The organism is Pseudomonas sp. GW823-FHT02C05, from assembly GCF_058797595.1.
Map to the genome: position 1 here is coordinate 1 of NZ_JBXAJU010000003.1, position 56,016 is coordinate 56,016.

At 65.0% G+C, this 56,016-nt stretch carries 47 protein-coding genes and 4 pseudogenes (1 of these 51 only partly in view); 25 read left to right on the top strand and 26 right to left on the bottom strand.

From position 1 onward, the window contains the following. The first annotated feature begins 202 nt into the window (after positions 1–202). The 3 genes from AC1RGE_RS16225 to AC1RGE_RS16235 are packed head-to-tail and all read left to right on the top strand — an operon-like array spanning position 203 to position 3,768. Entirely contained in the window at positions 203–862 is a 660-nt protein-coding gene (locus tag AC1RGE_RS16225; RefSeq protein WP_492584626.1) for a paraquat-inducible protein A, read from the top strand. Further along, on the top strand, positions 849–1,472 hold the full coding sequence (locus AC1RGE_RS16230) for a paraquat-inducible protein A (protein WP_015637044.1): 624 nt from the start codon (positions 849–851) through the stop codon (positions 1,470–1,472). The genes AC1RGE_RS16225 and AC1RGE_RS16230 overlap by 14 nt, the downstream gene beginning before the upstream one ends. Beyond that, entirely contained in the window at positions 1,465–3,768 is a 2,304-nt protein-coding gene (locus AC1RGE_RS16235; RefSeq protein WP_053153853.1) for a PqiB family protein, read from the top strand. Before AC1RGE_RS16230 ends, AC1RGE_RS16235 begins: the two co-directional genes overlap by 8 nt. Positions 3,769–3,923: 155 nt before the next feature. Here the strand turns inward: AC1RGE_RS16235 and mksF are convergent, their stop codons facing one another. From mksF to mksB, 3 genes are read right to left on the bottom strand one after another with little or no spacing between them, the layout of a single operon-like run. Next, complete coding sequence (mksF, locus tag AC1RGE_RS16240) at positions 3,924–6,767, bottom strand: Mks condensin complex protein MksF (protein ID WP_015637042.1); 2,844 nt, start codon at positions 6,765–6,767, stop codon at positions 3,924–3,926. After that, entirely contained in the window at positions 6,764–7,471 is a 708-nt protein-coding gene (mksE, locus tag AC1RGE_RS16245) for an Mks condensin complex protein MksE (protein ID WP_015637041.1), read from the bottom strand. The genes mksF and mksE overlap by 4 nt, the downstream gene beginning before the upstream one ends. Further along, positions 7,461–8,738: an Mks condensin complex protein MksB gene (gene mksB, locus AC1RGE_RS16250; RefSeq protein ID WP_041120711.1), complete on the bottom strand. Its 1,278-nt coding sequence runs from the start codon at positions 8,736–8,738 to the stop codon at positions 7,461–7,463. Before mksB ends, mksE begins: the two co-directional genes overlap by 11 nt. Positions 8,739–8,917: 179 nt before the next feature. Between mksB and AC1RGE_RS16255 the strand changes: the two genes are divergently transcribed. Together AC1RGE_RS16255 and rimI are read left to right on the top strand one after the other, a co-directional pair. Further along, positions 8,918–9,718, top strand: a complete 801-nt coding sequence (locus AC1RGE_RS16255; RefSeq protein WP_346624795.1) for an energy transducer TonB — start codon at positions 8,918–8,920, stop codon at positions 9,716–9,718. Next, the gene (gene rimI / locus AC1RGE_RS16260) at positions 9,715–10,167 is read left to right on the top strand and encodes a ribosomal protein S18-alanine N-acetyltransferase (protein ID WP_011063479.1); all 453 of its coding nucleotides are present in this window, start codon (positions 9,715–9,717) and stop codon (positions 10,165–10,167) included. Before AC1RGE_RS16255 ends, rimI begins: the two co-directional genes overlap by 4 nt. A gap of 138 nt (positions 10,168–10,305) precedes the next feature. Here the strand turns inward: rimI and AC1RGE_RS16265 are convergent, their stop codons facing one another. Next, the gene (locus AC1RGE_RS16265; protein ID WP_011063478.1) at positions 10,306–10,638 is read right to left on the bottom strand and encodes a hypothetical protein; all 333 of its coding nucleotides are present in this window, start codon (positions 10,636–10,638) and stop codon (positions 10,306–10,308) included. Between the two features lie 155 nt (positions 10,639–10,793). On the opposite strand from AC1RGE_RS16265, the gene can reads away from it, so the two are divergent. Next, positions 10,794–11,438, top strand: coding sequence for a carbonate dehydratase (gene can / locus AC1RGE_RS16270; protein WP_011063477.1), 645 nt, complete (start codon positions 10,794–10,796; stop codon positions 11,436–11,438). Between the two features lie 113 nt (positions 11,439–11,551). Here can and AC1RGE_RS16275 read toward each other — a convergent pair whose 3' ends face one another. The 5 genes from AC1RGE_RS16275 to AC1RGE_RS16295 all read right to left on the bottom strand — a co-directional run bounded on the left by AC1RGE_RS16275 (position 11,552) and on the right by AC1RGE_RS16295 (position 19,772). Then, positions 11,552–12,724 carry a hypothetical protein gene (locus AC1RGE_RS16275; RefSeq protein ID WP_019093569.1) on the bottom strand — a complete coding sequence of 391 codons (1,173 nt, stop codon included), beginning with the start codon at positions 12,722–12,724 and terminating at the stop codon, positions 11,552–11,554. A 116-nt stretch (positions 12,725–12,840) separates the two neighbouring features. After that, positions 12,841–14,562 carry a J domain-containing protein gene (locus AC1RGE_RS16280; protein ID WP_492584628.1) on the bottom strand — a complete coding sequence of 574 codons (1,722 nt, stop codon included), beginning with the start codon at positions 14,560–14,562 and terminating at the stop codon, positions 12,841–12,843. An 11-nt stretch (positions 14,563–14,573) separates the two neighbouring features. Continuing rightward, positions 14,574–16,271 (bottom strand): molecular chaperone HscC, encoded by a 1,698-nt coding sequence (locus tag AC1RGE_RS16285; protein WP_011063474.1) that lies wholly within the window; start codon positions 16,269–16,271, stop codon positions 14,574–14,576. A 192-nt stretch (positions 16,272–16,463) separates the two neighbouring features. Then, complete coding sequence (locus tag AC1RGE_RS16290; RefSeq protein WP_015637036.1) at positions 16,464–18,167, bottom strand: acid phosphatase; 1,704 nt, start codon at positions 18,165–18,167, stop codon at positions 16,464–16,466. A 186-nt stretch (positions 18,168–18,353) separates the two neighbouring features. Beyond that, a complete protein-coding gene (locus AC1RGE_RS16295) occupies positions 18,354–19,772 on the bottom strand; it encodes a short-chain fatty acid transporter (protein WP_011063472.1) in 1,419 nt (472 codons plus the stop codon). Between the two features lie 115 nt (positions 19,773–19,887). Between AC1RGE_RS16295 and AC1RGE_RS16300 the strand changes: the two genes are divergently transcribed. Both AC1RGE_RS16300 and AC1RGE_RS16305 read left to right on the top strand, forming a co-directional pair. Beyond that, entirely contained in the window at positions 19,888–20,121 is a 234-nt protein-coding gene (locus tag AC1RGE_RS16300) for a hypothetical protein (RefSeq protein ID WP_041774476.1), read from the top strand. Positions 20,122–20,125: 4 nt separating this feature from the next. Continuing rightward, positions 20,126–21,514 (top strand): aminotransferase-like domain-containing protein, encoded by a 1,389-nt coding sequence (locus AC1RGE_RS16305; RefSeq protein ID WP_072442468.1) that lies wholly within the window; start codon positions 20,126–20,128, stop codon positions 21,512–21,514. On the opposite strand, the gene panB is transcribed toward AC1RGE_RS16305, so the two are convergent. Further along, the gene (panB, locus tag AC1RGE_RS16310) at positions 21,502–22,329 is read right to left on the bottom strand and encodes a 3-methyl-2-oxobutanoate hydroxymethyltransferase (protein ID WP_011063469.1); all 828 of its coding nucleotides are present in this window, start codon (positions 22,327–22,329) and stop codon (positions 21,502–21,504) included. The genes AC1RGE_RS16305 and panB overlap by 13 nt on opposite strands. 175 nt (positions 22,330–22,504) lie before the next feature. Between panB and AC1RGE_RS16315 the strand changes: the two genes are divergently transcribed. Both AC1RGE_RS16315 and AC1RGE_RS16320 read left to right on the top strand, forming a co-directional pair. Further along, positions 22,505–23,833, top strand: coding sequence for an MFS transporter (locus tag AC1RGE_RS16315; protein ID WP_011063468.1), 1,329 nt, complete (start codon positions 22,505–22,507; stop codon positions 23,831–23,833). A 168-nt stretch (positions 23,834–24,001) separates the two neighbouring features. Beyond that, a complete protein-coding gene (locus AC1RGE_RS16320) occupies positions 24,002–24,520 on the top strand; it encodes a hypothetical protein (protein WP_011063467.1) in 519 nt (172 codons plus the stop codon). A gap of 72 nt (positions 24,521–24,592) precedes the next feature. Here AC1RGE_RS16320 and AC1RGE_RS16325 read toward each other — a convergent pair whose 3' ends face one another. After that, positions 24,593–25,009, bottom strand: a complete 417-nt coding sequence (locus AC1RGE_RS16325; protein ID WP_015637031.1) for a lysozyme inhibitor LprI family protein — start codon at positions 25,007–25,009, stop codon at positions 24,593–24,595. A gap of 87 nt (positions 25,010–25,096) precedes the next feature. After that, positions 25,097–26,467 (bottom strand): GntT/GntP/DsdX family permease, encoded by a 1,371-nt coding sequence (locus AC1RGE_RS16330; protein WP_492584629.1) that lies wholly within the window; start codon positions 26,465–26,467, stop codon positions 25,097–25,099. Positions 26,468–26,715: 248 nt separating this feature from the next. On the opposite strand from AC1RGE_RS16330, the gene AC1RGE_RS16335 reads away from it, so the two are divergent. After that, positions 26,716–27,612, top strand: coding sequence for a cation diffusion facilitator family transporter (locus AC1RGE_RS16335; protein ID WP_401156672.1), 897 nt, complete (start codon positions 26,716–26,718; stop codon positions 27,610–27,612). Positions 27,613–27,669: 57 nt separating this feature from the next. Here the strand turns inward: AC1RGE_RS16335 and AC1RGE_RS16340 are convergent, their stop codons facing one another. Next, positions 27,670–28,344, bottom strand: coding sequence for a heavy metal response regulator transcription factor (locus AC1RGE_RS16340; protein WP_011063463.1), 675 nt, complete (start codon positions 28,342–28,344; stop codon positions 27,670–27,672). 386 nt (positions 28,345–28,730) lie between these two features. On the opposite strand from AC1RGE_RS16340, the gene AC1RGE_RS16345 reads away from it, so the two are divergent. The 3 genes from AC1RGE_RS16345 (at position 28,731) to AC1RGE_RS16355 (ending at position 34,515) form a co-directional block, all read left to right on the top strand. Further along, complete coding sequence (locus AC1RGE_RS16345) at positions 28,731–29,981, top strand: TolC family protein (RefSeq protein ID WP_492584631.1); 1,251 nt, start codon at positions 28,731–28,733, stop codon at positions 29,979–29,981. 200 nt (positions 29,982–30,181) lie between these two features. Next, the gene (locus AC1RGE_RS16350) at positions 30,182–31,351 is read left to right on the top strand and encodes an efflux RND transporter periplasmic adaptor subunit (protein ID WP_015637025.1); all 1,170 of its coding nucleotides are present in this window, start codon (positions 30,182–30,184) and stop codon (positions 31,349–31,351) included. A 26-nt stretch (positions 31,352–31,377) separates the two neighbouring features. After that, entirely contained in the window at positions 31,378–34,515 is a 3,138-nt protein-coding gene (locus tag AC1RGE_RS16355) for a CusA/CzcA family heavy metal efflux RND transporter (RefSeq protein ID WP_053153833.1), read from the top strand. A gap of 305 nt (positions 34,516–34,820) precedes the next feature. Here the strand turns inward: AC1RGE_RS16355 and AC1RGE_RS16360 are convergent, their stop codons facing one another. Next, the gene (locus tag AC1RGE_RS16360; RefSeq protein ID WP_492584633.1) at positions 34,821–35,042 is read right to left on the bottom strand and encodes a hypothetical protein; all 222 of its coding nucleotides are present in this window, start codon (positions 35,040–35,042) and stop codon (positions 34,821–34,823) included. Positions 35,043–35,218: 176 nt separating this feature from the next. After that, a complete protein-coding gene (locus AC1RGE_RS16365; RefSeq protein WP_011063458.1) occupies positions 35,219–36,547 on the bottom strand; it encodes an OprD family porin in 1,329 nt (442 codons plus the stop codon). A gap of 321 nt (positions 36,548–36,868) precedes the next feature. Between AC1RGE_RS16365 and AC1RGE_RS16370 the strand changes: the two genes are divergently transcribed. Then, on the top strand, positions 36,869–37,201 hold the full coding sequence (locus tag AC1RGE_RS16370; protein ID WP_015637022.1) for a DUF2790 domain-containing protein: 333 nt from the start codon (positions 36,869–36,871) through the stop codon (positions 37,199–37,201). A 60-nt stretch (positions 37,202–37,261) separates the two neighbouring features. On the opposite strand, the gene AC1RGE_RS16375 is transcribed toward AC1RGE_RS16370, so the two are convergent. Beyond that, the gene (locus AC1RGE_RS16375) at positions 37,262–37,756 is read right to left on the bottom strand and encodes a RidA family protein (protein ID WP_011063456.1); all 495 of its coding nucleotides are present in this window, start codon (positions 37,754–37,756) and stop codon (positions 37,262–37,264) included. Between the two features lie 216 nt (positions 37,757–37,972). On the opposite strand from AC1RGE_RS16375, the pseudogene AC1RGE_RS16380 reads away from it, so the two are divergent. The 4 pseudogenes from AC1RGE_RS16380 to AC1RGE_RS16395 form a co-directional block, all read left to right on the top strand. After that, positions 37,973–38,743: pseudogene (locus AC1RGE_RS16380) on the top strand (PAS domain-containing protein); the annotation flags it as partial. 111 nt (positions 38,744–38,854) lie between these two features. After that, a pseudogene (locus tag AC1RGE_RS16385) lies at positions 38,855–39,289 on the top strand (methyl-accepting chemotaxis protein); the annotation flags it as partial. A 273-nt stretch (positions 39,290–39,562) separates the two neighbouring features. Further along, positions 39,563–40,339, top strand: a pseudogene (locus AC1RGE_RS16390) (PAS domain-containing protein); the annotation flags it as partial. A 105-nt stretch (positions 40,340–40,444) separates the two neighbouring features. After that, positions 40,445–40,879, top strand: a pseudogene (locus AC1RGE_RS16395) (methyl-accepting chemotaxis protein); the annotation flags it as partial. 39 nt (positions 40,880–40,918) lie between these two features. Here AC1RGE_RS16395 and AC1RGE_RS16400 read toward each other — a convergent pair. The 3 genes from AC1RGE_RS16400 to AC1RGE_RS16410 form a co-directional block, all read right to left on the bottom strand. Beyond that, on the bottom strand, positions 40,919–41,446 hold the full coding sequence (locus tag AC1RGE_RS16400; RefSeq protein ID WP_015637021.1) for a GNAT family N-acetyltransferase: 528 nt from the start codon (positions 41,444–41,446) through the stop codon (positions 40,919–40,921). A 53-nt stretch (positions 41,447–41,499) separates the two neighbouring features. Beyond that, positions 41,500–42,408 (bottom strand): LysR family transcriptional regulator, encoded by a 909-nt coding sequence (locus tag AC1RGE_RS16405; protein ID WP_019093558.1) that lies wholly within the window; start codon positions 42,406–42,408, stop codon positions 41,500–41,502. Positions 42,409–42,517: 109 nt separating this feature from the next. Beyond that, a complete protein-coding gene (locus AC1RGE_RS16410; protein WP_011063451.1) occupies positions 42,518–43,291 on the bottom strand; it encodes an SDR family oxidoreductase in 774 nt (257 codons plus the stop codon). A gap of 164 nt (positions 43,292–43,455) precedes the next feature. Between AC1RGE_RS16410 and AC1RGE_RS16415 the strand changes: the two genes are divergently transcribed. Then, positions 43,456–44,061: a flavin reductase family protein gene (locus AC1RGE_RS16415; RefSeq protein ID WP_011063450.1), complete on the top strand. Its 606-nt coding sequence runs from the start codon at positions 43,456–43,458 to the stop codon at positions 44,059–44,061. Between the two features lies 1 nt (position 44,062). On the opposite strand, the gene AC1RGE_RS16420 is transcribed toward AC1RGE_RS16415, so the two are convergent. Then, the gene (locus AC1RGE_RS16420; RefSeq protein WP_036996150.1) at positions 44,063–45,145 is read right to left on the bottom strand and encodes an SDR family oxidoreductase; all 1,083 of its coding nucleotides are present in this window, start codon (positions 45,143–45,145) and stop codon (positions 44,063–44,065) included. Between the two features lie 95 nt (positions 45,146–45,240). On the opposite strand from AC1RGE_RS16420, the gene AC1RGE_RS16425 reads away from it, so the two are divergent. Continuing rightward, positions 45,241–46,143, top strand: coding sequence for a LysR family transcriptional regulator (locus tag AC1RGE_RS16425; protein WP_011063448.1), 903 nt, complete (start codon positions 45,241–45,243; stop codon positions 46,141–46,143). Positions 46,144–46,211: 68 nt separating this feature from the next. Further along, on the top strand, positions 46,212–46,718 hold the full coding sequence (locus AC1RGE_RS16430; protein WP_492584635.1) for a YbaK/prolyl-tRNA synthetase associated domain-containing protein: 507 nt from the start codon (positions 46,212–46,214) through the stop codon (positions 46,716–46,718). Between the two features lie 6 nt (positions 46,719–46,724). On the opposite strand, the gene AC1RGE_RS16435 is transcribed toward AC1RGE_RS16430, so the two are convergent. Continuing rightward, complete coding sequence (locus AC1RGE_RS16435; RefSeq protein WP_492584637.1) at positions 46,725–47,609, bottom strand: LysR family transcriptional regulator; 885 nt, start codon at positions 47,607–47,609, stop codon at positions 46,725–46,727. A 97-nt stretch (positions 47,610–47,706) separates the two neighbouring features. On the opposite strand from AC1RGE_RS16435, the gene AC1RGE_RS16440 reads away from it, so the two are divergent. Then, positions 47,707–49,113 carry an MFS transporter gene (locus tag AC1RGE_RS16440; protein ID WP_015637015.1) on the top strand — a complete coding sequence of 469 codons (1,407 nt, stop codon included), beginning with the start codon at positions 47,707–47,709 and terminating at the stop codon, positions 49,111–49,113. A gap of 5 nt (positions 49,114–49,118) precedes the next feature. Here the strand turns inward: AC1RGE_RS16440 and AC1RGE_RS16445 are convergent, their stop codons facing one another. Next, a complete protein-coding gene (locus AC1RGE_RS16445) occupies positions 49,119–50,051 on the bottom strand; it encodes a DMT family transporter (protein WP_011063444.1) in 933 nt (310 codons plus the stop codon). A gap of 102 nt (positions 50,052–50,153) precedes the next feature. Between AC1RGE_RS16445 and AC1RGE_RS16450 the strand changes: the two genes are divergently transcribed. Further along, positions 50,154–51,053, top strand: a complete 900-nt coding sequence (locus tag AC1RGE_RS16450; RefSeq protein WP_011063443.1) for a LysR substrate-binding domain-containing protein — start codon at positions 50,154–50,156, stop codon at positions 51,051–51,053. A gap of 36 nt (positions 51,054–51,089) precedes the next feature. Here AC1RGE_RS16450 and AC1RGE_RS16455 read toward each other — a convergent pair whose 3' ends face one another. From AC1RGE_RS16455 to AC1RGE_RS16470, 4 genes are all read right to left on the bottom strand, one after another. After that, positions 51,090–53,330 carry an ATP-binding protein gene (locus AC1RGE_RS16455; RefSeq protein WP_492584639.1) on the bottom strand — a complete coding sequence of 747 codons (2,241 nt, stop codon included), beginning with the start codon at positions 53,328–53,330 and terminating at the stop codon, positions 51,090–51,092. Then, a complete protein-coding gene (locus AC1RGE_RS16460) occupies positions 53,327–53,941 on the bottom strand; it encodes a biliverdin-producing heme oxygenase (RefSeq protein WP_041119872.1) in 615 nt (204 codons plus the stop codon). The genes AC1RGE_RS16455 and AC1RGE_RS16460 overlap by 4 nt, the downstream gene beginning before the upstream one ends. A gap of 258 nt (positions 53,942–54,199) precedes the next feature. Next, complete coding sequence (locus tag AC1RGE_RS16465; protein WP_011063440.1) at positions 54,200–54,586, bottom strand: cupin domain-containing protein; 387 nt, start codon at positions 54,584–54,586, stop codon at positions 54,200–54,202. A gap of 81 nt (positions 54,587–54,667) precedes the next feature. Further along, positions 54,668–55,477, bottom strand: coding sequence for an AraC family transcriptional regulator (locus AC1RGE_RS16470; protein ID WP_011063439.1), 810 nt, complete (start codon positions 55,475–55,477; stop codon positions 54,668–54,670). 242 nt (positions 55,478–55,719) lie between these two features. On the opposite strand from AC1RGE_RS16470, the gene AC1RGE_RS16475 reads away from it, so the two are divergent. Next, positions 55,720–56,016: the start of a LysE family translocator gene (locus AC1RGE_RS16475; protein WP_011063438.1), read on the top strand. Its footprint extends 345 nt past the window's final position; the window shows 297 of its 642 coding nt (coding positions 1–297); it begins with the start codon at positions 55,720–55,722; the stop codon falls past the right edge of the window.

Here is a 56,016-nt window from a genome sequence, read left to right on the forward strand (position 1 = left end):
ATCGCCGATGGTAGTGTGGGGTTTCCCCATGTGAGAGTAGGTCATCGTCAAGATTAAATTCCGAAACCCCAACTGCGTATGCAGTTGGGGTTTTGTTTTTGCGCGTGGAAAAACTTGCTCTTATTCGCAAACAAATTTGCACAGTTATTTTCGGATTGGAACACTAGAATAACCGTTACTTTCTCCACTCCCAGAGCCTTCTATGCCAGAACCGGTTGACGCCCCCGGGTTGTCAGAATTACCACTGGACGACCTGGTTGCCTGCCATGAATGCGACTTGCTGATGCGCAAGCCCAAGCTCGCCCTCGGTGAGAAAGCCCAGTGCCCGCGTTGTGGCTATGAGCTCTACGCGCACCGGCACAATGTGGTCGAACGCAGCCTGGCCCTGGTGATCGCGGCCTTGTTGCTCTATGTGCCGGCGAACTTTCTACCCATCATGCAGCTCAATCTACTGGGACAGTCTTCCGAGGACACGGTCTGGAGCGGTGTGCAGGGGCTGTTCGACACCGGGATGGAAGGCGTGGCGGTGGTGGTGTTCCTGTGCAGCATGGGCATTCCCCTGCTCAAGTTGATTTGCCAGCTTTTAGTCCTGCTGAGTATTCGTTTGGACATCGGCCGCAGTTACGGCCTGCTGCTCTATCGCATTTATCACCATCTGCGCGACTGGGGCATGCTCGAGGTCTACCTGATGGGGGTGCTGGTGGCCATCGTCAAGTTGGCCGACATGGCATCCATTACCGTGGGCCTGGGCCTGGTGTGTTTTATCAGTCTGTTGTTGGTGCAGGTCTGGCTGGAGGTGGTGATGTCGCCTCACCAGATCTGGCAAGCGTTATCGGGAGAGGATATACATGCGGGCGATTGAGGCAGGCATTCTGATCTGTACTGAATGCCACGAGTTGAATCGGCAGGAGGCTGACAGCGAAGAGCAGACCTGCACTCGCTGCGGGGCCATGGTTCATCCTCGCCGCCCCAATAGCATACTGCGCACCTGGGCGTTGCTGCTCACCGCCGCGATCCTCTACATCCCGGCCAACGTGCTGCCGATCATGACCGTCAGTTCCCTGGGCCAGGGTGACCCCAGCACCATCATGTCCGGGGTCATCCAGCTGGTGCAGCACGGCATGTTTCCCATCGCTGCGGTGGTGTTCGTCGCCAGTATCCTGGTGCCCACCTTCAAGCTGGTGGGCATTGCCCTGTTGTTGTTTTCGGTGCAGCGTCACCAGCCGCTCTCGGCCCGACAGCGGATCATCATGTACCGCTTTATCGAGTTCATCGGCCGCTGGTCGATGCTGGATATCTTTGTCATCGCCATCCTGGTGGCGGTGGTCAACTTTGGCCGGCTGGCCAGCATCGAGGCCAATCTCGGTGCGGTCGCCTTTGCCAGCGTGGTGATTCTGACCATGCTGGCTGCAGTAACTTTCGATCCCCGACTGATCTGGGATAACACGGAGTCGGACGACGACCATGAGTGATTTGCCTACCGCCAAAACCCGCCCGGCCTCCAACTGGTCGGCTATCTGGGTATTGCCCCTGATTGCCCTGATCATCGGCGGCTGGCTGGGCTGGCGTGCCTACAGCCAGACCGGTATCGAGATCCAGTTGCGCTTTGAAAGCGGCGAGGGGATCCAGGCCAACAAGACTGAAGTGGTCTACAAGGGCATGCCCGTAGGTAAGGTCAAGACCCTGGCTCTGGACGATGAGGGCAACTCCAAGGGAGTGATTGCCACGGTCGAGATGAACAAGGACGTCGAACAGTACCTGAAGACCAACACCCGCTTCTGGCTGGTCAAACCCAGTGTCAGCCTGGCCGGGATCACTGGCCTGGAAACCCTGGTCTCGGGCAACTACATCGCCGTCAGCCCCGGGGATGGCGAGCCGAGTCGCAAGTTCAAGGCCCTGGCCGAAGAGCCTCCTTTATCTGATGCCAAACCGGGCCTGCACCTGACCATCAAGGCCGAGCGCCTGGGGTCGCTGAACCGTGGCAGCCCGGTGTTCTACAAGCAGATCCAGGTTGGCCAGATCAAGAGCTTCCTGCTCTCCGAAGACCAGAACACGGTAGAGCTCAAGGTCTATATCGAGCCCACCTATGCCAATCTGGTGCGCAAACACACACGTTTCTGGAACGCCAGCGGCATCAGCATCGACGCCAACCTGTCGGGGGTAAAAGTACGCAGCGAGTCCCTGTCCAGCATCGTCGCCGGGGGGATCGCCTTTGCCACGCCGGAGAATCGCAAGGACAGCCCGCCCACCGACCCAAGCCTGCCGTTCCGTCTGTATGAGGACTTCGACGCCGCCCAGGCCGGGATCCGGGTCAAGGTCAAGCTCACCGATTTCGAAGGCCTGCAGGCCGGGCGCACCCCGGTGATGTACAAGGGCATCCAGGTGGGTAGCCTGAAGGCCCTGAAGGTCGACTCCGACCTGAGCAGCGCCACCGCCGAGCTGACTCTCGATCCCCTGGCCGAGGATTACCTGGTCCAGGGCACCCAGTTCTGGACCGTCAAGCCTTCGATCTCCCTGGCCGGCATCACCGGTCTTGAGGCCCTGGTCAAGGGTAACTACATCGCTATCCGTCCCGGCGACAAGGGCGCCGCGCCCCAGCGCGAGTTCGAGGCCCGGGCCAAGGCCCCGCCGCTGGACCTGCGTGCGCCCGGCCTGCACATGGTGCTGTTCACCGACAACCTGGGGTCCCTGGATGTCGGCAGCCCGATTCTCTATAAACAGGTCAAGGTCGGGTCGGTGCAGAGCTACCAGTTCTCCCACACCCGCAAGCAACTGGTGATCGGCGTCCACATCGAGAAGGAATATGAAGGCCTGGTCAACGGTTCGACGCGCTTCTGGAACGTCAGTGGCATCACCCTGACCGGGGGCCTGAGCGGTGGTATCCAGATCAAGAGCGAGTCGCTGCAAAGCCTGATGGCGGGTGGCATCGCCTTCGAGACCCCGCTGCCCAACGTGCCGCTGAAAAAGCGCATTCCACGTTTCCGCCTGTTCGCCAACCAGGAGGAGGCGGCGCAGCGCGGCACCCTGGTGAGCATCAAGGTTGATCGCGCCGACGGCTTGCGGGCCGGTACGCCTGTACGCTTCAAGGGCCTGGACGTGGGCAAGCTGGAAGAAGTGACCCTCAGCGCCGACATGCAATCGGTCATGCTCAAGGCGCGGATCACCGAAGTGCCCGAGCGCATCGCCCGGGTCGGCAGCCAGTTCTGGGTGGTCAAGCCGGAGTTGGGCCTGATGAAGACCTCGAACCTGGAAACCCTGGTCACCGGCCAATACATCGAGGTCCAGCCTGCGACGAAGAGCCAGGGCGTGCAGACCAGTTTTGTCGCCTTGCCGCAACCGCCGGAAGCCAGCGTTCAGGAAGCCGGCCTGAGCCTGGTGTTGAGCGCTGCTCGGCGTGGCTCGCTGAAAGTCGGAGTGCCGGTAACCTACCGCGAAGTGGCGGTGGGCAAGGTGACCGGTTACGAGCTGGGCCAGACGGCCGATCGGGTACTGATCCACATCCTCATCGAACCCAAGTACGCACCGCTGGTTCGCAGTGGTACGCGCTTCTGGAACAGCAGTGGATTTGGTGTCGACTTCGGCCTGTTCAAAGGGGCGACGGTGCGTACCGAATCCCTGGAGACCCTGATCCAGGGGGGGATTGCCTTCGCGACGCCGGATGGCGAGCGCATGGGCAACCCGGCGCGGCCTCAGCAGACCTTCCCGTTGTTCGACAAGTTCGAAGAGGAATGGCTGACCTGGGCACCGAAGATCCCCCTGGGCAAATAACCTTCTTGTAGGAGCCGGCTTGCCGGCGAAGAGGCCCTCAGCCCTGCGTCGCGCCAGAGGACGCCTTCGCTGGCAAGCCAGCTCCTACAGCAGCCTTCCCATAAAAAAGGCCGCGCTCGGAAGAGCGCGGCCTTTTTCGTTGCAGCGTTACGAAATCAGACTTCGTCCAGCTCCGCTTCTGCTTCCGGCTCTGCGTTCAGCACGGCCTTGACCTGATCGTGACGACGGATGAACTTCCAGTCGGCCTCGTCGATGTAGATGCCGTTCGGTCCGCTGCCACCTTCCAGGTCGATGGCCACCTGGGCCGAAACCTGGGGCTTCACACTGGCCAGGATTGGCACGAAGCCCAATTGCAGGCTGGTTTCCAGCAGCGCCGCCTGGTTGCGCTCGTCGATGTCCGCCGCCTCGTCGAGGTAATAAGGCAGGCGGATGCGCCCGGCCTGGTCGCGGTCCATCAAGTGCAGCAACAGGTACATGTTGGTCAGCGCCTTGATGGTCATGGTGGTGCCGTTGGACGCCGCGCCATCGATGTCGGTGTGGATGACCGGCTGGCCGTTGACCTTGGTGATCTCGAACGCCAGTTCGAACAGGTCCTTGAGGCCCAGCTGGTTGTGGTTGGCCGCCACCAGCCGCGCCAGGTACTCCTTGGCTTCTTCGTTCTTGTTGTCCTGCTCGGCGCTCTGGCTCAGGTCGAACACCGACAGGGTCTCGCCTTCTTCGTATTGCCCGGCGCTGTGGATGATCTGGTCGATGTGCTTGAGGGCTTCCTTGTTCGGCGCCAGGACGATGCGGAAGCTCTGCAGGTTGGACACCTGGCGCTTGTTGATCTCGCGGTTGAACAGCGCCAGTTGGTGTTCCAGGCTGTCGTAGTCGCTGCGGATATTGCGCAGGGTCCGGGCGATATCGGTGACCGCGGCGCGGCGCGCCTTGCCCAGGGTCAGGGCTTCGTCGGTGCGGTGGGCATAGGCGTTGATCAGCAGCTGCAGGCGCCGCTCTACGTCATCCTCACTGTCGAACTTGGCCACGCCCTTGAGGCGCACCTGGGCATACAGCGCCTCGATCTGCCCGTCGACCCGCTGCAAGCCCTGCCAGCTGTCCTGGTAGTCGTTGAGCAATGGCAGCAGGTTGTCCATGGAGTCGTCCACCGGGTCCATGAACGGCGTACCGAAGGGCAGGTCTGCCGGCAGCAGCTGACGGCGACGCAGAGCGTCGTCCAGGGTGCGCTGCTTGGCTTCCATGTCGGCGATCTGCCGGCCCACCAGTTGCAGCTTCGCGGACAACTGCTGGACGCGCTCGGTGAAGGCGTCGCTGGAGCGCTTGAGTTCGTCCTGGGCGGCCTCCATCTGTGCCAGCTGCTCCAGCTTCTCGCCTTCCTCGGCGCTCAGAGTCTGAGCGCGGCGGAAGTCTTCCAGGGCCTTCTGGGCATCCAGTACCTGTTGGTACAGGGCTTCGGTCTGGGTCTTGCTCGCGGCGCGGTCGGCGGCCACGGCGGCCTGGGTCTTGAGCTGCTTGAGCTCTTTTTCCAGGCGTTCTTTCTGATCCCGCAGGGCGGCGCGGTCGGCCAGGGCCTGCAAGGCTGGCGGTTCGATGTGGGAGATGTCGATCGACAGCCCCGGCACTTCGAAACGCTCGCCCTTGAAGCCGTCGAGGATCAGCTCCACCGACTTCACCCACTCGCCGTTGTCGTCCAGGGCAATGCCATGCTCGCCCAGGGGCAGGCTGAACAGCGCGCTGTTGAACAGGCGCATCAGGCGCTCCACGTCCTGCTGGGAGAACTCTTCCCGCAGGCGGGCGTAGCTGTTGTTGTCGGCATGATCGAGCTGCTGCTTCACCGACTTCAGGCGTTTTTCCAGGTCCCGCAGGCGCTCCTCCAGGTCTTCGGCGGAGAATTGCCGGGACTGGGCCAAGGCGCCGGCCAGTTCGTCGTGAGCATCCTTGGCCGCCAGCAGTTGCTGTTCCAGGACCTTGACGTCATCCACCAGGGCGAAGCGGTGCTTGAGCACCGACAGCTCACCCAGCCAGCGCTGGGTGCCGGTGATTTCCCGCTCCAGGCGCATCATTTCCTGGGTGCTGCTGCGCTGGTCGTTCTGCAGCGCGTCCTGCTCGTTGCGGTAATGCTCGGCCTGGATGGTCAGCTCTTCCTTGCGGGCGCCGGCGTAGTCCGACCAAGTGCCCAGCAGCGAGTCCAGCAACGGCGACAGGCGATGCAGTTTGCCCCGCAGAATGTCCCGCTGCTTCACGCCGTTGGCCAGGGCCTCCACCAGGGGGCCAGCGGCCACCAGGGAGTTGTAGTCCTGCTCCATGCGTCGTACGTCGCGGAAAGCTTCGTCGCACGCGGCGATGTAGTCGACGCTGCCGGAGCGCAGGCTGTGCTCGAAGGCGTCGAGGAACAGCTGCTTGAGCTTGGCCGCGGTGATTTCGCGCATGTGCAGCAGGTTGATGAACAACGCGCGGAAGGTCTTCAGGCTCTGCTCGCTGGTGGAGCGCAGCGGGATCAGGGTCAGGTCCAGGGGGATCGAGGTGTGGCCGCCCACCAGCAGGCGCCGCAGTTCATCGGGCTTGAGCTCATAGGCCTTGAGGCCCTGGCGCTCCAGGTTGGTGAACAGCTCTTTCTGCCGCAGGCAGGTGTCGTCCTTCTGGTAATGCGCCAGGTCCAGCTGGCCGGCGTAGGCGAAGAACTGGTGGCCGAAACCGCCGCCCGGGCCGCGCCCGACCACGCCGATCACATGGGGGCCGTGGGGCAGCGAGACTTCCACCAGGATGTAGCTGGTGTCGGAAGCGAAGTAGAAGCGCCGGGATTGCTCCAGGCTGTACTTGCCGAAGCTCATGTCCGACATGCGCGCCAGAATCGGGAATTGCAGGGCGTTGATCGACGCCGACTTGCCCAGGTTGTTGGCCCCGTACACCGACAGCGGCTCTTCCAGGGGGAACAGGCCGAGGCTGTAGCCGGCGGTGTTCAGTAGGGCAAAGCGGCGGATGCCGTAGCGTTCCTTGCTCATGCGTCGAGCTCCTGTTCTTCGGCGATGGCTCGGGCCAGCGCGTCTTCTTCACTTTCTTCGGACTCGTCGAATTCGCTCAGGTCCAGCGGGTCATCGGTCTGCAGCAGTTTCTCGTCGCTGTCGTTGTCCACCAGCACCGGGGTCGGCAACGGCAGCACGCTGTGCAGGCTGGCGGCCAGGTCGCGGTCCTGCTGCACCGACAGGCAGACATCGAGGAAGCGGTGCATCGGCGGCAGGAAGCGATAGATCCCCGGCTCCTCGGCGGCAAAACCCAGCTGGGTCATGCGGCGCATGATCTTCTCTTCCAGCTCTTCCTGGGTCTGCACTTCGGCCTGGATGAACAGGTCGCGGTATTTTTCCAGCAGCGACGGCAGTTCGTCGCGGCCCAGGCTGCCGCCGTCGAGCACGGCGATCGGGTCGCGGCCCTGGTCGGCCAGGTGCTCCACCAGGATGAAGGTGAACAGCGCCAGGCGCTGGGCGGTCTTGTTCACCTGGGCGGCGGCGTTGTCCGGCACGAAGTAGTAGAAGCCGCGGGTATCGCACACCAGCTCGAAGCCCAGGGCCTTGAACAGGGTGCGGTACTGGTCCTGGAAATTCGACAGTTGGGCGTACAGCTCCGGGTCGCGGCGGCTGACGTGGTAACCCTTGAACAGCTCGCGGAAGATCGGCGCCAGCTGGGACAGTTCGGAAAGATCAAGATGCATTGGCGTTGCTCGCAGAATGCTCGGCGGCGTCATCGCGGGCCGAGAGCAGGGCGAAGGAGCGCAGGCTGACCTGGTGCTCCTGGGTGTGGTAATCGCGGCGTTCGAGGCGCTCGCGCTTGAAGCGTTTTTCCCGGGACAGGCGCGAGAACCAGTACAGCAGTTCGTCGGTGGCGCCATCGGGCTCCTGGTCCAGCAGCCAGCTCATCAGGTCCGGCATCGGCAGGGCGTCTTCGCAGCGCTCGAGCATTTCCCGGACCGTACGCGGTGCCTTGGGGGCCACGCCCTTGTGGGTCTTGTGGGCCTTGGGGAAGCGCGCGGGCTTGGGTTCGAAGCGGGCCAGGGCGTAGACATAGGCTTCCACCTGGCCGGAGCTGCCGAGAAAGGTGCTTTGCGGACGGGTGAACATCGGCATCGCTGCCTGGGGCACCGCGTCGATGCCCTTGCGGCGGATGGCCGACAGGGCCAGGGCCGCGCCGCGGGTCACGGCGTTATGACGGCGCGCCTCCTCGCGCAGCGGCAGCAGCAGTTCCCGGGCATGGCGCAGGGTCAGCTGGGCGCTGGTCTGCATTTCCAGGATCCGCGCGTGGGTGCGCAGCAGCATGTCGTCGTCCACCAGGTGGCCCAGGCGCTGCTGTTCGGTGAGCATGCGCAGCAGGACGTTCTCCACCTTGCGCACGCCCTGTTCGAAGGCGCCGTCGGCGTTCACCAGCTGGATCATCGGTTCAACGTATTCGTCCCAGGTGGCCAGCACCTCGGCATAGCGCTGGCGCAGGGGGATCTGCCGGTCGCTGGTCTTGGCCCGCTCGGCCACGGCCACCAGGGCCTGTTCGTCGTTGGCGAGCTTCTTCAGGACATCGCGCACGCGCATGTCCAGCAGCCGCAGCTGGCGCGCCAGGTCGTTGCCGTCGCGCACGTCGAAGGCGTCCTGGATGTAACCGGCCAGGCGCTCGAGGTGGCGCAGGTAGGCTTCGATTTCCAGGCACAGACCCAGGCGGTGCTCACGGCGCAGGTAGGCGAGGAAGTCGTGGATCTGCGCATTGAGCTCGAAACGGTTCGGGCTTTTCGCCACCGGGACCAGGATGTCCAGGCGTATCCATACGTCCAGCAGGTGGGTGATGTCCTGGGGCGTGCTGTCCAGTTGTTGGGCAGACAGCTGTGAACGCAGTTCGGCAAGACTCAGGGTGCCTTGGTCGAAGTGCTCGCACAGCGGCTCCAGAAGTGCCCAGTGTTCGGCGAGGGCGCGCAAGACGCGCTTGGGTTCGATCATCGGAATGGCCGGCTGGTTGGCAATGAAAAGCGGCGATTGTACTGCATCAGGGGGCTGACGATTCACCCCCAGGTCCAGGTATGAGACGGACAGTCGCTTTTGTGCGCAATCAACTGCGGGCGATCTTCGGCGAAGGACGGTAGAATCCCCCACCTCAGTTATCCACAAGTGGCCGACCTTTGCTTATCGAGTCCCGTCGTCGCGCTTATCTGTCCGCCATGCAGGTGGTCAGTTGGCTGCCGCGCAGCGAATTGCCCTTTGCCGCCCCTTCGCGCCCCGAGTTGCTGGCCCTGCCGGAACCGGACGTGGAGGCGCCGCCTGCCCCTGTGGTCGAGGCCAAGGCCCCCGCGGCGCCGGTGGCAAGGAACGTCGAACGGCCGAAGATCGAGGTGCCGCGCCCCTCCACCGCCCCTGCGCGCCCAGCCAGCAAGGCGCCGATCGAGGGCGAAGAGGCCCCGGCCCCGGTGGTCAAGGCCCCGGTGGTACCGCCGCCGCGTTTTGCCCTGCAGTTGCTGCGGGCCGGCCGTTGCCTGCTGCTGGTGGAGTTACCCACAGGCGAAGCCTTCCAGAGCCGCGACCCGGCCTACCTGTTACTCAAGGACATGCTGCGCGCCGCCGGCCTGCCAGACAGCCCGCAGATCCTCGCCGAGCCGGTGCGCTGGCCGATGCTGACCCGGGGCAACCTGGACCAGGGCCCCGAGGCTGCGCGGGATTTCGTCCAGGCCTTTGTCGGCGTGCGGATCGAGCAGGAACCCTGTGTCTGTCTGTGGCTGATCGGCCTGCCGGCGGTGCGATTTGCCGGCGAGGCGAATGCCGAATCCTACAACCGCGAACTCCAGGTCGAAGGCCTGGGTTCGGCCTGGGCCCTGCCTGGCCTGGAACTATTGATGGAAGAGCCACAGCGTAAGGCTGATGTCTGGCAAGCCATGCGTCGCTTGATGACGCGCTGGAAAAGCACTGATGAGCAAAATGACCAATGAGTGACGCGTTGACCTTCCGCCTGGCCACCGAAGCGGACCTGGATAGCATCCTGAAAATCGAATATGCGGCGTTCAGCCACCCCTGGACCCGGGGCATTTTCATGGATGCCTTCAAGTCCTACGAGGTCTGGCTGATGTTCGAAGGCAGCCAGCAAGTGGGCCACGGGGTGATCCAGGTGATCATCGACGAAGCGCATCTGCTGAACATCACCGTCAAGCCGGAAAGCCAGGGCCGCGGCCTGGGCCTGCGGTTGCTGGAAGAGCTGATGAAGCGCGCCTACCAGAAGGACGCCCGGGAGTGTTTCCTGGAAGTGCGCTCCAGCAATCAGACCGCCTATCGGTTATACGAGCGTTATGGCTTCAATGAAGTGGGGCGCCGCCGCGACTACTACCCGGCGGTAGGCGGTCGCGAAGACGCCCTGGTCATGGCCTGCACGCTGGTCGACTGAGCCTTTAACCGCACGCGGGCCGCTGCAGGACCTGGCTTGCCAGCGAAGGCGCCATTCGGGGCGATGCACGGCTTGAGGGCCTCTTCGCCGGCAAGCCGGCTCCTGCGGGAGAGCGCGTCATTGAATGCGGTGCAGGGCTCAGGGCTTGCCGTCCAGCGGGTCGCGGCGGGCCAGTTCGGCTTCATCCAGGCCATTGCCGCCACCAATGTTCTCTTCTTCGACAATACTCAGGTCCCAGTCGGCCGGTTTGTCGGCACCGGCCTCATGGGCGGAGCGGGCACCGTCTTCGCGGATCAGGGTTTCCGGGCTCAGGTCATCATCGCTTGCACCGTCGTCCGTGACGCGGTTGCTGGCGCGGGCGGCGGGTTCGTCGTCATCGAAATGCAGCTCCTCCATGGAGCCCATGCGGTCCTGATCGTCGTCGATGGGTTCGGGCTGGGGGGCGTTGTAGGGGCGTCGTGATTCGTTCATGGCGATTACTCATACTTCGGGACTGGATAAAGGGTGGACCCTTGCACGCCCCTGAAGATTCCCCCGCAAGGGATGGCCGGTATCTGTAGCAATAGGCGTGACCTCTACGGGCGGCCGTCTGTCAAAGCAGCGCATCATTCTTGAGGCTTCACAGCATGAACGAACTACAAGATCTGATTGATAACAACGAGCGTTGGGCCGAAGCGATCAAGCAGGAAGATCCGGACTTCTTCTCCAAACTGGCTCGCCAGCAGACCCCGGAATACCTGTGGATCGGCTGTTCGGACGCGCGGGTGCCGGCCAACGAGATCGTCGGCATGCTGCCGGGCGATCTGTTCGTGCACCGCAACGTGGCCAACGTGGTACTGCACACCGACCTCAATTGCCTGTCGGTGATCCAGTACGCGGTGGATGTACTCAAGGTCAAGCACATCCTGGTTACCGGCCACTACGGCTGTGGCGGCGTGCGCGCCTCTATGCAGGATCGCCAGCTGGGCCTGATCGACGGCTGGCTGCGTTCGATCCGCGACCTGTACTACGAGCACCGTGAAGCGCTGGGGCAGTTGCCCACGGAAGAAGAGCGGGTCGACCGTCTGTGCGAACTGAACGTGATCCAGCAGGTGGCCAACGTCGGCCATACCAGCATCGTGCAGAACGCCTGGCATCGCGGGCAGAGCCTGTCGATCCACGGTTGCATCTATGGCATCAAGGACGGTCGCTGGAAGAGCCTGAATGCCACCATCAGCGGCTTCGAGCAGTTGCCGCCGCAGTATCGGCTGCGTCCGGTGGGCGCGGTCTGATCGTCGCTGGCCGCAGGCGGCGATAGAGCGCAGGCTTGCGGGCTCTGTCAGAGCACCGCGACCCTGCGGGTCGATCGCAGCCTGCGGCAGCGGCTACAGGTTGAGGGGCCGGCTCAGAGGTGCGGTACCTCGGTGCTTGGCGCCGGTGCCGGGGCCTTGAGCTGGTTGAGCTGGGTCTTGACCGGTGCACTGGTGCATTTGGCCGCGGCTTGCTGCTCGCTCAGCTTGCGCACCGAGGTGTAGAACAGCTCGCAGGTCTGCACTTTCTGCGTCACCTGCCAGGTCTGGGTGCAACTGCTCAGCAGCGTACTGGGATCGGTTCCCGGCTTACTGCCCATGCCGGCCTGCCAGCAGGCCGCGCTCAGGTCCTGGCCCATCACTTTCAACCCCGCGGCATCGGCCTTGGCCTGGTCATCGTCGTAGTTCGCCGGGTCTGCCGCGTACCAGATATAGCTCGGGTGGTTGGAGCCCAGCACCGGCACCTTGACCCCCTCGCTGGGGCTGATCTGTGCCAGGCCCAGCACATTCACCGTGACCCCGTACTGCTGCTTGAGCCAATTGCGCACCGGTGCGCCGAAGGCCACCATCGGCAGGGCCGCGCCGCTGGTGCTCTGGCTGACCTGCCTGACCATGCTGGTCTGGTAGCTGTTGAAGTAGCTGTAGACCCCCTCCAGGTCCTTGCCGGCACTCGATGGCGCGGCAATCGGCGCGATGTCGACGATGGTCTGGTAGGCCGGGGTCTGCTCGGCGGCGATGCCGTTGGCCGTCAACAGGGTTGCCCAGCGGTCGGTGGTGGCCGACTCCAGATAGTCCTGGGCCTGGGTCAATGAATAGTCCGGCGGGAAGTGCAGCAGCTCGACGCTCTTGCGGTTTTCCAGGGCCATGCCCAGGGGCAGGAACAGGTACCAGCTGTAGGCCCATTTGCCATCGGCATTGAGCTGGCTGGCGCCCTTGTAGGCCAGGTCGCCGGCATCCAGCAGGGCACTCAGGGGCTTGTCGTAGCCGTCCGGCACACCGCTGATGGAGGCCAGGACCTTGTCGCCGGTGGTCTTGACACTGACTTTTGCAGCGCTGTAGCCGTCACGCTGCACGCTCTGGGTCAGGTAGTGAGCCACCGTCTCCTCCAGGGTCCAGTTGCGATAGCAGATCACGTTGCAGTTGTTGGGGTAGGCGAAGAGTTGGGTGACGCGCTGGGGGCTGCCCAGATCGACTTCGACATCGGCCTGTGCCGTCGCGCTCAGGGCAGCAGCGGTCAGCGCCAGGGTCATTCCTGCGAATTTGAACATGCTCAGATCCTTTTCAGCGTGAACCCCTTCGAAGGGGGGAAGGACATACTGAAACAGCACCGAGCGGAGAAACAGCCGGGAGTGAAAAAATATCCATTGCCCCGGCCGCGCAGGGTTCAACCAGGCATGAGGCGCGTCCAGGGAAACCCCGGGGCATGGAGCTGACAGACCCGGATGACCACGATCATGACGACCAGATAGATCGGCTGCCAGGGGCTGAAGTGATTCCAGTGCAAGGCGCCCAGCCAGGGGCTGCGGGCACAGAAATCCGGGTCCGGCTGGCCGATGCGCCGCGAATGCAGCAGGCCGATCAGCACAAAGCCCAGGTAGGCCAGTATCCCCAGGGCCCCCAGCCAATAGCCGAACAGGCCCAGCATGACCGCTTGCGGCACCCCGTGGCGCAGCACCAGCCAGTGCTGGTGCGGATTCAGGCGCTTGGGCACCAGGCGCTCGCTCAACCACAGGTCGATGGCCAGCAGGCGGGCGATCGCAGGGGCCCAGGTGTTGAGCAGGATCAGCCCGAAAATCGCCAGGACACCCCCACAGAACAGCCCCATCATCACTGCAAGTTCTTTGCTGTGTTGGGGCTTGTTCATGAAGTACAGGCTCAGGGCCAACCCCATGGCGACCCCTGACCTGATCCAGCTGTCCACGCCCTGCGGACGCGGCATCAGGTTCTGCCAGAAAAACACATCGCTGCGAGGCAGCCGCTCCAGCAGCGCCGGGAAACGCGAGGCCAGGGTCTGCGACAGCTCCATGCAGGCCTGCCAATGTTCGTCTTCGAAGTGCCGGGTCAGGGCGACCTGGCGACGTCGGGGCATGGGGTTCAGCAGCAGGCGAGCCGCGGCAACGTCCGGCGTCGCTTCGCCGGGTTCCCCGGCCTTGGCCAGCAGCTCCTGATAGAAGGCCTCCTGCTGGCAGCGCTCGATCAGCGACTGCCAGAGCCACGCCGGTTCAGGGGTGTTGCCACGGCTTTCGTCCCAGCCGAACAACTGGCATACCCGATCGAACAAGGGTACCTGCCAGGCTTGCTGCTGCAGTAACTGCAGCATTTCATGCTGCCAGTTCTGGCGATGATCGAAGATCCGCAGCCAGGGTTGTGCGCAGTAGCTCGTCAGACGTTCGAGGAAGGCCCGCTCCTGGCCGGCTTGCAGCAACGCTTCCAGCGTCCGGCGGTATTCCTGCAATAGCGTCTTGACCAGGAATGCCTCTTGCCAGGCCTCCATGGGCGGTTGTTGCCAGGGTGTCAGCCAGTCCAGATGCTCGGCGGCCCAGCCGATGATCGCGGCGTATTGCTCGGGGTGGGCGCAGCACGCCACCAGCAGGCGCTGCAGGAAATCGTTCTCGCAACCCTCCTGCCGAGCCTGTTGCCAGCGCTCTGGCAGGTTCTCGACGCTCAGCCCCTTGAGCAGCGGCAATGCGCTAGTGGCTGGAGCGGGTAGGGGGGCGGGATCCTGCGGGGCGGGCGGGACCCAGTCCGCCAGCGGTTCGACGGACAGCGGGACGTCTTCAAGCAGGCTGGCCCATTGCTGGGCCTGGGAAGGGCCCCTCGGCGTTGGCCGCGGGGCGGCCGCGTCCATCTCTATCAGGCCCGACCAGGCCTGCAGGTTGTCCGGGGGCGGTGCCTTCGTGGAGACGGCCTGGATCACCGCGACTTCATCCGCGATCTCTTCCCGCCAGCGGGCCAGTTGCAGCGCCCGCTCATAGGCTTCACGCAGGCGCTGGAAGCCTTCGGCATCCTCGTCCGGACGGGTGATCTTCAACTGCCGGGCATAGCTGCGCTTGATGCTGCGTTCGTCGGCGTCCTCGGGCAACTCCAGCAGGGACCAGCAATCCATGTTGCCGCTCCTCAGTGCCAGTGGCCGTTTTCCAGGTGTTGCAGCTGTTCACTGAGCTGGCTGCGCACTTCGCGGATCTTGCGCTCGTCCTGGGTTTCCAGCACTTGCTGGAATTGCCCGGCCCAATAGCCGATCTGTTCGCGCAACTCCCCCAGGCTCTCCTGATACAGGCGTTCCAGTCGGGCGCTGAGTAGCGTGTTGACCTGCTGGTCGCGGGGGTGAATCTTCAATTGCGCCAGGGCCTTGAGGCGCTCCTGGATTTCTTCCGGAGTCAGCACGCCGGGGTTGTTTTCGATCACCAGGGAATGGCTTTCCCCGGTCAGCGGGATGCTCACCTGGGCTTCCAGCAGGCCGTTGATGTCGTAGGTGAAGCGCACGTCCAGCGAGACTTCGCCGGCGGGGCGCTTGGGCACGCGCATTTCCAGCTGGCCCAGGGCGACGTTGTCGCGCACCAGGCGGCTTTCGCCCTGGAAGATCTTCAGCAGCACCTGCTCCTGGTTGTCATGCAAGGTCTGCACGGTCTTGACCCGGCTTACCGGCACCACGCTGTTGCGCTCGATGATCGGCAGGTAGTGCCCGCTCTCGATCTGGTTGCCGTATTGCTGGGAGGTCTCGATCCCCAGGGTGTAGGAGCAGACGTCGGTCAGCACCACTTCTTCCAGGGCCGCCGAGCGTGCCTTGAGGGCCGCCTGGACCGCCGCGCCCTGGGCCACCACCTGGTCGGGATCGAGGCTGATGGAGGGAAAGCGCCCGAACAGCCCGGCCGCCAGCTTGCGCACCAGGGGCATGCGGGTGGCGCCGCCCACCAGGAGGATTTCATCCAGGTCGCTGACGCGGATCCGTGCATCGCGCAGGGCGCGTTCGATGGGCGCCCGCAGGCGTTCCAGCAGCGGCGCATAGAGGCTGGCCAGTTGCGCCTGGGTGATGGTCTGGGTCCATTGCCGGCCATCGACCCGCAGGCTGAATTCGGCACTGGGCTCCTGGCCGAGGGCGCGGCGCACGCGCTCGGCTTCCCGGCGCAGTGCCTGGAGCACGCTCTGGCGTTCGGGAAAGCCCGCGGCCTGGGCCTGCTGTTCGAGGAAGTGTTCCAGCAGCAGGTTGTCGAAGTCCTCGCCGCCGAGGAAGTTGTCGCCGGCGCTGGCGCGGACTTCCATGACCCCGTCGAACAGCTCCAGGATCGACACGTCGAAGGTGCCGCCACCGAGGTCGAAGACCAGGAACGAGGTTTCCCGGTCACGCTGGTGCAGGCCGTAGGCCAGGGCTGCGGCGGTGGGTTCGTTGATCAGTTTTTCCACCTTGAGCCCGGCCAGTTCGCCGGCAATCCGCGTGGCCTTGCGCTGGGCATCGCTGAAGTAGGCTGGCACGCTGATCACCGCTTCCTCCACCGGTTCGCCATAGGCCCGCTCAACGTCTTCCTTGAGGCTCTTGAGCACCAGGGCCGAGAGTTCTTCGGGGCGGTAGGTACGTTCCCCCAGGCGCACTTCGGTGGCGCTGCCCATATAGCGCTTGAACAGCGCCGTGGTGAGCTGCGGGTGCGTGTGCAGGCGCTCCCTGGCGGCTTGCCCCACCAGGATCCGGCCTTCGTCGTCCAGGCCCACCACGCTGGGGGTGAGCAGTTCGCCCAGGGCATTGGGCACCAGCTCGCTGGCGGTTTCGCGCCAGACCGCGACCAGGCTGTTGGTGGTCCCCAGGTCGATACCTACGATCATGACGACGAACTCCCTTTCCAATCGGAAAACAGATGAAACAAATAGGTGGCGCGCAGGATATTACCCGCCGGGTGGATGGGTAAAGTGGGTGATGTTATATGGCTATCATTTGTGCCGGTGCCGCAGAACCGAAGCCGGGCTTGGGTTTCGGTTCTGCGGTGGCAGGTGGGCCCGTTGCGGGCCCGGCCGGGGTCAGGCCGTGAAGTGCAGGGCGTTGGTCAGGTCGCCCATGGGCTTCTGGCCCCGGGCGATCATGGCCTGGTCACGTTCCTTGATGCCGTCCAGGGTTTCCAGCTGGAACACCCGGGTGATCAGCCGCAGGATCGAGGCGGTGTCGTAGACCGTGTGGTCCACCGTGCCCTTGCGGGCGAACGGCGATACCACCAGCGCCGGAATCCGCGTGCCCGGGCCCCAGCGGTCGCCCTGGGGCGGCGCCACGTGGTCCCACCAGCCGCCGTTTTCGTCAACGGTGACGATCACCACCATGTTTTTCCACTGCGGGCTTTCCCGCAGCACTTTCAATGCCCGGTCGATATGCCGGTCGCCGGCGGCCACATCGGCATAGCCGGCGTGCAGGTTGAGGTTGCCCTGGGGCTTGTAGAAGGTCACCGCCGGCAGCTTGCCAGCCTCGGCATCGGCGAAGAACTTGTTGGTGCTCGACTCATCGCCCAGGCCGCCGTCGCGCAGGCGCTTGGCCCGTTCGGCGGGGTTTTCCGGGCCCTGGCGCACGAAGTAGTTGAAGGGCTGGTGGTGGTACTGGAAGTTGGGGATCTTGGGAATCCCGCCGGAATCCTTGAACTGCTCCAGGGTCGCCTGCCAGGCGCCGCCGTACCAGGCCCAGTCGACGTTCTTCTTCGACAGCTTGTCGCCGATGTGTTCGTGGGTTTGAGGCACCAGTACGCTGGGCAGGTCCGGCTTGGCGTAGTCCGGGCGCTCCGGGTCGCGGATCCAGGTCGGCCAGTAGGGCGGGGCCATGGTATTGACCGCGTAACCGTCCGGGGTCAGGGCGCTGGGACCGAACTGCGGAGCGCCGTCCATGGCACTGGCCGGGGACTTGTCCAGGGGCTTGAGGCGGGTGCCCTTGGGGTCGTCGCCCTGCAGGGTGGCGATCTGCGACTTGGCCACCGAGTTGGCGGCATCGGGGTAGAACGGCACCTTGGCGCTGATCAGGTACTGGTGGTTGAGGAACGAGCCACCGAATGCCCCCTGGAAGAAGTTGTCGCAGAGCACGAACTCCCGAGCCACGTCCCACAGGCGCAGGGAGTAGCGGGTCTGGGCGTAGTGGCCCATGGTCAGGGCGCCGGAGTCGGCCCAGGCCACGAAGCTGTCGTTCTTGCCGCCGTTGATCTGCATCTGGTTCTGGTAGAACACGTGCCACAGGTCGCGGGTCACCAGGCCCAGGGGCAGGTCCTCGCCACTGGGCCCCTTGAGGGCGAAGGGGGCATTGGGCAGGTTTTCCTGGAACTGGGTTTCCACCGGGTAGGTGATGCCGTCCAGGGTCTGCGGGCCCACCTGGAGAATGCCGCCCCAGATCGGCGGCAGTTTCTGCAACAGGTTGCCGTCGCGGTCGCGCTGCTGGAAGTCTTCGGGCTTGAGGGCCGAGAGCGGTTTCTCCACCCCGGGAAAGTTGGCGAACAGGTTGTTGAAGCTGCGGTTCTCGGCGAACAGTACCACTACGTTTTTCACCTGCTCCTGCAGCGCCTTGTCCAGTTCGGCCGGGGACAAGGGGCGTTCCACCGGCGGTTTGCCTCCTGGCTCGCCGGGCTGGCCGCAGGCGCTCAGGGTGGCGCCGACCCCCAGAACCGCAACGCCGCCTAGGAAGCGGCGGCGGCTGGTATCGGCAGGCTGGTCGGTGGCGGATTCGGGGGTGTCGCGCAGGTCGGTATCGTCGCTCATGTCGGCTCCTTGCTCGGCTCTCTGAGGATTCGTTACAAAGTATTTCGGTCGCACGGTAACAACCGAATATGACGCAAAGGCTACAGGAATGCGGCAAGGCCTGGCTGTCTGGGCCCTGGATAAATCTGCGATTGGGCCGGCGGGCCGTTATCCACAGGCCCGCTGTGCAGCGGGCCTGTGGCTCTGTCAGGGAATGACCGGCGGCAGGTAGGACAGGGTGGTCCCCAGGGCCCAGAGCAGCACCAGCACCAGGGGCGCATGCACCAGCAACTGGACAAAGGAGAAGCCGATCAGGTCCCGGGCCTTCAAGCCCAGCACCCCCAGCAGCGGCAGCATGTAGAAGGGGTTGATCAGGTTCGGCAGGGCCTCGGCGGCGTTGTAGATCTGTACCGCCCAGCCCAGGTGGTACTGCAGGTCATTGGCCACCTGCATCACGTAGGGCGCCTCGATGATCCACTTGCCGCCGCCCGAAGGAATGAAGAAGCCCAGCACCGCCGAGTACAGCCCCATCAGCAGCGCGTAGGTGTCGTGGGAAGCGATCTGCACGAAGAAGGTCGAGATGTGGTGGGCCAGGGTCTGGCCATCCACGCCCTTGACCACGGTCATCAGCGCGGCGATCGAACCGTACAGCGGGAACTGGATCAGCACCCCGGTGGTGGTGGGCACTGCCCGGGCCACGGCATCGAGGAAGCTGCGCGGGCGCCAGTGCAGCAGGGCGCCGGCCATCAGGAACAGGAAGTTGTAGGTGTTGAGCCCGGAGATCGCGGTGATCGCCGGTTTGGTGGCGAACTCGTGATACAGCCAGCCGGCCGCCAGCAGCGCCAGGAGAAGGGTCAGCAGCGGGCTGTATTCCAGCCATTCGCCAGGGCGGGTCCGGGGTTGCGGCTTGGGCATGCTGAAGCTCGGGTCGACCCCGCAGGCCTGGGCATCCCGGGCGCTGCCGGGGCCGGGCGCCGTGGCGTAGGCGACGATCAGCGAGACCACCACCAGGGCCAGCAGCAGGACGCCGGATTGCCAGAGAAAGATGGTCTGGGTGAAGGGAATGACCCCGGTGATGGCCAGGATCGACGGTGGCAGGCTGCCGGGGTTGGCCTGCAACTGCGCCGCCGAAGACGACAGCCCCAGGGCCCAGACCGCGCCCAGGCCCAGGTAGGCGGCAGCGCCGGCGGCGCGGTAGTCCATGCGCAGTTCGGTACGCCGGGCCAGGGCCCGCACCAGCAGGCCACCGAACACCAGGGACAGGCCCCAGTTGAGCAGGGAGGCGACCATGGAAATCAGCGCCACCCAGGCCACCGCCGAGCGGCCGTTCCTGGGAATGCGCGCCAGCTTGTCGATCAGCTTCACCGCCGGCGGCGAGCTGGCGACCACATAGCCGCCAATGACCACGAAGGCCATCTGCATGGTGAAGGGGATCAGGCTCCAGAAGCCGTCGCCAAACGCCATGGCGGCATCGGTGGGCTTGGCGCCCATGGCCAGCGTGGCCAGGGCAACGATGATCACCGCCAGCGCGGCGAACACCCAGGAGTCGGGAAACCAGCGTTCGGCCCAGTTCGAGCAGCGCAGGGCAAAGCGGGCGGAGCGGCTATCTTGAATATCAGCGGCCACGTGAGTACCTCGGATTTCTTATGTTTATAAGGAGGTCGGCCGCCCCAGGCAGAGGCGGCCGAGAACTGTGCAAGAATGCGGCAATTGCCACGGACTGCAAAGGATCTCAACGCCCATGTCATTTTCCCCCGAAGAACGCGCCGCACTGCTCAAGGTCAAGGGTGTCGGTTCTACCGTGGTCGCTCGCCTGGAACAACTGGGCATCACTTCCCTGGCCCAGCTGGCCGCCGCCGATGCCCTGCACATCGTCACCCAGGCTTCGGCCCTGGTGGGTTCCAGTTGCTGGAAGAACAGCCCCCAGGCCCGCGCGGCGATCCAGGCGGCGATCGCCATGGCCAAAGGCAACTGAAGCGGTGCAGCGCCACCCGTCTTTCGCCTATCAGGCGGTCTACCGCTACCTGTCGCAGTGGATCGACAACGCCGCCAGCGATCAGGAGCAACGCCTGCCGTCATTGCGCGAACTGGCGCAGCGGCTGAAGGTTTCCCTGTCCACCATCAAGTACGCCTACGCTCTGCTGGAAGACGAGGGGCGCATCTGTTCGCGGCCGCGCCAGGGCTATTTCACCCGGGCCCTGGCCGCCGCGACCGTGCCCGAGGCCGGTGAGGATCTGCTCGACAACCTCTATGCCCAGGCCCGCCTGCCGGGGCGCCTGGCGCTGTGCAGCGATGCGCCGGCGATGCTGCTGTCGCTGGAGCAACCCTTGCTGATGACCGAGCGCGAACTGGCCCGCCAGTACCCGCGCAACCAGGCACCGCTGTACCAGCCCCTGGGCGAGCAGGAGCTGCGCAGCGAACTGGCCCGGCGCTACACCTGCTCCAGCCGCGACTACTGGCAGGCCGACCAGGTGTTCCTGGGGGCCGATCTGCACAGCGTGGTGGAGTTGGCGTTGCGAGCGCTGGACCTGGACGGCGGCGTGGTGCTGGTGGAGTCCCCGTGTTCCTGGGCGATCCTGCGCCAGTTGCGGGCGGCGCGCCTGCGGATTATCGAGCTGCCCCTGGATGCCGGCGGGCGCTTCGATCTGCAGCAGGTGCAAGCGCTGCTTCAGCGCGAGCCGGTGCGCCTGGCGGTGTTCTCCTCGACGGTGAACATCCCCCACGGCAGCCTGATGCCCGCCGCCGACAAGCAGCAGCTGTGCCGCTGGTTCGCCGAGCGGGGGATCTGGCTGCTGGAGAACGACAGCTACGGAGCATTCAGCTTCGTGCCCGGCGCTGCTCGCTATCGGGATTTCGCCGATCCCGAGCGCCTGCTGGTGTTCGCCAGCCTGGACAAGGCCATCGGCGCCGAGGCGCCCTTGAGCTACGTGCTGAGCCGCAGCCTGGGCCCGGCCTTGCAGCGCCAGTGCCTGGAGCGGCGCTTTCGCCTGTCGCCGATCCGCCAGAAGGCCGTGGCCCGGCTCTTGAGTTCCGGTCGCGTAGACCAGCACGTGCTGAAACTGCGGGGCATGCTGCAACAGCGAATGAAGCAGTTGCAGCAACTGCTGGACGAGCAGGCCGGCGGGCTGTTGCATGCGCCGCTTGCCGCCGGCGGCGCGACCTTGTGGGTCGAAGCCAGGCGCCCGGTGCCGATGACCCGGGTCTACGAGCGCCTGCTGGCCGACGGCATCGTCATCGCCCCGGGGGCGATCTTCAGCCAGCAGGGCTTGTGGCAGCAGCACCTGCGCCTGAGCTTCACCCTGGACTGGAGCAAGGATATCCAGGGCGCCCTCGGGCTGTTGGCGCGGGCGGTGAGTCAGGCCTCCTGAACCACCCCATAACAATGCTGCAACTGCGGAAAGGCCTGCTCCCGAACCTCTGCGGCGAAGCGTTCGCAGGCCTGGCTGATCAGGGCGCCGGCATCGGCGTATTGCTTGACGAAACGCGGCACCTGGGGCCCGCCCAGCCCCAGCAGGTCTTCGGTCACCAGTACCTGGCCGTCGCAGGCCGGGGAGGCGCCGATGCCAATGGTCGGCATCGGCGAGAAGTCGCTGATGCGCCGCGCCAGGGGCTCCGCAACCCCTTCCAGCAACAGGCTGAAGGCGCCGGCCTCGAGGTGGGCCCGGGCATCTTCCTCGATCTTGCGGGCCGCCTCGCTGTCGAGCCCCTGGGCCTTGAACCCGCCCATCTGGTTGACGAACTGCGGCATCAGGCCGATATGCGCCATCACCGGAATGCCCCGCTGCACCAGGAACTCCACGGTGGGCGCCAGGGCCCGGCCGCCCTCCAGCTTGAGGGCGGCGCAACCGGTGCGGGCCATCACCTCGGCGCAATTGCGGTAGGCCTGTTGCGGGGATTCCTGGTAGCTGCCGAAGGGCATGTCGGCAATCACGCAGGCCAGGCGGCTGCCGGCCACCACCGCGCGGGTGTGGGCGATGATTTCCGCCAGGCTCATGTCCAGGGTCGAGGTGCGCCCGTAACCGACCATGGCGGTGGAATCACCGATCAGGATGAAATCCACGAAGGGGTCCATCAGCCGCGCCATGTGGCTGGTATAGGCGGTGAGGGAAACGATCTTCTGCCGGCCTTTCATGGCCACCAGTTGCGGGACGCTCAGGCGCTGGGTGCGGGTATGGCTGCTCATGACGACTTTCCTGATTCTGCTTGGGTGGGAAAGTGCCCGATTATTGGCCTGGCGCGCGGCCGTTCAAGGTACAGAAAACCCCGGAAAACCAACCCAGGGCCGGGAACGGGTTGTTCCCCGGATCTTTTGCGTAGACCATGAGCGCCTTTGCTTTGTGCTGCCATCGAGTTGCTTTATGACCCCTTCCACTGAGTCGTCGCCGGCGCGCTTTTCCCGCTCCGACTACAAGACCCTGGGCCTGGCCGCCCTGGGTGGTGCCCTGGAAATCTACGACTTCATCATCTTCGTATTTTTCGCCCTGACCCTGAGCCAGCTGTTCTTTCCCCCGGAAATGCCCGAATGGCTGCGCCTGTTGCAGAGCTTCGGGATCTTCGTCACCGGCTACCTGGCCCGGCCCCTGGGCGGCATCCTCATGGCCCATTTCGCCGACCGCCTGGGGCGCAAGAAGGTCTTCAGCCTGAGCATCCTGATGATGGCGCTGCCTTGCCTGCTGATCGGCATCATGCCGACCTATGCCCAGATCGGTTATTTCGCGCCCTTGCTGCTGCTGGCGCTGCGGGTGCTGCAAGGTGCCGCCGTGGGCGGTGAAGTGCCCAGCGCCTGGGTATTCGTCGCCGAGCACGCGCCGCGGGCCCATCGCGGTTATGCCCTGGGCTTTCTCCAGGCCGGACTGACCTTCGGCTACCTGCTGGGCGCCCTGACCGCGACCCTGCTGGCGCGGGTCTTCAGCCCCGAGGAAATCCTCGACCACGCCTGGCGCTATCCCTTCCTGCTGGGCGGCGTGTTCGGCGTGATCGGCGTCTGGCTGCGCCGCTGGTTGAGCGAAACCCCGGTGTTCGTGGCGCTGCAGCACCAGCGCGATGCCGCCGCCGAACTGCCCCTGCGCACCGTGTTGCGGGAACACCGGCTGGCGATCCTGCCGGCGCTGATCCTCACCTGCGTGCTGACCTCGGCGGTGGTGGTGTTCGTGGTCATCACCCCGACCATGATGCAAAAAAGCTTCGGCATGAGCGCCAGCCACACTTTTGCCCTGAGCAGCCTAGGGATTGTCTTTCTCAACATTGGTTGCGTGCTGGCGGGGCTGGTCGTCGACCGCCTCGGTGCCTGGCGCACGGTGATGCTCTATAGCCTGCTGCTGCCACTGGGCATCGCCGTGCTCTATGGCTGCCTGATCAGCGGCGGCGCCTGGATCGGCCTGGCCTATGCCATCGCCGGCCTGGGCTGCGGCGTGGTGGGGGCGGTGCCGTCGGTGATGGTGGGCCTGTTTCCGGCGCGGATTCGCGTGTCGGGGATCTCCTTCACCTACAACATCGCTTATGCCCTCTGGGCCAGTACCACGCCGTTGCTGCTGATCGCCCTGATGCCCTGGAGCCCCTGGATCTGCGTGATCTACTGCGCAGTGATGGGAGCGGTGGGGGTCGTCAGCGCCGGTTACTTCGGCGGCCGTGTGGGTGAGGAAGGGCCTGCGGCAGCGAGAGAAAGCTGCATGGCTGACCAACGCTAGGACTTTTCTTCGGCTTGCTGTGATTCAGCGAAGCGGCGAGCTAGAGCCTTCACCAAAACGCCTCTTGATCCCGCGTGAAACCGGGTTGGAAAAGGGCTTTCAGCCCCCGGTTTTTTCCCGCTAATCTCCCGGAACGCGCGGCCTGCGCTTGGGTTTCCGGGAGCTGTCTTGATTCGTTCGACGCTGTGTTCCTTGCGAAATTTCTCCGCCTTGGCGCCACTGTTACAAGTGGCGCTGATGAGCTTCGTGCTGGGGTTGGTGTTTGCCCTGATCCAGGCCTGGACCTGCACTCAACTGGACTACGGCCTGGAGGGCGCCAGCCCCGACAGCTTGCGCGCCCGGGTGATCGCAGTGGAGGCCGGGGCGCTGCTGGTGGAGGAACTCGACACCGGGGAGCGCCAACGCTTGCGCCTGAACCGCGAACTGACCCGGCTCCAGCTGCCACTCGCTCAACTGCCGGGGCAGACCCTGGTTCTCCGCCACCTGCGGGGGTACCTGCTCAGTTGTCGCCGCGACGATCAACCCGGGTGCAGCGCCCTGTGTTCCAGCGCCGCAGAGTGCCAGCAGCGCCTGCGCCAGGGCGACTCGTGTGTTGGCATGCTGGGCTTTGCCTGGCTCGTCAGCCTGATCTGCGGACTGCTGCATGGCTTGGGGCATCGACCGTTCTGGCAGCGAGCGGGCTCCTGAGGCCGCTTTCGCGGGCAAGCCCGCTCCTGCAGGTGCTCCGGCTTGCCGGCGAAGAGGCCCCCGGGCCTGCTGTCATTCGGGCAGCAGTTGTTCCAGATAGCGGGTGCGTTCGGTGCTCAGGCGGGTCACGCAGAGGTTGATCAGGGTCACATGGGCCGGCTTGCCCGGTTCCACTTCGAAGGCCTCCAGCACGCAGGTGCTGTCGCGGTATTTGATCCAGGCGCGTTGGGCGTTCTTCAATTTGCCGAGGTATTCCTGTTCTTGCAGCAGGCTGCTGGGGTACAGGTTGTGCACCCGGACCAGCAGCGCCTGATAGCTCTGGTTGAGTGCGGCGTCGGCCCGCTCCTTGTCCTGCTGGGCGCAGCGGTCGACCTGTTCGCTGACGCTGATGTGCTCGCAATCCAGCGCTGCGGCCTGGGCAGGCGCCCAACCAGCGGCGCCTGCAATTACGGCGATGACGAGGCCAAAGATCCAGGGCTGATAAGGCATGTCGGTCCCTTGCGCTGAGAATGAAGCGGGCATTCTACAGCGCTGTTCCCAATGCAGAAGGGCTGGCCTGCCCACCACGGCCAGCGGTTATTGCAACCAGTGCCAGAGCAGCAGCGTCCCCACCAGCCCGACCACGGAAACAATGGTCTGCAGCACCGACCAGACCCAGAGTGTCTGCTTGAGTTGCAGGCCGAAATACTCGCGCACCATCCAGAACCCGGCGTCGTTCACGTGGCAGAAGAACACCGAGCCGGCGCCGATGGCCAGCGCCACCAGGGAGCTTTGGGTGGCGGCCAGACCGGCCATCATCGGCGCCAGGATACCGGCGGTCGTGGTGGTGGCCACGGTAGCCGAGCCGGTGGCCTGGCGCAGGGCCACGGCGATCAGCCAGGCCAGGAGGATATAGGGCAGGTGCGCGCCTTCGGCCACCTTGCTGATGGTCTGGCTGACCCCGGCATCCAGCAGCGTCTGTTTGAGCCCGCCGCCGGCGCCAATGGTCAGCAGCAGCACGGCAATCGGTGCCAGGCTTTTGCGCAGGGTGTTGCCCACCTGGTCCCGGGCCATGCCGTTGGCCCAGCCCAGGCAGATCACCGCGGCGATCACCGCCAGGCCCAGGGCGATCAGGGGTTCGCCGAGAAACTTCAGGGTCAGGGCCAGGGTGTTCTCCGGGCTCATGGCGACCTTGGCCAGGGTGCTGCCGAGCATCAGCAGCACCGGCAGCACAATGATCAGCAGCGACACGCCGAAGCCCGGCTGGCGCGGGGCCTTGGGCGCAGCACTGAACAGCGCGCCGAGCTCCGCCGGTTCGCTGACCTGCAGGCGCTTGGACAACCAGTTGCCATACAGCGGGCCGGCCAGGATCACCGCCGGCACGGCCAGGCACAAGCCCAGCAGCATGGTCAGGCCGAGGTCGGCGTGCAGGGCGCTGACGGCAATCAGCGGGCCCGGGTGCGGGGGCATCAGCGCGTGCAGGGTGGTCATCCCGGCCAGGGCCGGAATGGCGATTTTCAGCAGCGGCAGGCCCGAGCGGCGGGCCATGACGAAAATGATCGGCACCATCATCACCAGCCCCACTTCGAAGAACAGCGGCAGGCCGATGACCATCGCCACCAGGGCCATGACCCAGGGCAGCGACTTGCCCTTGCCCAGGCCCAGCAAGGTCGAGGCGATGCGATCGGCGGCGCCGGACTCGGCCATCAATGCGCCGAGCATCGAGCCCAGGGCAATGATGATCCCGGCCTCGCCGAGAATCGCCCCGGCGCCCTTGCTGAAGGCCTTGGCCACTTCCTCCGGCGGCAGGCCTGCGCCCACCCCGGCAATTAAGGTGCCGATCAGGATCGACAGGAACGGCGGCAGTTTGGTGGCGCTGATCAGCACAATGATGCTGGCGATGGCCACCAGGCAGCAGATGATCAGGCGGGTGTCGTGGACCATCCAGGCGGCAGTCGATACATCCAAGGCGGGACTCCTCAATCGGCTATTTTTATCTGTTACGTTTTGTTTCACTTTTTTGGGAGCATACCCGAGGCGCCCGCCGCAGAGGGCTTATGCGCACTTTTGGTGCATTCGTTAGCCGGCTAACTATGGGCCTGCCCTGGATAACCGGCGGATAACCGGCAGATGACAATTCGCTTATCCAGCCCTGGGCACCTGGCCAATCGAACTATCATCAGGGCCACGCTTTACCAGCCAACCGAGGATCTTTCATGGGCGCAGGACACAGTCACGGCCAGGTACGGGCCGGGCATGAACGCAAGTTGTGGATGGCCCTGGGGCTGACCGGCAGCTTCATGCTCGCCGAGGTCATCGGGGCCTTTGTCACCGGCAGCCTGGCGCTGCTGTCGGATGCCGCGCACATGCTCACCGATACCCTGGCGCTGGCCATCTCCCTGGTGGCGATCCAGGTCGCCAAGCGCCCGGCGGACCGAAAGCGTACTTTCGGTTATGCGCGCTTCGAGATCCTCGCCGCGGCGTTCAACGCCCTGCTGCTGTTCGTGGTGGCGTTCTACATTCTGTTCGAGGCCTGGCAACGCCTGCAGGCACCGGCCGAGATCCAGTCCACGGGAATGCTGGTGATCGCGGTGCTGGGGCTGATCGTCAACCTGATCTCCATGGGCCTGCTGGCCTCCGGCAGCAGCCAGAGCCTCAACGTCAAGGGTGCATACCTGGAGGTATGGAGCGACATGCTCGGTTCACTGGGGGTGATCATCGCCGCGCTGGTGATCATGTTCACCGGTTGGGGCTGGGTCGATTCCCTGGTGGCCGCGGCCATCGGCCTGTGGGTGTTGCCACGGACCTGGACCCTGCTCAAGGAGAGCATGAACGTGCTGCTGCAAGGGGTGCCGGACGGGGTCGACATCGACCAGGTGGAGCAGGCCATACGCCAGGTGCCGGGGATCAGCGACGTGCACGACCTGCATATCTGGGCCCTGACCAGCGGCAAGAACGTGCTTAGCGCGCATCTGGTGGCGCACCTGCAAGGGCGGGATGAACAGGCGATCCTGGCCGAGGTCACCGAGCTGCTGCAGGAGCGCTTCGACATCGCCCACGTCACCTTGCAGGTGGAGCAGGCAGGGTTTCATGAGCAGGTGCATCAACATTGAGGGAGCCGCGCTTGCGTCTTGTGCAGGAGCCGGCTTGCCGGCGAACACGGCCGCGCCTCAGTCGCGTTCTTCAAGGACATAACCCACACCGCGCAGGGTGTGGATCAGCTTGCGTTCGAAAGGGTCGTCGATCTTGGCCCGCAGGCGGCGGATCGAGACTTCCACCACATTGGTGTCACAGTCGAAATTCATGTCCCAGACAAAGGAAATGATCTGGGTCCGCGACAGCACCACGCCGCTCTGGCGCATCAGCAGGTGCAGCAGGGCGAACTCCTTGGTGGTCAGGTCGATGCGCTGCTTGCCGCGAAAGGCCCGGTGCCGGCCCTGGTCCAGCTCCAGGTCGGCGACCCGCAGCACATCCGGCACCGGCGCCTGTTCGCTGCGGCGCATCAGGGTGCGGACCCGGGCCAGCAATTCCGGAAACTGGAACGGCTTGACCAGGTAATCGTCGGCGCCCAGGTCCAGGCCACGGATCTTGTCCGCCAGCCGGCCCTGGGCGGTGAGCATCATCACCCGGGTGCTGCTGTCCTGGCGGATCTGCCCGAGCACGCCCCAGCCGTCGATGTGCGGCAGGTTGATGTCGAGGATCACCAGGTCGTACGCATGCTGGCGAGTCAGGTGCAGGCCGTCCGCGCCGTTGTTGGCGCAATCCACCACGTAGCCACTTTCAGTCAGCCCCTGATGCAGGTAGTCAGCGGTCTTGGGTTCGTCTTCGATGACCAGAATACGCATGAAAATGAGGTTCTCGGCAGGTGGGGGACAGTAACGAAAAGACGCGAATAATCAGCGGGCCAATGCTCGAAAGTTGTGCGGCCCCGTGCCGTATTCGTGTTCTTTAAAGTTCGCTTACTGGCACTTGAAAAGTGCTCTTGATGTTCACTTCGAATAGCCGGATGTTAATACAGAACCTTGAGCCAGAGCCTTTGCTAACGGATTTGTAATCTTTGCGCCACCCTGCTGATAAGCACTGAAAGTTACAGTTGGCCGAACTTGAAACTCTCCCTGTCAATGGGCGAACTGCTGCAGTTTCATATCGGCCGGAACTCCTGTGGATAAGCGTCGATATGGTGCGCTGCAACTTCGCAGACACTTTGCCTCCATAGGGGCCGGAACTTGTTATGCCGACTTTCCCGAGAATATCTGCCCGGGCAGCACGCACCTGCGTCCTGACCCTGTTGCTGGCCCTGGCGAGCCAATCTGCAAGCGCCGTCGAGCAACCGCTGTTGAGCCTGGACAGCGCCCTGGCCCGAGCCTTTGCCAACAACCCTGAACTGGCCGCCGCACGCTGGGAGATCGACATCGCCCAGGGCGCCCGCCAGCAGGCCGGGCTCATCCCCAACCCGGTGCTGTCGGTGGACGCCGAGGACACCCGCCGGGATTCGCGCACCACTTCGGTCAAGCTCAGCCAGGCCCTGGAGCTGGGGGGCAAGCGCGGAGCACGGATCGACGTGGCCAGTCGCGGTCAGGAACTGGCGGCCCTGGAGCTGGAGCGGCGTCGCAACCAGTTGCGTGCGGATGTTCTGGATGCCTATTACACGGCGCTGCGGGCCCAGGAGCGCACCCAACTGGCCGGGCGCTCCCTGGCCCTGGCCGAACGGGGCGTGGCGGTAGCCCAGGGCCGGGTCAACGCCGGCAAGGCCTCGCCGGTGGAAGCCACCCGGGCCCAGGTGCAACTGGCCGAGGTGCGCCTGGAACTGAACCGGGGGCAGATGGAGCAGGACAATGCCTACCGACGCCTGGCCATGGTCACTGGCGCGGCCACCAGCGACTTTGCCGGGGTGCAGGAGCAGCCCCAGGCACTGGCGGCGCTGCCGGCCCCGGCACAGTTGCTTGGCCGCCTGCCGGAAACCACCGAACTGCGCCTGGCGGAGCAGGAAGTGGTGCAGCGCGAGGCGTCCCTGGGGCTGGAAAAGGCCCAGCGCATTCCCGACCTGGACGTCAGCGTGGGCAGCCAGTACGACGCCAGCGCCCGGGAGCGGGTCAACCTGGTAGGGCTGTCGATGCCTTTGCCGCTGTTCAATCGCAACCAGGGCAACGTGCTGTCCGCCGCCCGCCGCGCCGACCAGGCCCGGGACCTGCGCAACGCCACCGAATTGCGCTTGCGTACCGAAACCCGCCAGGCCCTGGAACAGTGGAACACCGCCCGGGGCGAGGTGCAGTCCTTCCACCAGACCATCCTGCCCGCCGCCCAGCGTGCGGTGGACAGCGCCACCCAGGGCTTCGAGATGGGCAAGTTCAGCTTTCTCGACGTTCTCGATGCTCAACGCACCCTGATCGGCGCGCGCACCCAGTACCTCGCCGCGGTGGCGCAAACCACCGATGCCTGGGTACGGATCGAGCGCATCTACGGCGACCTCAGCCGTTGGTGAAACCCTGGCTGATGGGCCTGGCGTGCCTTGCCGCGTTGCTGGTGAGCGACTGCAGTGGCGCACCCCCGGCAGCCCCCGAAGACCCACCCGCGCATTGGTGCGTGCATGAGCTGCATCGGGCCATTGGTCAATGGCTGTTTCCCTCTACCCCGTAAGGCAGCGCCTGGCGCTACCGACCCTCGATCGATTCAGGAGTCCCCATGGATAAAAAACGCAGCCTTGTTCTGGCCAGCACGGCAGTGGTCGGCCTCGGGCTGGCGGCCTTGCTGCTGCCGGGCCTGTTCGCCAGCCCGGCAACGGTGCCCCAGGCCGAGGAGGCCGGGCACGGCGCCCAGGAGCCCGAGGGCCATCTGGAACTCAGCCCGGAACAGATCCAGGCCGCCGGCATCGAGCTGGCCGCAGCCGGTCCGCGGCGCCTCAACCGGGTACTCAGCCTGCCGGGAGAGATCCGCTTCGACGAGGACCGTACCTCGCACATCGTGCCCCGGGCCGCCGGTGTAGTGGAGTCGGTACAGGTCAACCTCGGCCAGGCGGTCAAGCGCGGCGAACTGCTGGCGGTGATCGCCAGCCAGCAGATCTCCGATCAGCGCAGCGAGCTGGCCGCCGCCGGGCGGCGGGTGGAACTGGCCCGTACCACCTTCCAGCGCGAGCGCCAGTTGTGGGTCGACCAGATCTCCGCCGAGCAGGATTACCTGCTGGCACGCCAGGCCCTGCAAGAGGCGGAAATCGCCCTCAACAATGCCCGGCAGAAGATGAATGCCCTGAGCGGCAGCGCCCAATTGGTGGGCGGCAACCGCTATGAAATGCGCGCGCCGTTCGACGGTGTGGTGGTGGAAAAACACCTGAGCGTGGGCGAAGTGGTGGGCGAAACCAGCGCCGCGTTCACCCTCTCGGACCTGTCCCGGGTCTGGGCCACCTTCGGCGTGTTTCCCAAGGACCTGGACAAGGTCCGGGTCGGCCAGCCGGTGCAGGTCAGCTCCAGTGAGCTGGGGACCCAGGTCCAGGGTCAGGTGGCCTACGTCGGCAGCCTGCTGGGGGAACAGACCCGCACCGCCACGGTGCGGGTGACCCTGGCCAACCCCAATGACGCCTGGCGCCCGGGGCTGTTCGTCTCGGTACAGGTGGCCACCGAAGCCTTCGACGCACCGGTCAGCGTGCCGCAGACGGCGATCCAGACCGTGGAAGACCGGCCCTCGGTGTTCGTCCGCGTGGCCGAGGGGTTCCAGGCCACGCCTGTGGTCACCGGGGCCAGCCAGGACGGTTTTGTCGAGATCCGCGAGGGCCTCGAAGCCGGGGCCCAGGTAGCCGCCCGCGGCAGCTTTACCCTCAAGTCCGAACTGGGCAAGGGCGCGGCCGACCACGGCCATTGATCGGCCTCATCAGAGAGTGACTTCCCATGTTTGAACGCATCATTCAATTCGCCATCGAGCAGCGCATCATCGTCCTGCTGGCGGTGCTGCTGATGGCCGGCGTCGGCATCGCCAGCTACCAGAAGCTGCCGATCGACGCGGTGCCGGACATCACCAACGTCCAGGTGCAGATCAACTCCGCGGCGCCGGGGTTCTCGCCCCTGGAAACCGAACAGCGCATCACCTTTCCCATCGAGACGGCCATGGCCGGCCTGCCGGGGTTGCAGCAGAGCCGGTCGCTGTCGCGCTCGGGGTTGTCCCAGGTAACCGTGATCTTCAAGGACGGCACCGACCTGTTCTTCGCCCGCCAACTGGTCAACGAGCGCCTGCAAGTGGCTCGCGAGCAATTGCCCGACGGTGTGGAGGCGGTGATGGGGCCGATTTCCACCGGGCTCGGGGAGATCTTCCTGTGGACCGTGGAGGCCGAGGAGGGCGCCCGCAAGGAGGACGGTACGCCCTACACCCCCACCGACCTGCGGGTGATCCAGGACTGGATCATCAAGCCGCAACTGCGCAACGTGCAGGGCGTGGCCGAGATCAACACCATCGGCGGCTTTGCCAAGGAGTACCAGATTGCCCCGGACCCCAAGCGCCTGGCGGCCTACAAGCTGACCCTGAGCGACCTGGTGACGGCCCTGGAGCGCAACAACGCCAACGTCGGCGCCGGCTACATCGAGCGCAGCGGCGAGCAGTTGCTGATCCGCGCGCCGGGGCAACTGGCGTCCATCGAGGACATCGCCAACATCGTCATCAGCAGCAGCGACGGCACGCCGATCCGCGTGCGCAACGTGGCCGACGTGCAGATCGGCCGCGAGTTGCGCACCGGCGCGGCCACCGAGAATGGCCGGGAAGTGGTGCTGGGCACCGTGTTCATGCTGATCGGCGAGAACAGCCGTACCGTGTCCCAGGCGGTGGCGAAGAAACTTGAGGAGATCAACCGCTCGCTGCCCGAAGGCGTGGTGGCGGTCACGGTGTACGACCGCACCAACCTGGTGGAAAAGGCCATCGCCACGGTGAAGAAGAATCTCTTCGAGGGCGCGCTGCTGGTGATCGTGATTCTGTTCCTGTTCCTGGGCAATATCCGCGCGGCGCTGATCACCGCCCTGGTGATCCCGCTGTCCATGCTGTTCACCTTCACCGGCATGTTCAGCAACAAGGTCAGCGCCAACCTGATGAGCCTCGGTGCCCTGGACTTCGGCATCATCGTCGACGGCGCGGTGGTCATCGTCGAGAACGCCATCCGCCGCCTGGCCCATGCCCAGCAGCACCACGGGCGCATGCTGACCCGCTCCGAACGGCTGCATGAAGTCTTTGCCGCGGCCAAGGAAGCCCGGCGCGCGCTGATCTTCGGCCAGTTGATCATCATGGTGGTGTACCTGCCGATCTTTGCCCTTACCGGGGTGGCCGGGAAAATGTTCCACCCCATGGCCTTCACTGTGGTCATGGCGTTGCTGGGGGCGATGATTCTCTCGGTGACCTTCGTTCCGGCAGCCATCGCGCTGTTTGTCACCGGCAAGGTCAAGGAAGAGGAAAACCTGCTGATGCGCAGCGCCAAGCGCGGCTACGCCCCGGTGCTGGACTGGGTGATGGCCCGGCGTGGCCTGACCTTCGCCCTGGCCGGCTTGATCCTCGCTGGCAGTGCGCTGCTGGCCAGCCGCATGGGCAGTGAATTCATCCCCAGCCTCAGCGAAGGCGACTTTGCCCAGCAGGCCCTGCGGGTGCCCGGCACCAGCCTCACTCAGTCGGTGGACATGCAGCAGCGCCTGGAGAAAACCCTGCTGGCGCAAGTGCCGGAGATCGAGCGGGTGTTCGCCCGCACCGGCACCGCGGAGATCGCCTCGGACCCGATGCCGCCGAATATTTCCGACAGCTACCTGATGCTCAAGCCCAAGGCCCAGTGGCCGGACCCGAACAAGTCGCGAGAGGCGCTGATCGCTGATATCCAGCGTGCCAGTGCCCTGGTGCCGGGCAGCGCCTACGAGCTGTCGCAGCCGATCCAGCTGCGCTTCAACGAGCTGATTTCCGGGGTGCGCAGCGATGTTGCGGTGAAGGTGTTTGGCGATGACATGGCGGTGCTGAACAAGACCGCTACGCAAATTGCCACGGCCTTGCAGAGCTTGCCTGGCGCCTCGGAAGTCAAGGTCGAGCAGACCTCGGGGCTGCCGGTGCTGACCATCAATATCGACCGCGACAAGGCCGCACGTTTCGGCCTCAACGTGGGGGATGTGCAAGACACCATCGCCGTTGCGGTGGGCGGGCGCCAGGCCGGCACCCTGTACGAAGGCGACCGGCGCTTCGACATGGTGGTGCGCCTGTCCGATCAACTGCGCACCGATATCGACGGCCTGTCCCGGCTGCTGATTCCCATACCGGCGACGGCGGGCACGGCCAACGGGCAGATCGGCTTCATCGCCCTGTCGGAAGTGGCCAGCCTCGATCTGGTGCTGGGCCCCAATCAGGTCAGCCGGGAAAACGGCAAGCGCCTGGTGATCGTCAGCGCCAACGTGCGCGGGCGGGATATCGGCTCCTTCGTCGAAGAGGCCACAAGCCTGATTGCCGAGAAGGTCAAAATCCCGGCCGGCTACTGGACCACCTGGGGCGGTCAGTTCGAACAATTGCAGGAAGCCTCCCAGCGCCTGCAGGTGGTGGTGCCGGTGGCCTTGCTGCTGGTGTTCGGGCTGCTGTTCATGATGTTCAACAACCTCAAGGATGGCCTGCTGGTGTTCACCGGGATTCCCTTCGCCCTGACCGGCGGGATCATGGCCCTGTGGCTGCGGGACATACCGCTGTCGATCTCGGCGGGGGTGGGCTTCATTGCCTTGTCCGGGGTCGCCGTGCTCAACGGCCTGGTGATGATTGCCTTTATCCGCAACCTGCGAGAGGAAGGGCGCTCGTTGTCCCTGGCGATTCATGAAGGCGCCCTGACCCGACTGCGCCCGGTACTGATGACCGCCCTGGTGGCCTCCCTGGGCTTCATCCCCATGGCCCTGGCCACCGGCACCGGCGCCGAAGTGCAACGGCCCCTGGCCACGGTAGTGATTGGCGGCATCCTGTCCTCCACCATCCTCACCTTGCTGGTGCTGCCTGCCCTGTACCAATGGGCGCATCGCAGGGAAGAAGACTGATCGCTTGCCAGCGAAGGTGACCTTACGGACGCCTTCGCTGGCAAGCCAGCTCCTACGGGGGAGCCACCGGCCCACCGCTCAGAATCGAACCGACACACTGTAGGAGCCGGCTTGCCGGCGAAGGCGATCTCGTGGGCGCTTTCGCCGGCAGGCCAACTCCTGAGGGGATGGTTTTCATGGGGGACCGCGCAGGTGTGCCAGGCAAAAAAAAAGCGCCCCAAGGGGGCGCTAAAAATTCATCTCTTTCCAAAGGAGCATCAGAAAAAACGCTTCAAGAGATGAATGTGCTCGGTAGGCAATCGCTGTCAGATGTCTTCTTCGGCCGTGGTAGGCGCAGAAGCATCGCGAGGGGCTTTGCCGGTGCTGCCGGTGGCGGCTGTTTCCTGGTTGGCGTCGCCGTGGATCTGTTCCTGGCTGGCCAGGAAAGCTTCGCGGACCTGCTGTGGGCGTTCGCTGCCATCAGCGGCCCAGATGGCGGAGCTGGTTGTGGCCAGTAGGCCGATCAATAACAGTTGGGTTGGGCGCATGAGCTTCTCCTGACACGTTGGGCGGCCGTGAAAAACACGGTGGCTGCCAGTGTGTCCGGGAGTATATGAAGGCCAACCTAACGAGAAGGTGAGGCCGATATTACAGTTCTGAAAGGCATGAGTCTGTGAAGAAGTTTTAACACCGGGCAGGCCTGGCGCCTGCCCGGAGCCGCTCTCTAGAGCAGGGCCAGGGGGTACTCGACGATCAGGCGAAACTCTTCCAGGTCGGATTCGAACTGGCTGGAACGGATGGTCGCCTGGCGGATGCGCAGGGACAGATCCTTGAGGCTGCCGCCCTGGAACACGTACTTGGCTTCGATATCCCGCTCCCAGCGGCGCTGGTCGGTCAGTGGGTCACCTGCCGCATCGCGGCGCATGTACACCGAGTTGGCGTGGCTGTAGTCGGCGCCGCTGCCGCGGGCGTAGCGGGTCATGAACGACAGGCCGGGAATGCCCAGGGGCTGCATGTCGAGGTCGTAGCGGACCATCCACGAGCGTTCCTTGGGCGAGTTGAAGTCGCTGTACTGGATCGAGTTGTCGAGGAAGATCGAGTCCGACTGGCGCAGGTAGTCGAAGTCGTCGTTGCCGTTGTTGCGCTGATGCGACAGGGCCAGGGTGTGGGCGCCGTAGGTGGCGCCGACCTTGGCGCTCCAGATGTTGTTGTCGAACTCGCCCAGGAGTTTCTTGCCCTCATCGACGGCCTTGTAATAGTTGAAGCCGCTGAACAGGCTCAGTTGGTCGGACAGCGGGTAGTTGCCCGCGACGCCGAAGTAGTACTGGTCCCAGGCGTCCTTCAGGCGGCTGCTGTAGAGGCTGAAGTTGAGATTGGAGTTGAGCCGGTAGTCGCCGCCGAAGTAGCCGACCCAGGGCGAGTCCACCTTGCCGGCGTAGAAGGTGGCGAAGCCATCGCGCATGCCACTGCTGTCGGGCTGGCTCATGGCATGCAGGCGGCCGCCCTGCAGGTTGAGGCCGTCGATGCTGGTGTTCTCCAGGGTCACCCCGCGAAAGCTTTCCGGCAGCAGGCGGGAGTCGCCGTAGTGCACCACGGGGGTCTTGGGAAACACATCGCCGACTTTCACCACGGTATCCAGGGCTCGCATTTTCACCGCACCCCCAGCCTTGCCGTAGCTGTCGGCGGGCCGGTTGTCGTGGTTCAGCGGCAGCATGCCGAAGGAGCCACCGCCGCCGCTGCGGCCGGTGCCAGAGTCGAGCTTGAGGCCGTACATGGCAAAGGCATCGAGGCCAAAGCCCACCGTGCCCTGGGTGAAGCCGGATTCGAACTGGCCGATCAGGCCCTGGGCCCAGGCTTCGGAATAGCCGTTGCCGGTGGGGCTGGACTGGCCCTTGCGGTCGTCGCGGTTGAAGTAGAAGTTGCGCAGCAGCAGGTCGAGGCGGCTGCCTTCGACAAAGCCTTCGGGCCGTTCCTCGGCGGCCACTGCCGCCATAGGGCTGAGCCCCAGTACCGCAGCGAGCACGGACAGGGACAAGGGGGGATTGATACGCATGGGGGTCGCTCCTGAGTGTTGGCAGCTATCAACTTTTATATCGCCAGAGGCGTTCTTATTGGGCTCGACCGGCAGGCGTCGCAACGCCTGCCCAGTCGCTGTCGATAGTTGCAAACGGCAGATAACGGCGGGGTGACCCGGTCATTACAATTGTGCAAGAAAGCCGTCCAGGGCCCGGGCCAAAACCCCGACGGGCCGGGGGTTATCCCGGGTAGGGCGGGCTGTCGGCAGCGCCCATTACAGATAAGTAATCTGCCCGCGATCATCCTGACAGGGTCGGTTGCTTATCCTCGCTGGCGTCAACTGGACGAGGAAACTGTGATGAAAGCAATCAACCTGAGTCTCGCCGCGCTGCTGTTGAGCCTGGCTTCCCTGGCGCAGGCCGAAGGGGGAGGCGACCGTACGTTCGCCCGGGCCATGGTGGAAAACCAGAAGGCCATGGAGCGCTATGCGGCGAACCAGGGCAAGCCGGCGCCGGTGGTGCAGGCGTACCGCTACGGCATGAAGCTGGATGTCGCCAAGGTGGTCAACGTGACCCCGCCGATCAAGTCCTGCGAGGTGGTGCCTTCGCGCATGACGTATGAGGATTCCGCCGGCCAGCTCAAGACCATCGAGTACCAGGTCATGGGCCAGTGCCGCAACAACGGCAGTTGATGGGCCGCCGGCGCTGCTGTGCCGGGCCCGCAGGGGTGGGCCCGGCCAGCATGGCTGTACTCAGTCGTTGCCGGAGCCGGGGTGCAGGGCGACGATCATGTCCACTTCCACCGAGGCATTCTTGGGCAATTGATAGACCCCCACCGAGGTCCGGGTGTGTACGCCGGCGTCGGCAAAGATCGAATACAGGACTGCGGAGGCGCCGTCCGCCACTTCGCTCTGCTGGGTGAAGTCCGCCGCGCTCTGTACATAGACGTTGATCCGCAGGATGCGCTTGATCCGCTGCAGGTCGCCGAGCATCTGCTCGAGGATCGCCAGGGCCCGCAGGGTGCAGATCTGCGCCCCGTGCCGGGCCTGCTCCAGGGAGGTTTCGGCACCGACCCGGCCAACCACCATCACGGTATTGTCGATACGCGGGATCTGCCCGCTGACATACACCTCATCGCCATTGCGCACCGCCGGCACGTAATTGCCGCCAATGCGCATCTCGCCTTCGAAACTGTGTCCGACCTGTGCTGCGGCCTGCTGGAAAAGTGCCTTGCGTGATGCATCCATAGTCCAACTCCGTCGATCGCCCTGGAATTTCCCGTCGCCGACTATACGCGCTCCTTGGTTGCGCGAAATCCCCGGCTGCGGGCCCGAATTCCGCGGCCTTGCTGGCTGCGGAATTATTTTTGTCAGACAAGCCTTAATGGCTATTAAGAAAAATCTTTCAGGGCCGATGTTAGGCCCAAAGCAGTCCACTTTTTCAGCCCCCCCCGGTACATCCTCATGTTCAATAAACGCTTGAAGCAGGAGTTGTCGACTCTACGCGAAGAACTTTCGAGCCTTCAGCAAGTGAAGGAGAGCCTTGAAAGCGAGATGCTCGTCATCAACCTGAGCGCCGATGGACGGATTCAGTCGGTCAATCACAATTTCGCCCAGGAAATGCTCTACAAGACTGGCGATCTGGTGGGCCGGGCCCTGGAGGACATCGTCCCGGAACACGTCAAGCATGATGAGTTTCACCTGCGGTTCAAGGCGACCCTGACCCGGGGCGAACACTTTGCCGGGGCGGTGCGGCTGCTGCGCGGCAATGGCCAGGAAGCCTGGCTGCGTTCCATCTCCCAGCCGGTTCGCGACTCCGAGGGGCGGATCAAGTATTTCGCGATCTTCTCCAGCGACCTGACCCGCACCATCGAGGCCTCTCGGGAGCACGAGAACCTGATTGGCGCGCTGATGCGTTCTACCGCGCTGATCGAGTTCGACCTCAACGGCAACGTGCTGACGGCCAATGACCGCTTCCTTTCCAGCATGGGCTACAGCCTGGCGCAGATTCAGGGCAAGCATCACCGCATCTTCTGCGAGCCGGAGGAGTACAACAGCCAGGCCTACCAGGCCTTCTGGAAACGCCTGAACGCCGGGGAGTTCATCGCCGAGCGCTTCAAGCGCATCGACGCTCATGGCCGGGTGGTCTGGCTGGAGGCTTCCTACAACCCGGTCATGGACGCCAACAACAAACTCTACAAAGTGGTGAAGTTCGCCACCGTGATCACCGACCAGGTAAACCAGGAACTGGCCGTGGCCGAGGCGGCGAGCATTGCCTACAACACCTCGCTGCAGACCGACAACAGCGCCCAGCGCGGCACCACGGTGGTTACCGAGGCGGTGAACGTGATGCGCGATCTGGCCAAGCACATGCAGGAGGCCGGCGAAGGCATTGGCGCCCTCAACGAGCAATCCCTGGTGATCGGCAGCATCGTCAAGACCATCAGCGGGATTGCCGAACAGACCAACCTGCTGGCACTCAACGCGGCCATCGAGGCGGCCCGGGCCGGTGAGCAGGGGCGTGGTTTCGCGGTGGTGGCCGATGAAGTCCGGCAACTGGCCTCGCGCACCAGCAAGGCCACCGAGGAAATCGTCGGCGTGGTGCGCCAGAACCAGGACATGGCCCGCGAAGCCGTGGAACTGATGGCCGAAGGCAAGCTGCAGGCCGAGCAGGGGCTAGCCCTGGCGGCGGAAGCCGGCACCGTGATCGTCGAGATCCAGGACGGCGCGCAGAAGGTGGTCAGCGCGGTCGGCCAGTTCGCCAACCAACTGTCCTCCTGATTGCTCCCCAGCACAGTGCTCCCGCCACGGGGCACTGTGGATTTCAGGGCGGCATCGGCCAGCCCCGGCGCCCTTGGCGCCATTCATTTCCCACGCTGAGACACTCGGGCCTGACCGATAGGGCCCCGGGCGACGGCTGCGCCCAAGAAAAACCAAGAAATTTCCTAGAGGCTTGTAGGAAGTGTCTGGAAAGCGCTGCGGGGCTTGGAGAAAGCCCAAACTGCGCCGATGGCTAGGGGTTGTTGTATCCACTCCTAGTCTGTCGGTGTATCCATGTTCAACAAACGTTTGAAGCAGCAACTTGCCACCCTGAGCGACGAGCTGAACGCTCTGCAGCAATTCAAGGCCTGCCTGGAAAGCCAGGTGCTCAATCTCGAACTCGATGGCGAGGGGGCCATCCGCCGGGCCAACCAGAACTTCATCCAGGCCCTGGAACTCGATGGCCAGCCACTGGCCGGCGTGGCCCTGGAGAGCATCATCTCGCGCCACCCGCAGGCTGTGCCGTTGTATCGCGAATTCAAGGCGGCCCTGGGGCGCAACGAAAGCTACACCGGCCAATTGCGCCTGCAACGCGGAGGCGGCCGCGAGGCCTGGCTGCAGGTCTGCGTGCAGCCGATCCGCGATGGCGCCGGGCGGCTCGATCATTACAACCTGATCTGCACCGACCAGAGCGCTTCGGTGGAAAGTGCCTGCGAGCATGAAAACCTGATGGCGGCGCTGCTGCGCTCCTCTGCGGTGATCGAGTTCGACCTGCAAGGCCGGGTGCTGACGGCCAACTCGCGGTTTCTCGCCTGCATGGGCTACCGGCTGGATGAGGTCCAGGGCCAGAACCACCGCCTGTTCTGTGAACCGCAGGAATACGAGGGGCCCGGCTACCAGGAGTTCTGGGCACGGTTGAACGCCGGCGAATACATCGCCCAGCGGTTCAAGCGCATCGACAGCCAGGGCCGGGTGGTGTGGCTCGACGCTTCCTACAACCCGGTGCTGGACGCCAGTGGCCAGCTCTACAAGGTGGTGAAGTTCGCCATCCTGATCACCGATCAGGTGAACCAGGAGCAACGGGTGGCCGAGGCGGCGGACATCGCCTACAGCATCTCCCGACAGACCGACACCAGCGCCCAGCGCGGCTCGGCGGTGGTCACCGAGACCCTGGACGTGATGCGTGACCTGGCTACCTGCATGCAGCAGGCCGGGGACGGCATCGAAGCCCTGAACGAGCAGTCCCTGGTGATAGCGAGCATCGTCAAGACCATCAGCGGGATTGCCGAACAGACCAACCTGCTGGCCCTCAATGCGGCCATCGAAGCGGCCCGGGCCGGTGAACAGGGGCGGGGTTTTGCGGTGGTCGCCGATGAGGTCCGGCAACTGGCCTCGCGCACCAGCAATGCCACCGACGAGATCGTCGGCGTGGTGCGCCAGAACCAGGACATGGCCCGCTCGGCGGTGGAACTGATGGCCGAGGGCCGGCAGCAGGCGGAACAGGGCCTGACCCTGGCAGCGGAGGCCGGCACGGTCATCGTCGAGATTCAGGACGGTGCGCAGAAAGTGGTCAGCGCGGTCGGCCAGTTCGCCAACCAGCTGTCGGCCTGAGGGCGTGGGCGTGCGCCTTGGGGGCGCACGCCCGGGTTGCTAGCGTGGCGCAGGCCCATGGCACTCGTAGTGCAAGCGGTCGAACCACTCGCCGTGCAACAGGAAGCTGCGCCGCGAATGGCCGTAGCAAGAGAAGCCGCAGGCTTCCAGCACCCGCACCGAACCGGTGTTCTGCGGCCGCGCATTGGCTTCGATGCGGCTCAGTTGCAGTTCGCCGAAGGCGCGCAGCAGCACCTGCTGCACCGCAGTGCGGGCAATGCCGCGGCCGTTGAAGCGGGCGCCGACCCGGTAGCCCAGTTCCGCGCAATTGAAGTAGGGGCGCTGCACCCGGTGCAGGTTGACGCGCCCCACCAGCACTGCGTTGTCGCGGATCAGGAACTGATAGCCGCGGTCTGCCTCGGCATCCTCGCACGCCTGGTTTATGGCTTCGGCGACCCCTTCGCGGGAGTAGTAGGTGGCAGGCCGGGCGTTGATCGAGGCTTCGAAGAACGCTCGGTTTTCCCCTTCGAAGGCCAGCAGGTCATCCAGGTCGTCGAGGTGGGGAGCGCTGATGTGCAGGTGGGTCATGGTGCCAGTGCCTCAATCCGTGAAGGCGCTTTCTTCTCACGATCCGCGGGTGTTCAGCAAGCCTCCAGGTGCGGTTTGATCAGTTCGGCGAACCATTCGATGAACACGTTGAGGCGGCGCGAGCGATGGCGCCGGTCGGGGTATAGCGCGCAGATATCCATGGGCGCCACCGGCAGTTCACGGAGCACCTGCACCAGCTCGCCACGGTCCAGCAGGTGCTGCACGTCGAAGCGTGGCACCTGGATCAGCCCCAGCCCCTGCCGGCAGCAGGCGATGTAGTTCTCGACGTTGTTGACGATCACCCGGCTGGGCAGCCCCAGCAGGTGCTCGCGACCTTCCAGCAGGTATTCCCAGGGCTGCTCGCGGCCAGTGTCCGGGGAGGCATAACCGACCATCCACTGGCCGTTCTGCAGGTCCTGGGGGGTGTGGGGCTCGCCCTGTTCGGCCAGGTAGGCGGGGCTGGCGCAGTTGATCAGCGCCAGTTGCCCCAGGGGGCGGGCGACCAGGCTGCTGTCGGCCAGGCTGCCGACGCGGATCGCGCAATCGATGCCTTCCTGGACCAGGTCGATGCTGCGATCGCTGGCGCCCAGGGCCAGTTGCAGGCCGGGGTATTGCGCCAGCCATCGGGGCAGGGCGGGGACGATCAGGCGCCGGGCGATGCGGCTGGGCACATCGATGTTCAAGCGCCCGCTGACGTCTATCTGGCGGTGGTGGAACAACTGGTTGAGTTCGGCGGCGTCTGCCAGCAGGCGCCGCGCCCGTTCCAGCAGAATGGCGCCGTCGGCGGTCAACTGCACGTGGCGGGTGGTGCGGTGCAGCAGTCGGGTGCCGAGGCCGGTTTCCAGTTGCTGCACGGCGGAAGAGACGGTGGCCCGTGGCAGTTCCAGGGCATGGGCAGCCTTGATGAAGCTACCCATGTCGGCCACCTGGATGAACACGCGGTATTGCTCAAGCTTATCCATCGTTTGAACGATCCTGGTTCGGGGGCGCCTGACGGCAGTGGATCGCAGCATCCGCCGAGGCGATCGATGCTGCGGCTCGGCAGGCCAATTTACCCCTTGGGCGCCAGGATTACTTGGTGGTGTAGCCGCCGTTGATCAGTAAGGTCTGGCCAGTGATCCACCAGCCTTCGGTGACCAGGTGGCGAATGAAGGGCACCACGTCCTCGATATCGGTGAGCCCGGTCTTGCTCGAAGGCGACAGGGCTGCGGCGCTCTTGTGGTACGCCACGGCGTCGGCGCCTTCGGCCGGGTAGAAGAATGGGGTATCCATGGGCCCGGGGCCGACGGCAGTCACTGAAATGCCGCGGGCACCGAACTCCTTGGCCGCGGCCCGGGTGAAGTGTTCCACCGGCGCCTTGGAGCCGCCATAGGCGGCATAGAACGGAGTGAAGGCCCCCAGCAGCGAAGTCACCAGGGTCACCAGCTTGCCGTTGTCCTCCAGGTGCTTGCCGGCTTCCTTGATAAAGAAGAAGGCGCTCTTGGCATTGACCGCGAACATCTGGTCGTACTCGTCCTCGTTGATTTCAATGATGGGTTTCTTCAGCACCTTGCCCACGGTGTTGATGGCGATGTCGATCTTGCCGAAGCGCGCCTTGGCCTCGTTGAACAGCTGCTCCACGGCACTGGCGCGGGTGAGGTCGGCCTGCCACGCCTGGGCCTCCACACCCAGGGCCTTGAGTGCCGCCACCGTGGCCTCGGCGTCGGCCCGGCTGGCGTTGCTGTTGTAGTGCACGGCCACCGCCCGGGCACCGTGGCTGGCCAGGTCGCGGGCAATCAGGCCGCCGAGGTTCTTCACGCCACCGGCGATCAGCACGACTTTGTTGTTCAGGGAGTGATCGGTCATGGCGCGGGTCCTTCAACAATTGGGGTGAAGGCTGAGTCTAGTGTCTGCACCGCTGTTGATAAGCCGTCGGCGGCTGGACGGATTATCCAGAAAATCCGGCCAATGACCTTGCCTGCCGACGGCCGCGATGGGGCTACAATCGCAGTTTTTTTCAGGAGCCAGTCATGTCCGATCTTCGTCGCCCGGTACCGCTGGACAAGGCGTACCGCTTGCTCAACCACGGCCCAACGGTGCTGGTCAGCGCAGCCCATGGCGGGCAGCGCAACATCATGGCCGCGGCCTGGGCCATGCCCCTGGATTTCGAGCCGCCGAAAGTCGCCGTGGTGCTCGACAAGTCCACCTGGACCCGACAACTGCTGGAGGCCTCGGGCACCTTCGTGCTCAATGTGCCTTGCGTGGCCCAGGTGGATATCGTGCAGAGCCTGGGCAACAGCTCCGGGCTTGAGCTGAGCCAGGGCGGTAGCGACAAGTTCGCCGCCTACGGTCTGCAGGCCTTTGCCGGCGAGCAACTGGCGGCGCCGCTGCTGGAAGGTTGCGTGGCCTGGCTGGAATGCCGGCTGCTGCCCGAGCCCCACAACCACCAGCAGTACGACCTGTTCCTTGGCGAAGTGATTGCCGCCCAGGCCGATGCCCGGGTGTTCAGCGAAGGGCGCTGGCACTTCGACGGGCACGACCGGCTGCGTACCCTGCACCATGTTGCGGGCGGGCATTTCCTGACCATCGGTGACGCCGTTGACGGTCGGCAACTGCCCCTGGTCGGCGAGCCCTGAGTCAGGGGATCAGCCGGTAGTCACGCAGCCGTTGCAACTGTTCGAGCACGCTCTGGTGGCTGTCGATGCAACCGGTAAAGCCGGCCTGGCGGATCTTGATGGTGCTTTGCACCATGTCGTAGCCGGTGTTGAGCCAGCCATCGACGAAGGGCCAGGCGGCGATCTGCTCCCAGGGCGTGGGGCGCAGTTGCTGTTCCTGGACAATGCGCGCCCACAGCGGCGCCTTGTCGGCCATCTGCACCCCCAGGTTCATCGGTTGCGGAGCGGCGCTGGCAAGGCCGAAGAACCCGGCGATCTGTGGCCACAGGTGCTGCCAGCGAAAGTGATCGCCATTGGTCACGTTGAAGACCTGCTGCTGTGCATTCGGTGAAGTCAGGGCCCAGAGCACGGCCTGGGCCAGCACCCGGGAATCGGTGGCCTGGTGCAGCGCCGACCAGGCCTGCAGGCTGCCGGGAAAACGCAGTGGCAGGTTCAGTGCCTGGCTGATGGCGGCGAAGCTGGCGATGCCGGTGAGGATGTTCATCGGTGAGTTGAGGCTGGGGCCCATGACCCCGTCCGGGCGCAATACCGTCCAGGCAAAACCCTCGCGTTCGGCTTCATGCCACAACAGGTCTTCCTGATCGTTGTAGAAGATCGGCCCCATAAAGCGCGGGTCGCTTTCCTTGGCTGGCGTCTTATAGGACCCCAGGTGTTCACCGTAGGATTTGCCGCCACCGATCAGCACCACCTGGCGCAACCTGGCTCCGGCCTGGCGCAGGGCCTTGAGGCTGTGCTCCAGCATCGCCAGGTTCGGCGCCACTGTGGCGGCCATGCTTTCCCGCTCGCTGTAGGCGCAGAACACCAGGTCGGTGACGCTGCCCAGTCCGGCAAAGGCGCGGGCGGTGCCGGCGACGTCCAGCAGGTCGGCGCTGATGTGCGCTGGTGCCGGGCTGCCGTCCAGCAGGCTGGTCGGTGGGCGGCGACGGGCGGCGGTGGTCAGTTGCCAGCCCGGGGTACGGTGCATCAGCTCGACCACTGCGGTGCCGACCACGCCATAGCCGCCGATCACCAGCAAGTGACGGTCCGGGGAGGTTGAAACGCTCATCTTGGATACCTCGAATAAAGGGATCGCCAGCATAGAGTCGGGTCTTTGAGTGAAATAGACTGCCGGCCGGAACAGCATCTGTGAGTTGAATTCATATGGCGGGCAGCGAGATCAACCGGTTTGCCGAGATGGAAACCTTTGTCGCGGTGGTGGAGTGTGGCGGCTTGTCGGCCGCTGCGCGGTTGAGGCAGGTGACGCCTTCCTCGGTGAGCAAGCTGCTGGCGCGGCTTGAAGCACGCCTGGGCGTACGCTTGCTCAACCGCTCCACTCGCCAGTTGCAACTGACCGCGGAAGGCCGCGGCTTCTATGAAAACAGCGTGCGCCTGCTGGCAGACCTGCGAGAAGTGGAGGGTGAGGCCAGCAGCGCCCGGGCTCCGGTGGGCCGGGTGCGGGTCAACACCAGCGCCTCCTTTGGCCTGCATGTGCTGGCGCCCCTGGTGGCGGAGTTTCTCCAGCTGTATCCGCAGGTGTCCCTGGACCTGGTGCACAGCGATGCCCTGGTAGACCTCTTGGGGGAACAGACCGATGTGGCGATCCGCACCGGGCCGCTGGCGGATTCGCAGTTGATTGCCCGCAAGCTCGGGGAAACCCGCGGCGTTGTCGTTGGCTCCCCGGCCTACCTGGCTCGCTGTGGCGTACCGCAGACCCCGGAGGATCTGGCCGCGCACCACCTGCTCGGTTTCGACTACGCGCGGGCCTTGCCGGGCTGGCGCCTGGGCGCGGCGGGCGAGAGCCAACTGCTGCAGCCCAATGGCCGGGTGCAGGCCAGCGACGGCGAAGCGTTGCGCCATCTGGCGCTACACGGTGCCGGGCTGGCGCAACTGGCGGCCTTCACCATCGCCGATGACCTGGCCAGCGGCAGGCTGGTACCGGTACTGGAAGCCTTCAACCAGGCGCCGCTGGAAAGTTTTTATGCGCTGTATGTCGGCCAGGGCGGCCACGTGCCGTCGCGGGTTCGGGTGTTCATCGACTTCCTGGCACTGCGGGTGCGCTTGTAGCCGCCACTGGTCAGGCGTGGCGACGGATGCTTGAATCAACCCCCTGGCGACTTTTCCAAGGACAGAACATGCATGCAGTTTTCCAACGACTGGTGAGCCTGCTGGACAGCCACCAGGCGCGCTATCGGGTGATTTTTCACCCGGCCGAAGGGCAGTCGGCGCGGGTTGCCGAGATCCGCGGCACCGAACCTGGGCAGGGGGCCAAGGCCATGCTCTGCAGCCTCAAGGGCACAGACGAGGTGTATGGGCTGGTGATTCTCAGCGGCGACCAGAAGCTGGACATGAAAAAGGTCGGCGCGGCCCTGGGGGGCAAGAAGGCGCAACTGGTATCGCCGGAGCTGGCCAGGGAGCTGACTGGTTGCGTGATCGGCGCCATAGCTCCGCTGAGTTTCGATCCGCGCATCCGGCTGATCGTCGACCCGCAACTGACCTCCCGCTACAGCGAGATCGCCTTCAACGCCGGGCGCCTGGATGCCTCCATGGTGCTCGATACCCAGGACTACCTGAGGGTCGCCCAGCCGCTGCTGCTGAGCGTGACCCGGGACCTGGAGAGCGACAGCGTCCAGCCCGGTTGAAGGCGGCTACCAGCTCGCCTGAGCCAGGGCCTCGGCAAAGGCGGTGAGCTTCGGCGAGCACTGGCGCGAGGGCGGATACACCAGCGACAGCTCGCGGCTGCGCCCGGCATGTTCCTGCAGCACCGGCACCAGCCGGCCGGTGTCCAGGGCTTCGCGTACCGCGAACTCCATCAACTGGGCAATGCCGAAGCCGCCGAGCACCGCGTCCACCAGGGCATCGCCGATATCGAAGATCAGCCGGCCCTGGACGGCCAGGTCCAGGGGCTTGTCCTGGTCCATGAACTGCCAGTCCACCAGCCGGCCGCTGCGCAGGTTACGCACGGCCAGGCAGTTGTGCTGCTGCAGGTCGGCCAGGTGCCGGGGCGTGCCATGGCGCTCCAGGTAGCCTGGCGCCGCCACCGTGACCCAGCGCAGGGGCGCCAGGGGCCGGGCAATGAGGCGCTGGTCCTGGATCACCCCGGTGCGCACCACCGCGTCGAAACCTTCATCGATGATGTCCACCACCCGGTCGGTCATCACCGCTTCGATGCTCAGCCCCGGGTGCTGGGCCGTCAGCTCGCCGATCACCGGCATCACCACCTTGCGCCCGAACAGTGACGGGGTACTGATCTTCAACATTCCACTGGGGGATTCGCGCCGGTCCAGCAGCAGGTGTTCGGCATGGGCCAGTTCCGCCAGCAGGGGCGCGGCGCGCTCGACCAGCACCTGGCCGTCCGGGGTCAGGCTGACACTGCGGGTGTTGCGTTGCAGCAGGCGTACACCGAGCTGCTGTTCCAGGCGGGAAATGGCTCGGGACAGGCCGGACTGGGTCAGCCCCAGGTCACCGGCGGCACGGGTGAAACTGCGGGTTTCGGCAACCCGGACCAGCAGGCGAAGGGCGTTCAGATCCATGATTAAAGTCATTACTGAAAGAGATAATGGCTTGTTTATCATTTAAACGGCATCGATGACACTGGCCGCCGGTTATTTCCACACAAGGATCTTCGCGATGTCCGCGACCCCGTTAGCCAAGCCGTCGGGCTGGATGCTGTTACTGCTGGCCACCGCGCAATTGATCATCGCCCTGGACGCCACCATCGTGTTTGTCGCCCTGCCGGAAATCGGCAGCCACCTGGGCTTCTCCGCCCAGCAGTTGCAATGGGTGGTCAGTGCCTACAGCGTGGCCTTCGGTGGTTTCCTGCTGCTGGGCGGACGGGCGGCGGACCTCCTGGGCAAGCGGCGTTTCTACATCGTCGGCCAGTCCTTGTACGCCCTGGCCTCGCTGGCCGGCGGCCTGGGCGGCAGCGCGCTGCTGCTGGTGCTGGCCCGGGCGGTGCAGGGCGTGGGCGGGGCAATGCTGTTCCCCGCGACCCTGGCCCTGATCAACACCTGGTACGCCGAGGGGCCGGCGCGCAACCGGGCCTTTGCGGTGTGGAGCGCAGCCTCGGCGGCGGGGCTGGCCCTGGGGGCGCTGCTGGGCGGGGTGCTGACCCAGTACTGGGGCTGGGAGGCGGTGTTCCTGGTCAACGTGCCCCTGGCTGGGGCCTGTGCGTTGCTGGCCCGGCACTGGATACCCGCCGACCCTGCGCGCCAGCGCGGCCGTCAGTTCGACTTGCGCGGCGCGCTGACCGTGACCCTGGGTGGCACCCTGCTGGTGTTCTCCATCGTCCAGGGCCCGGAGTGGGGCTGGAGTGCCCCGGCGACCCTGGGCTGCCTGGCGTTGTCCCTGGCCCTGCTCGGGCTGTTCGTGCGCCTTGAACAGCGTAGCGCCGACCCGCTGATGCCCCTGCGCCTGCTGGGTTATCCACAACTGCGCATGGCCATGGTGATTACCGCGCTGTTCATGAGCAGCTTCGGCGTGCAGTACTACTTCCTCAGCCTGTATTTCCAGCAGGTCTATCAGTTCAGTGTGTTGCAGAGCGGACTGGCGTTCCTGCCCTCGACCCTGCTGTGCACGGCCGGGATCTGGGTCGCGGAGCGGGCCCTGCTGCGCGTAGGCTTGCGGGCGACCCTGGTCAGCGGCTTGCTGCTCGGGGCGCTGGGCATCGGCCTGATGTACCTGGCCCTGCCGGGCAGTAGCGGCTTTGTCGGCCTGCTGCCGGGGATCGTGATCATGAGCATCGGCCAGGGCATGACCTGGACCTCGATGTGGGTCTCGGCCGGGCAGGGTATCGCGGCGTCCGAGCAAGGGGTGGCTGCGGGCGTGGCTTCCACCAGCCAGCAGATCGGCGGCGCCCTGGGGCTGGCGCTGCTGGTGTCCCTGGCCAACACCTTGAGCGCCGGCGGTAATCAGGCCTATGGCATCGAGATGGCTACCGCCGCCAGTGCCCTGCTGGCGCTGTTCGGGGCCTTGCTGGCGCTGCGCCTGCCCCGGGCTGGAGTGGCCTTGCCGGCCTGTTCCGTGGCCCAGGGCTGAGGGCGTCAGCCATGGGCCTGTGGCAGGTGGCGGCGCACTGCCCACAGGACCCCGGCCAGGAGCAACAGGGCGGCGCTGCTTTGCAGCAGGCTGGGCAGGTGCTGCAGGCAGATGAAGCCATAGAGCAGGGCGAACAGGGTCTCGAACACGATCAACTGGCCGCTCAGGGTCAGCGGCAGGCGCCGGGTCGAGGCATTCCACATGCGATTGCCGAACCAGGAGCCGAGCACCGCGCTGGACAGGCTCAGGCCCCAGAACAGCATCCAGCGCTGCTCGCTGGCCTCGGCCCGGGTGCCGGGCAATGAGAACCCGTCCGCCAGCAGCCAGACCAGGGCGCTCATCAGCCCAGTGGTAATGCCCCACAGGGTCGACCACTGGCTGCTGTTGAAACGGCTGCCTTTGAGGTAGCGGGCGTTGTCGGTGGCAAACCAGGTCCAGCACAGCAAGGCGCCGAAGGCGCAGAGCAGGCCCAGGGCGCGCTGGCCCAGTTCCACCGAATCGCTGTGGGCGGTGAGCAGGGTGTCGAGGTTGATGCAGCAGATGCCGGCGAACACCAGCAACAACGGCCAGCGCAGCCGGCGCAGGGGCACGGCATCGGCATCGCCGCGGCCGGCCAGGGTGATGGTCAGCGGCAGCAAGCCGACGATCAGTGCGGTGCTGGCTACGCCGGCCCACTGGATGGCGCTGGCCAGGAGCATGAAGTAGATCAGGTTGCCGGTTAGCGCCAGCTTCACCAACAGTACGGCATCGCCCCAGGTCAGGCGTTGCAGCAGCTCCCGGGCCTGAGGCGCAGCCAGGAGCAGGGAGAATGCACCGTAGAGGCTGAAGCGCGCGCAGCTGAGCAGCAACGGGCTGAACTCAGGCAGCAGGCTGGGCACCACAATCGCCAGGCCCCAGACCGCACCGGCCAGGGCGGCATAAGCAACTCCACGTTTCATGCAAACACTCGTACCTAGTCATCAAGCTGCGCAGGCTAGTCATTGCTGACCGGATGGACAAAGGATATATAGGCACCTACCTATTCTTCTGGGGAATGCCTTGTGAGCCGCTTCGCCCGTCATCTGCCGCCGCTGGAAACCCTGGTCACCTTCGAGGCGGTGGGCCGTAACGCCAGCTTCACCCGCGCGGCCACCGAGCTGTGCCTGACTCAGAGCGCGGTCAGCAAGCAGATCCGTGCCCTGGAGCTGTCGCTCAAGACCGAACTGTTCGAGCGCCAGGCCCGGGGGGTGAAGCTCACCGCCAGCGGCGCCTCGCTGTTCGTCGAGGTCAGCACCCAGCTCGAAGCCCTGCTGCGCAGCGTCAGCCGCCTGCGGGCCGGGCGCGACGCCAATACCATCACCGTGCAATGCACCCACGCGGTGGCGCAGTTCTGGCTGTTCCCGCGCCTGCTGGCATTCAACAAGCAGCACCCGGACATCACCGTGAGCATCCATGCCAACAACGACATGGACGAGTCCAGCGTGGCCGAGCATGACTTCGGCATTCTCTATGGTGCGGGGCATTGGTCGTCCCTCGCGGCGGTATCGCTGTTCGCCGAGATGGTCTACCCCATCGTCAGCCGGCGCCTGGAGCTGCCTGTGGTCAAGGAGCTGGCGCAACTGGCCGAACTGCCGTTGATCCAGCTGGACGCCTCGGAGTGGAACTGCATCGACTGGCGGGACTGGTTCCATCATTTCGGGCTGGACTACAGCGCGCCACCGGGGGCCCTGGGGTTCAACCAGCTGACCCTGATGTTCAGCGCGGTGCAGCAGGGCATGGGCGTGGGGCTGGGCTGGGATTTCATGGCCAGCCAGTTGGTGGCCCAGGGCGAGTTGCTGCGGGTTGGCGAGTGGGCGTTCCGCACCGGGCAGGCGGATTTTCTGGTGCATCCGCGGCACAAGCGCCTGTCCGCCAGCGGCCAGTTGTTTCGCGACTGGCTGGTGGCCCAGGCGGCTGAATGAGCGCCCGGGGCCCAATGGCCAGCCCCGGGCTATGGGTCAGAGGCTGGCGCGCGGCACGCTGAAGCGGAACTCGCTGCCCTTGCCCACTTCGCTGTGGGCTTCGATCTTGCCGCCGTGGGCGTGGATGATGCCCTGGGTGATGTACAGCCCCAGGCCGGTGCCGTTGGGGTTGCCTTCCTTCATGGTCCAGTAGCGGTCGAAAATGAATGGCAACTGGTCGGTGGGAATGCCCTCCCCGGAGTCGCGCACGCTGAACACGATCTGCTCGCCGTCGGACATCGCCACCACCCCGACCTTGCCCTGTTTGGGGGTGAACTTTATGGCGTTGCCCACCAGGTTCGACAGCACCTGGAACAGGCGCTCGGGGTCGGCGTTGATCCTGAGGTCCGGTTCGGCGTGGAAGCTGATGTCGATGGCCTTGTCCAGGGCCAGTGGCGCCAGCAATGAATAGGCCTCTTCGAACATCTGGCTGACGTCCAGCGGCTGCGGGGCGATGCTGTAGCGCCCGGCCTCGATCTTGGAGGTGTCCAGCAGGTCTTCCAGGAGATTGTTCATGCGGCTGGCGGCCTGCTGCATGGTGTCGATGGCCGATGAAATGCGCCGTGAGGTATGCGGGCCATCGGAACTGAAGGCCTTCTGCATCATGCCGCAGAGCATGGAGATCACAGTCATCGGGTTGCGCAGGTCGTGGGACACCACCGCCACCAGTTCGTCCCGGGCGCGCACGGCCTGTTGCTCGCGCAGCACCTGGCGCGCCAGGTCGTGCTCCAGGGCCGAGCGGCGCAGGTCATTGGCGGCGAAGCGGTCGCCGTGGCTCCACTTGGTGGCGATCCCGGCCATCTCCACTTTCCAGATCTCGAACGAGGTACGCGGCCGCAGGCGCAGGCCGGCGTCGGAGTTTTCCAGGTCCAGGGGCTTTTGCGGGTTGCCGCTCCAGTTGATGTTTTCCTTCACTTCCGGGCGGAACCACAGCACGCCGTTATCCACAGGCTTGGGCAGGGTCATGGCCAGGACCCCGCTGGCCACCTGTTGATAACTCGCCGCCGGCGGGTAGACGCTGGACAGGTGATGGCTGGCGAACACCGCGTGCCCGGTGCCTTGCAGCCAGCGGTGCAGGGCGCGGATTTCGTCCTGGGGCGGGCAGTTACCGAAGCAGTGCAGTTGCTTGTCTTCGATGATTGCCACGCCACCGGCCTGGGTCAGGTCCAGCAGCAGTTGCGGCACCTGGGTCAGGCCGTCGAAGACGCTGTCGGGGGTGTCGCGCATGGCCTGGTCGAGGCTGGCCAGGGCGGTGACTTTCTCTTCCCGCTGGCGGCTGATATCCAGGGCTTCCATGGCGCTGATCTGCAACGACAGCACCTGGCCGATGGTCTGGCAGGCAATGCGCAGCTCGTGGGGCACCAGCAGCGGCTGGCGGTTGCCGCAACTGATCAGGCCCCAGAGCTGGTCGCCCTTGAGCAGGGAAATGCTCATGGAGGACAGCACGCCCATGTTCTTCATGTACTGGCAGTGGATCGGCGACACGCTGCGCAGGGTGGCGAAGCTCAGGTCCAGGGCCTGCTGAGTGTCCGGGCGCAGTGCCGGCAGCAGGGGCACCGGCTGGTAGTCGGCGTTGGGGATGATCCGCAGCCAGTTGCTGCGGTACAGCTCGCGGGCTTGCTGCGGAATGTCCGAGGCCGGGAAGAACAAGCCATTGAACACTTCCATGGTGGGGCGGGTGGCTTCGGCGATCACCTGGCCGTGGCCTTCCTCTTCGAAGCGGTAGATCAGCACCCGGTCGTAGCCGGTCATCGCCTGGATTTCGCTGACGCTGATGGTGTACAGCTCATTCAGGGTCTTGGCCGTCTGCAAGCGCCGCAGCAGGCGCCCCAGGTTCTCGGTCTGCTCTTTCAGGTGCTGGGGCTGCAGGTGTTCGAGCTGGATTTCCAGCTCCAGCATCAGCACCCCCTGGTGGCGATGCAGCAAGCCTTCGAAGCGCGCGCCATTGACGGCCAGGTGCAGTGGTGGCGCATCGGACAACCGCGGCAGTTGCAGCACCTCGCGGATGCGCTGGCCGTCGGTGTCTCCCAGCAGTTGCTCCAGGGGCTGGCCGAGGACCTGCGCGGCAGGCTGGCCCAGCAGGGCCTCGACGTTGGCGCTGATCTGCTGGATGCGCAGGTCCGGCTCCGACAGCGTCAGCAGCACGCCATGGGGCTGGATCGCCCCGGGGGAGCGGATTGGCTCATCGGCGCAGTTGGCCAGCAGTTGTTCGAAGGCTTGGGCGTCTTGTGGGGTCATAGCAGCACCTCGCGGCTGTCGAGCCAGTGCTCGAAACAGGCAAATGTGGATTGCGCGGCGCTGACCACTTGTTGTCGTGCGCTCGCGTCCTCGGGCATGCGCCCCAGGTAGTCGAGAAAGTCTTTCCAGCGCCGCCCGGTGGCGGCGCCATACACGTCGAGGAAAGCCCCGCCGTTATCCCCGTGCAGGTCCAGGCGCTGGGCCATTTCCCGGCGCAGGATCTGCCCGCCCAGGGTCGCGCCCTCCAGTACATAGAGGGCGCCCAGGCACGCGCCGGGGCTGGCCAGTGCGGGCAGATGGTCGCAGCGGGGCAGGGCGTCGATGCGCTCCGGGGCCAGGCCCAGGGCCTGCAGGTCGCCGGCCAGGGCCGGGGTCTTGCGGCGCTGCTCCGGGTCGTAGCCGGCAGGGATCAGGCCGCTGTCATGCAGGGCCGCCTCCAGGGGCTGATAGAAGCCGAAATAGGCCTGGATCAGGCGCCGGTACCAGGCCGCATCGAGATGCTCGGAGAAGAACGGCAGGCGCTTTTCCAGGGCCACGTGCAAGGTCGCGGTGCCGGCGCGCAGGTCTTGAAGCAGGGTGGGGGCGGTGGTGTCTTGGTGCGGTTTGGGCATTCAGGGGTCAGGGGTCGCAACAGGTAATGGACGCGCCATGGGCGTCATCGAAAGCTGGGACCAGGCCGTAGTCCCTGCACTAGAGCCATCGCACAGAAAAATAAGAGCGTCACTCTACCTGTGCTTTTTGCACTGACGTACAGTTTTTGACGCACCATTGGTCGGCCAAGGGTAGTCGATCGATGACGTGTTGCTGTGTCTGACTGTGTTCAAGAGGCAGAAATTCCTTTTTCCGTCTCGCAGGTTCAGCGGTGAGGATCAGATCCAGACGTCGTTCTGGGCGGTGCGTTCGCCACCTTGATCGCCGGTGTTGAGCACGCCCTTGGGTTCGATCAGCAGCAGTTTGACCTCCTGCTCGGCCCAGGGTTTGTGCTCGACGCCCTTGGGCACCACGAACATCTCGCCACTGCCGATGGCCACCCGGCCGTCACGGAAGTCGATGTACAACTGGCCGTCGAGCACGATGAAGGTTTCATCGGTGTCGGCGTGGGAGTGCCAGACGAATTCGCCCTGCAACTTGGAGATCTTGAACTGGTAGTCGTTCATCTCGGCAATCACCTTGGGGGTCCAGTGTTCGCTGAACAGGCCGAGTTTGCTGGCGAAGTTGATGCTCTGGTAGGCGTCTTGCGGGGCAGGGTTTTGCATGGTGTGGTCCACCTCAGTGATGAATGAGCGCTGAGGGTAAACAGCCAGGGGCTAGGGCTTCTTGAACGATCGTGTGTGGCCTCAGCGGCCGAGCATCTTCAGCCAGCGCGCCGGTGGCAGGCCGTAGGTCTGGCGAAACTGCCGGGTCATGTGGCTCTGGTCGGTGAAGCCGGCGATCAGTGCGGCGTTGGCCAGGCTCTGGCCCTGCACCAGCAGCGCGCGGACCAGGTCCAGGCGGCGCATGCTCAGGTAGCGGTAGGGGCTGGTGCCGAACAGCAGGCGAAAATCCCGGGACAGGCTCCAGCGGTCGCGCCCGCTGTGGGCCGCCAGTTCCTCCAGGGTCAGGGTGCGGTCCAGGGCACTGTGGATGTATTCCCGGGCCCGCTCGGCCGCCACATAGTCGAAACGTTGCCGTGATTGGGCGACCCCGGAGACGCTGTTCAGGGCATGGGCCAGGTCGAACAGGGCGTCTTCCTGTTCCAGCGGGTCCAGGGGGCTGTCGACCCCACGCAGCAGGGCCTCGGTGGCGGCAAACAGCCGCGGGTCGTTGGACAGGCCGCCAGTAATGAAGGGCAGCGGCTGGCCGCCGAGGATCTGCTGGATCAGCGCCGGCTCGACATACAGCATGCGGTAGTGAAAGCCGTCGTGGGTGCCGGCCTCGCCGTCGTGGGCTTCGTCGGGGTGCAGGACCATGGTGGCGCCGGGCAGGCTGTGGCGCCAGCCGCCGCGGTACTGGAAGCTCTGCACCCCGTGCAGGGTGCGGCCGATGGCGTAGGTGTCATGGCGGTGCATGTCATAGCCATGGCCGGCGAAATACGCCTCGATGCGCTCCAGGCCCCGGGCGGGCGGCGCGCGGTGAACCCAGTCGGTGACAGCTGCGGGTTTGGCCATGGAACGGTCCTGATGGATGAAACCAAGGGCCGTACGTTAACTCAGGGGCGCGCTGGCTGTCTTGCCCCTCGGTTCTACGCCGTAGCGGTTCTGCCCGAAGACGGGCGGCTTGCAGGAGGGTTCCGGCGCTGCACGATGGCTTGTTGCCTGAGCCGGGTTGCGAGGCCAATCGGCGGTTGCCTGGGCAGGCGCGAGTGGAGTAGCGTCGTTCCCCCGGACCCTCTTCATGGCCATCTGTTCCCATGTACACCTCGCACCTGGTTTACCTCGCTCCGTTGTTGTCGCTGGCCCTGCTCTGGAGCGTGGCGGTGATCACCCCCGGGCCGAACTTTTTCACCACTGCACAACTGGCGGCGGGCTGTTCGCGGCGCCATGGCCTGTTCGCCGCCCTGGGGGTGGCCAGCGGCACCGTGCTCTGGGGGCTGGCGGGAGGCTTGGGCATCAAATCGCTGTTCAGCGCGGCGCCGGCGCTGTTCGTGTTGTTCAAGGTTGCCGGTGGCTGTTACCTGATCTACCTGGGGCTCAAGCAGTTCAAGCGC

Excerpts from the sequence above, each read along its gene's own strand:
- AC1RGE_RS16225 (WP_492584626.1), top strand. The coding sequence starts at position 203 with ATGCCAGAACCGGTTGACGCCCCCGGGTTGTCAGAATTACCACTGGAC.
- AC1RGE_RS16230 (WP_015637044.1), top strand. The coding sequence starts at position 849 with ATGCGGGCGATTGAGGCAGGCATTCTGATCTGTACTGAATGCCACGAG.
- AC1RGE_RS16235 (WP_053153853.1), top strand. The coding sequence starts at position 1,465 with ATGAGTGATTTGCCTACCGCCAAAACCCGCCCGGCCTCCAACTGGTCG.
- mksF (WP_015637042.1), bottom strand. The coding sequence starts at position 6,767 with ATGAGCAAGGAACGCTACGGCATCCGCCGCTTTGCCCTACTGAACACC.
- mksE (WP_015637041.1), bottom strand. The coding sequence starts at position 7,471 with ATGCATCTTGATCTTTCCGAACTGTCCCAGCTGGCGCCGATCTTCCGC.
- mksB (WP_041120711.1), bottom strand. The coding sequence starts at position 8,738 with ATGATCGAACCCAAGCGCGTCTTGCGCGCCCTCGCCGAACACTGGGCA.
- rimI (WP_011063479.1), top strand. The coding sequence starts at position 9,715 with ATGAGTGACGCGTTGACCTTCCGCCTGGCCACCGAAGCGGACCTGGAT.
- AC1RGE_RS16265 (WP_011063478.1), bottom strand. The coding sequence starts at position 10,638 with ATGAACGAATCACGACGCCCCTACAACGCCCCCCAGCCCGAACCCATC.
- can (WP_011063477.1), top strand. The coding sequence starts at position 10,794 with ATGAACGAACTACAAGATCTGATTGATAACAACGAGCGTTGGGCCGAA.
- AC1RGE_RS16275 (WP_019093569.1), bottom strand. The coding sequence starts at position 12,724 with ATGTTCAAATTCGCAGGAATGACCCTGGCGCTGACCGCTGCTGCCCTG.
- AC1RGE_RS16280 (WP_492584628.1), bottom strand. The coding sequence starts at position 14,562 with ATGGATTGCTGGTCCCTGCTGGAGTTGCCCGAGGACGCCGACGAACGC.
- AC1RGE_RS16285 (WP_011063474.1), bottom strand. The coding sequence starts at position 16,271 with ATGATCGTAGGTATCGACCTGGGGACCACCAACAGCCTGGTCGCGGTC.
- AC1RGE_RS16290 (WP_015637036.1), bottom strand. The coding sequence starts at position 18,167 with ATGAGCGACGATACCGACCTGCGCGACACCCCCGAATCCGCCACCGAC.
- AC1RGE_RS16300 (WP_041774476.1), top strand. The coding sequence starts at position 19,888 with ATGTCATTTTCCCCCGAAGAACGCGCCGCACTGCTCAAGGTCAAGGGT.
- panB (WP_011063469.1), bottom strand. The coding sequence starts at position 22,329 with ATGAGCAGCCATACCCGCACCCAGCGCCTGAGCGTCCCGCAACTGGTG.
- AC1RGE_RS16315 (WP_011063468.1), top strand. The coding sequence starts at position 22,505 with ATGACCCCTTCCACTGAGTCGTCGCCGGCGCGCTTTTCCCGCTCCGAC.
- AC1RGE_RS16325 (WP_015637031.1), bottom strand. The coding sequence starts at position 25,009 with ATGCCTTATCAGCCCTGGATCTTTGGCCTCGTCATCGCCGTAATTGCA.
- AC1RGE_RS16335 (WP_401156672.1), top strand. The coding sequence starts at position 26,716 with ATGGGCGCAGGACACAGTCACGGCCAGGTACGGGCCGGGCATGAACGC.
- AC1RGE_RS16340 (WP_011063463.1), bottom strand. The coding sequence starts at position 28,344 with ATGCGTATTCTGGTCATCGAAGACGAACCCAAGACCGCTGACTACCTG.
- AC1RGE_RS16345 (WP_492584631.1), top strand. The coding sequence starts at position 28,731 with ATGCCGACTTTCCCGAGAATATCTGCCCGGGCAGCACGCACCTGCGTC.
- AC1RGE_RS16350 (WP_015637025.1), top strand. The coding sequence starts at position 30,182 with ATGGATAAAAAACGCAGCCTTGTTCTGGCCAGCACGGCAGTGGTCGGC.
- AC1RGE_RS16355 (WP_053153833.1), top strand. The coding sequence starts at position 31,378 with ATGTTTGAACGCATCATTCAATTCGCCATCGAGCAGCGCATCATCGTC.
- AC1RGE_RS16360 (WP_492584633.1), bottom strand. The coding sequence starts at position 35,042 with ATGCGCCCAACCCAACTGTTATTGATCGGCCTACTGGCCACAACCAGC.
- AC1RGE_RS16365 (WP_011063458.1), bottom strand. The coding sequence starts at position 36,547 with ATGCGTATCAATCCCCCCTTGTCCCTGTCCGTGCTCGCTGCGGTACTG.
- AC1RGE_RS16370 (WP_015637022.1), top strand. The coding sequence starts at position 36,869 with ATGAAAGCAATCAACCTGAGTCTCGCCGCGCTGCTGTTGAGCCTGGCT.
- AC1RGE_RS16375 (WP_011063456.1), bottom strand. The coding sequence starts at position 37,756 with ATGGATGCATCACGCAAGGCACTTTTCCAGCAGGCCGCAGCACAGGTC.
- AC1RGE_RS16400 (WP_015637021.1), bottom strand. The coding sequence starts at position 41,446 with ATGACCCACCTGCACATCAGCGCTCCCCACCTCGACGACCTGGATGAC.
- AC1RGE_RS16405 (WP_019093558.1), bottom strand. The coding sequence starts at position 42,408 with ATGGATAAGCTTGAGCAATACCGCGTGTTCATCCAGGTGGCCGACATG.
- AC1RGE_RS16410 (WP_011063451.1), bottom strand. The coding sequence starts at position 43,291 with ATGACCGATCACTCCCTGAACAACAAAGTCGTGCTGATCGCCGGTGGC.
- AC1RGE_RS16415 (WP_011063450.1), top strand. The coding sequence starts at position 43,456 with ATGTCCGATCTTCGTCGCCCGGTACCGCTGGACAAGGCGTACCGCTTG.
- AC1RGE_RS16420 (WP_036996150.1), bottom strand. The coding sequence starts at position 45,145 with ATGAGCGTTTCAACCTCCCCGGACCGTCACTTGCTGGTGATCGGCGGC.
- AC1RGE_RS16425 (WP_011063448.1), top strand. The coding sequence starts at position 45,241 with ATGGCGGGCAGCGAGATCAACCGGTTTGCCGAGATGGAAACCTTTGTC.
- AC1RGE_RS16430 (WP_492584635.1), top strand. The coding sequence starts at position 46,212 with ATGCATGCAGTTTTCCAACGACTGGTGAGCCTGCTGGACAGCCACCAG.
- AC1RGE_RS16435 (WP_492584637.1), bottom strand. The coding sequence starts at position 47,609 with ATGGATCTGAACGCCCTTCGCCTGCTGGTCCGGGTTGCCGAAACCCGC.
- AC1RGE_RS16440 (WP_015637015.1), top strand. The coding sequence starts at position 47,707 with ATGTCCGCGACCCCGTTAGCCAAGCCGTCGGGCTGGATGCTGTTACTG.
- AC1RGE_RS16445 (WP_011063444.1), bottom strand. The coding sequence starts at position 50,051 with ATGAAACGTGGAGTTGCTTATGCCGCCCTGGCCGGTGCGGTCTGGGGC.
- AC1RGE_RS16455 (WP_492584639.1), bottom strand. The coding sequence starts at position 53,330 with ATGACCCCACAAGACGCCCAAGCCTTCGAACAACTGCTGGCCAACTGC.
- AC1RGE_RS16460 (WP_041119872.1), bottom strand. The coding sequence starts at position 53,941 with ATGCCCAAACCGCACCAAGACACCACCGCCCCCACCCTGCTTCAAGAC.
- AC1RGE_RS16465 (WP_011063440.1), bottom strand. The coding sequence starts at position 54,586 with ATGCAAAACCCTGCCCCGCAAGACGCCTACCAGAGCATCAACTTCGCC.
- AC1RGE_RS16470 (WP_011063439.1), bottom strand. The coding sequence starts at position 55,477 with ATGGCCAAACCCGCAGCTGTCACCGACTGGGTTCACCGCGCGCCGCCC.